The following is a 52552-nucleotide window of genomic DNA, read 5'->3' on the forward strand; positions in this document are numbered from 1 at the left end:
TATCTACACCTCCGGTTCGACCGGCCAGCCGAAGGGCGTCATGGTCGAACATGGGCATATCGTTAATCTGGTGCACTGGCACCAGGAAGCCTTCGCGCTGCGGGCGGAAGACATCTCGTCCTGCGTGGCGGGATTGGGATTCGACGCCGCGGCCTGGGAGATCTGGCCGCCGCTGTCGGTCGGGGCCCGGTTGGTGATGCCGACGCCGGAGATATCACGGGATCCGCAGCAGATGCTGGCATGGTGGGCGGCGCAGCCGCTGGACGTCAGCTTTCTGCCGACGCCCGTCGCTGAGCTGGCGTTTGCCCGGGACATGTCGCCGTCAACGCTGCGGGCGCTGCTGGTCGGCGGCGATAGGCTTAAACGCCGCCCGCCCGCCGGGGCGCGCTTTACCCTGTTCAACAACTACGGCCCGACGGAAAACACCGTCGTAGCGACCTCTGGCGTCATTAGCGCCGATGAGACGGCGCTCCACATCGGTCGTCCTATCGCCAATACCCGCGTTTATATTCTGGACGCTCAGGGTGAACCGGTGCCGCCGGGCGTGTGCGGCGAACTGTTCATCGGCGGCGTGCAGGTTGCTCGCGGGTACGTGAATCGTCCGGATTTGACCGCCGAACGCTTCCTGCCCGATCCATTTGTGCAGGATGCCGAAGCGCGGATGTATCAAACCGGCGATTTGGGGCGTTGGCGGAGCGACGGGACGATCGACTATCTCGGACGCAATGACTTCCAGCTGAAGATCCGCGGTTTTCGCATCGAACTGGGCGAGATCGAGTCCGCGTTGCTGGACTGCGAGGGGATCCGCGAGGCGGTGGTTGACGCCTTGAGTCTGACGGATCAGACGCAAGAAAAACGGCTGGTCGCCTACTACNCCAGCGACGATCCTCAAGGGATCAGCGCTGAAGGTCTGCGTGAACAACTGAGTTCTCGACTGCCCGCGTACATGCTGCCTGTCGCCTGGATGGCGCTGGCGGAGATGCCGCTCACCGCGAACGGCAAGGTCGATCGCAAAGCCTTGCCGCTCCCGGATCATACCGCTTTCTCGCATCAGCCCTATGCCGCGCCGCAGGGCGACATGGAAACGACGCTGGCAGCGATATGGCAGTCGCTTCTGGGCGTGGAAAACGTCAGCCGTTACGACGACTTCTTCGCGCTGGGCGGTCACTCGCTGCTGGCCGTACAGCTGATTTCTCGACTCCGCGAAGCGATGGGGCGGGAGCTCTCTCTGGCGGCGCTGTTTGCGCGTCCTGCGCTGCATGATGTCGCCGCTGTGCTTGGCGCGGCGGCGCAGAGCGATCTGGCGCCGATTCGTCCGCGTGGAAGCGAAAAACCGCGGCCGTTGTCTCTGGCTCAACGGCGCATCTGGTTCCTGACGCAGCGGGATGCCAACGCCAGCGCGGCCTACGTCATCGCCGGCGGGATCAAACTCGCGGGAGCGCTCGACGTGTCGGCGCTACAGCGTGCGCTCGATCGTATCGTTGCCCGCCATGCCGCGTTACGCACTCACATTGAGTGCCGGGACGGCGAACCGGTGCAGGTGGTGGAGCCGGAGGATCGGGGGTTCCCGCTGCAGGTAACGACAGCGAGCGAGCGGCATGACGAGCGCGCGTCTTTTACCCCTGAATTCGATCTGACGGCCGGTCCTTTGGCGCGGGGACAGCTGGTTCAGGTTTCGGCGCAGGAGCATTGGCTGCGTCTGGCGTTGCACCACATCATCGCCGACGGCTGGTCGCTGGGCGTGATGATGAATGAACTGCGCACGCTGTATTCGGCATTGATACAGGGCCAATCCGACCCGTTGCCGGAGATGACGATCCAGTTCGGCGACTACGCCGAGTGGCAACGGGAGCATACGCAGGGCGAAGTCCTGCAGGCTCAGCAAGCGTATTGGGTGGCGCAGTTGCAGGGGATCCCGGCGTGTCTGACGTTGCCGAGCGACCGCCCCCGACCTGCGGTGCAGGATTACCGCGGCGCGAGCCTGGCGGTGGAACTGGATCGCGAGTTGACGCAGTCGCTGAAAGCCTTGAGTCAGCGCTGCGGCGGTACGCTGTTTATGACGCTGTTGGCGGGCTGGTCGGCGCTGCTGAGCCGACTGTCGGGACAAGACGACGTGGTTATTGGCACCCCCGTCGCCGGTCGTCACCGGCGCGAGCTGGAACCGCTGATCGGCATGTTTGTGAATACTCAGGCGCTGCGCGTTGATATGTCCGCCGATCCCGACGCCGTTGCGCTGATCGCGCAGATTCGGGAAACCCAACTGGCGGCTCAGGCGCATGCGGATATTCCCTTCGAACAGGTCGTGGAAGCATTGGCTCCGGCCCGCAGTTTGTCGCATGGACCGGTCTTTCAGGCCATGTTGGCGTGGCAAAATCTCCCCGCGGAATCCGCCGAGTTGCCTGGACTGACGCTCTCGCCGCTGCACCACGAAACGCAGACCGCCCAGTGCGATCTCATTCTGGAGCTGCGCGAGGAGGACGATCGGTTGGTGGGGAATCTGAATTATGCGGTCTCTCTGTTCGACGATGCCACGGTACAGCGCTATTTGCGCTATTGGGTACGGCTGCTGCAAGGCATGGTGTCTGAGCCGAATCGACCGGTGCAGGCGGNGCCGCTGCTCTCTTCTTCCGAGCGGCAGCGTGTGCTGAGTGACTTCAACGAGACCCGGACGGAATACCCGACGCAGAAGAGTCTGCCAGCGCTGTTTGAAGAGAGGGCCCGGCGGCATCCCGATGCGCAGGCTCTGATGTGCGGTGAACAGCGGCTGAGCTATGGCGAGCTGGACGCGAGAGCCAATCAACTGGCCGGACGGCTGGTGGACATGGGCGTACGGCCCGGCAGCCGGGTGGCGATCGCGCTGGCGCGCAGCCGCGAGCTGATCGTGGCGATATTGGCGACGTTGAAGGCAGGCGGCGCCTATGTTCCGCTGGATGGCGGGTATCCGCAGGCGCATCTGCAGTTCATCTTGGCGGATAGTGCGTCCGAGGTGCTGATCACGGATTCAAGCACGGGCAAGACCTTTGACGGGGTGCCGCTTGAGTGTGCGATTCTGAATCTGGATTGTCCGTTATCGTACGAGACAGACAAGAATGAACACGGCCTCGCCGCGCCGGTGCGGTGCGACGCTTCCCAGCTCGCTTATATCATGTATACCTCCGGTTCGACCGGCAAGCCGAAAGGCGTGATGGTTGAACACGGCAATATTGTGAAGCTGGTCATCAACAACGGCTACGCGGAGTTTCGGCAGAGCGACCGCGTGGCTTGCCTTGCCAATCCGGCGTTCGATGCCAGTACGATGGAGATTTGGGGACCCTTGCTCAACGGCGGCTGTATCGTGCTGTTTAGTCAGGATACGGTGCTTGATCCTGTGCGCTTCGCGGACGAACTCCAGCGGCAGCGGGTCGATACCGTCTTTATGACCATCGCTCTGTTCAATCAATATGCCGACACGCTGCAACCGGTGCTTCCCAACCTGCGTTACCTGATGGTCGGCGGCGAATCGCTCGATCTGACGTTTGTGCGCCGGGTGCTGCGCGTCGGGCCGCCGCAGAACTTCCTGCATATGTATGGGCCGACGGAAACGACGACGTATGCCACCGCTTTCCGCATGAACGACGCGGACCCCGGAACGGGAAGTATGCCGATTGGCCGGCCGATCGCCAACACCACGCTCTACATCCTCGATCGCTATCGCCAACCCGTGCCTGTCGGCGTGAGCGGCGAGCTGTATATCGGCGGGGCCGGTGTCGCGCGCGGCTACCTGAATCTGGACGAGCAGACGACCGAGCGTTTCCTGCCCGATCCTTTCTCGAACGAACCGGGTGCGCGGATGTACAAGACCGGCGATCTGGGGCGCTGGCTGTCCGATGGCAATATCGAGTTCATGGGACGCAATGACTTTCAGGTGAAGATTCGCGGTTTTCGCATCGAACCTGAGGAGATTGCGGCAGCGTTGCAGACGCTGGACGAGGTGTCGCAGGCCGTGGTGATAGTCCGGACGACGGCCACTCAGGAAAAACAGCTGGTGGCCTATTTCACCGCATCCGAGCCGGATGTCGACATCGCATCGCTGCAGTCGGGGATCGGCGCGCGTCTGCCTGCCTACATGGTGCCCTCCGCTTATGTGCAATTGGAGAAGATGCCTCTGACGCCTAATGGCAAAGTGAACCGCGCGGCGCTGCCTGAGCCGGACGACAGCGCGCGAGTGCGATGCGATTATGAGGCGCCCCAAGGGCGCATCGAACGCACGCTGGCGGAGATCTGGCAGCGTTTGCTGGGCGTGGAGCAGGTCAGCCGTCATGACGACTTTTTTGCGTTGGGCGGCCATTCGCTGCTGGCTCTGCGGCTTGTGAATGAAGCGCGGCAGCAAGGCGTGCAACTGACGCTGTCTTCGCTGTTTTCTGCGCCGCAATTGCAGGCGCTGGCGGCGGAGATCCAGACCCAAAGCCCGCAGGTTGGACGTGGATCGGATCAGGCCATCGTATTTCGCGCTACGGGAGCACAGCGTCCGCTGTTTATCGTACCCGAAGCCAGCGGCGAACTGTTTTATGGGCCATTGCTGACCCGTTGCATCAACGACGACATTCCGGTCTACGGGCTGCCAGGACCGGATTGCCACCAGCCGCCTTTCGCGACGCTGGAGGCCGCCGCGGCGCGTTATGTCCGGATCATCCGCGCGGCACAGCCTGAAGGACCGTATCGGCTGATTGGTTGGTCGTTTGGCGGGACGATGGTTTATGAAATCGCAGCGCAGCTGCTGGGACAAGATCAACAGGTCGAATTCCTGGGCATGCTGGACACGCGGCTGCCGGACTCGCCGGAGGGATTCACTGTCCCGCTGGATGAGCTGTTGGCGATGACCGACGAGGAGGAGATGATGGCGTTTCTGGTCCGCGGCGATTTAGAAGCTATGGCCAACGGGGCGGTGGAGTTACAACCGGACGCGATTGCGCGGGCGCGGCGAGGACGGCTGGAAGATCACTATGACATCGGGCGCGAAACGGGCATTTTCCCGGAGGAGTGGTCGCCATCATATTACCGTGGCTGGCTGCGCCACCGGTTGGCCTTGCTGCGAGTGCAGTATCGGGTGCCGACGCTACCGCTGAAGCTGGATCTCTTTATCGCTCAGGATGAGCCGTCTGAGGGAGGGCGCTATCTCGGCTGGGAGCGCGTGCTACCGACGTCGTCCATTCGTCGTATTCCGGTGCCCGGCGACCATCGGCGCTTAGTCTCGGAGCCTTATGTGCAGGAGGTCGGTGAGGCGATTAGCGAGGCGTTGCGGACGGGGCGCTCAGAAAGGGAAAGCAGCGATGATCCTGTGGTGGCGCTGCAGGCTGGGAGCGGGGCAGGACCGACTCTGCTCTGCATTCCGGGCGCGGGCGATAACGTGTTCGCGTTCAAAGCGTTGGTGCAGAGCTTACCCGACGACTGGACAGTTCTGGGGCTGCAACCGCGTGGGTTATGGGGCAGTGAAGTGCCTCATACGAGCGTGGAGGCCGCCGCGGCGTGCTATCAGCAGGCGCTGAGCCGCTACTCTCTGACGGAAAACGTGCATCTGCTGGGGCACTCGTTTGGTGGTTGGGTCGCACTGGAGCTGGCGGCCAGGCTGGAAACGGCCGGGATCGTGCCGGCATCGCTGCTGCTGGTCGATTCCGATGCGCCCGAGCCCCAAACTCGGGAGTATACGGATATCCAGGCGTTGATGTCGTTGGCTGAGCTTTTCGAAATGAGAGGATGTTCTCTGGAACTCACGGAAGAGCGCCTTGCCAGTCTGTCTCTGACTCGTCGGTTGGAGGTCATGCTGGAGCGTCTGATCGCTCAGGGGGTATTGCCGAAACAGACCAAGGTGTCGGCGTTGGCGGGGATATATCGAGTTTTCTCAACTAATATCCGTACCGCTTACCGGCCGACGGCTTTGCCCTCGACGGCGCCGGTTCTGGTGATGGCGAAAGAAGCGTCACCTAAGCTGCTATCCGATTGGCAGGCGGTGGTGCCGACGTTGCGCGGTGTCTATGGCGAAGGGAACCATATCGAACTGCTGACGTCACCCTGCGTCCAGACTTTAAGCGAGTTATTACGCCGATAGTCCTTATACGGTGACCGGCCCGCCTGAAGGGAGTATCCCTTGGGCGGGCCTTTTCCTGTTCACGCCTTCCTCTGTTGTGCTTTTTTGGGGACGTCTGCCAGCCTTTTACCAGGCCCGAAATTCACCATTGTCAACCAGACGAACCCACGGTTTCCTCGCGTAATTGTCTTTTCAGCGCCCCTTTATCCCTATCCACTATGCTGTATTGTGTCCCATCCATGCCGGAAGCGTGCAAAGGGCGGAGACGCGTTAAGTTTCCTTTCGTGTGCAATTACAGAGAATGCTTATTTATTGCCTTTGCAATTCATTGTTAGAGTCGATTCTTGCCAACAGAAGAGTGAATGTGAAGGAGATAAAAATTTGACTGTTTTTGGCGGTCTTCCTGCAGGAGTCACTACACCTTGGGTATTAGGGCATGTAGAATGCGACCACTCTCTGACTCGCCTGACGGCGCGAAAAAGAGTCCCAGGAAGAAAACAGTCTAGCGGCAAGTGATGTCTTTTAGGAGAAAGCCTAAGGGCGGTAGCGTGCCTAAAATTCAGGGATCGTCGGCTTCATAGCCTTGCAATCGCTAAGGCTAGTCATTTCTTTTTGGGATTTCTTACTATGAAAATATTGGTTACAGGCGGTGCAGGCTTTATCGGTTCTGCCGTCGTTCGCCACATCATCAGCAACACCTCGGATGCCGTGGTTAATGTGGATAAGCTGACCTACGCTGGGAATCTGGAATCGTTAACAGACGTTGAAGACCACGAGCGTTATGCCTTTGTTCAAGCGGATATCTGCGATCGCGCCGCGCTGGACGATATTTTCCAGAGCCACCGCCCTGATGCGGTTATGCACCTGGCGGCGGAATCGCACGTTGACCGCTCCATCGACGGTCCGGCAGCGTTTATCGAGACGAATATTGTAGGGACGTACACGCTGCTTGAGGCTGCTCGCGCTTACTGGCTGTCGCTCAACGAGGCGGAAAAAACACGTTTCCGTTTCCACCATATCTCTACCGATGAGGTCTATGGCGATCTGGAAGGCGTGGATGATCTGTTTACCGAAACGACATCCTATGCGCCCAGCAGCCCCTATTCCGCCTCGAAAGCCTCCAGCGATCATCTGGTGCGTGCCTGGCAGCGGACCTACGGTCTACCCACGATCGTCACCAACTGTTCCAACAACTATGGCCCCTACCATTTCCCAGAGAAACTGATCCCTCTGATGATTCTTAACGCGTTGGAGGGTAAACCGCTTCCGGTCTATGGCAACGGCATGCAGATCCGCGACTGGCTGTTCGTCGAAGATCACGCCCGTGCGCTCTATACCGTGGTGACCACCGGCGAAGTGGGTGAGACTTACAACATCGGCGGCCATAACGAGAAAGCCAATATCGACGTCGTGAAGACCATCTGCGCCTTGTTGGAAGAGCGGGTGCCGAAAAAGCCCAATGGGGTCAACCAGTATCAGGACCTGATCACCTATGTGAAAGATCGTCCTGGTCATGACGTTCGCTACGCCATCGACGCCAGTAAAATCGCCCGCGAGCTGGGCTGGAAACCGCAGGAAACATTCGATTCCGGGATTCGTAAGACCGTGGAGTGGTATTTGACTCACCGGGAATGGTGGAGCCGCGTTCAGGATGGCTCCTATGCGCGTGAGCGCCTGGGTATGGGAGAGACATCATGAAAGGCATTATTCTGGCCGGCGGATCCGGCACGCGTCTGTACCCCCTGACGCGCGGCGTGTCAAAGCAACTGCTACCGGTTTATAACAAGCCGATGATTTATTACCCGCTTTCCACGCTAATGCTGGCTGGCATCCGGGACATCCTGATTATCACGACGCCGGAAGATAACGAGGCCTTCCGCCGTTTGTTGGGCGATGGCTCCAATTTCGGCATCAATATCGTCTATGCGGAACAGCCTAGTCCTGACGGCCTGGCGCAGGCGTTCATCATCGGTGAATCCTTTATCGGGAGTGATCGCTGCGCCTTGGTGCTGGGCGACAATATCTTCTATGGTCAGTCTTTCAGCCGCATGTTGGCGAATGCCGCCGCCAAAGAGCACGGTGCGACCGTGTTCGGCTATCAGGTGAAAGACCCCGAGCGCTTCGGCGTGGTGGAGTTTGACGAGAAGATGAAAGCCGTCTCCATCGAAGAAAAACCGACCAAGCCTAAATCCAACTATGCCATTACCGGGCTCTACTTCTACGACAACCGCGTGGTGGAGTTCGCCAAACAGGTTAAGCCGTCCCATCGCGGCGAGCTGGAAATTACCTCTATCAACCAGATGTATCTTGAGGATGATTCGCTGAATGTCGAGCTGTTCGGGCGCGGCTTCGCCTGGCTGGATACGGGGACGCATGAGAGTTTGCACGACGCTTCTTCTTTTGTGCAGACCATCGAAAATGTGCAGGGCCTGCAGGTCGCCTGTCTGGAAGAGATCGCCTGGCGTAACGGTTGGCTTTCCAATCAACAGCTGGCGACGTTGGCGGACCCGATGATGAAAAATCAGTATGGTCGCTACCTCATGAACCTACTTAACTGACCGGATATTCAGGAGCCAGAATGAAAATTTTGATTACCGGCAGTCGGGGACAGGTAGGCCATAGCCTGGTCGCTCAGCTGGAGGGGAAGGCTGAGCTGCTGGCCGTCGACCGCGATGAATTGGACATCACTGACCATTACGCCGTAATGCGCAAAGTGGAACAGTTTCAACCGGACTATATTATTAACGCCGCAGCACATACGGCGGTAGATAAGGCCGAAGATGAAATCGCGCCGTCCTACACCATCAACCGCGACGGTCCGGCTTACCTGGCCGAGGCTGCGAAACGGGTCGGCGCCGTCATGCTACATATCTCCACCGACTATGTTTTCGATGGTGAAAGCGACCAGATTTACAGCGAAGAGATGCCCGTGGGTCCGCAAGGGATCTATGGCAAAAGCAAGCTCGCCGGTGAGTATGCGGTTGCAGAATCGGCCGACCGCTATTTGATCCTGCGTACCGCTTGGGTGTTCGGCGAACATGGCAATAATTTCGTCAAGACGATGCTGCGTTTGGGCGAAACACGCGATGCGCTCAGCATCGTCGGCGATCAAGTGGGTGGTCCCACCTACGCTGGCGATATTGCCGCGGCGTTGATCCGCATGGTGGAATTTATCGAAGCCGGCAACACGCCTGAGTGGGGCGTATATCATTTCTCCGGCATGCCGTATGTCAGCTGGTTCGAGTTTGCGCAGGCTATTTTCGAGCAGGCGGGCAAGGCGGAATTACTGGCGTCTCTGCCGACATTAACCTCTATTTCGACCTCCGAATATCCTACCCGCGCCAAAAGACCGGCCAACTCTCGACTCAATTGTCAGAAGATCCAACGACAGTTTGGTATCGCTCCCAGCGACTGGCAATCCGCCCTCAACAACATTCAAGCGTATAAGTGATCTTATGAAAATAATCGATACGGCTATACCTGATGTGAAAATTATTGAGCCCGCGGTATTCGGTGACGAGCGCGGATTCTTCATGGAAACGTGGCAGCAGAAAAAATTCGAAGAGCTGGTCGCCAAGCGGCCTTGCTCATTTGTGCAGGACAACCATTCCAAATCGCGTCAGGGCATCCTGCGCGGATTGCATTACCAGACGGAAAACACTCAGGGTAAGCTGGTTCGCGTGGTATCAGGGGAAGTCTTTGACGTTGCGGTCGATATTCGTAAAGGTTCGCCCACGTTCGGCCAGTGGGTCGGCACTTTCCTTTCCGCCGAAAACAAACGCCAGCTCTGGGTTCCGGAAGGGTTCGCTCACGGGTTTTATGTGACCAGCGATGAAGCGGAATTCGTCTATAAATGCACCGATTACTACAATCCTGCCGCTGAACACTCCATTTTGTGGAACGACAGCGCTATCGGCATCGAATGGCCAATCCAGAATGGCAAAGTCGTGCTGTCGGCAAAAGATGAACAGGCTAAGACGCTCCAGGAAAACGTTCTGTTGTGATTTTTATATGAAGGTTGTTTCTATATTGCTGTTTTAATGTGAAATATTTGCCTAGATATAGCATCGACAAGCCTTAATCTCTCTTCAGATTGCGCTGTTCGCGCTCTGTATTGAGAGGTTAAGCTAAAAACGTGTATTTATTGATAAAACAGGGTTCAATAATGTCTTTCGACGTTGTCGGTCTTGGGTAGTAGTGACTATGCTTGTTGGTGCGATCTTTCTATCTTGAGCAGGAAGTTGACTCAATGCACAGAGCAAAGAGTTGGAATTTGCGCAGAGACAGGTTAGTCAGAATGGAAAGCTTGTTTAATTGTTTTCTGTATAAAATTATATAAATTATTCAAAGATATATAAAAGGTTACAACGCAAAATGCTACTTCCAGTGATTATGGCCGGTGGAACCGGAAGCCGTTTATGGCCACTTTCTCGTGAACTTTATCCCAAACAATTCATTTGCCTGCATGGTAAAAACTCCATGCTGCAGGAGACGGTAAATCGTCTCGATGGCATCCAGACACGCGACCCGATGGTTATCTGTAACGAAGAACACCGATTCTTGGTTGCCGAGCAGTTGCGACAAGTCAACAAGCTCTCTAGTAACATTATCCTTGAACCCGTGGGTCGTAATACGGCACCCGCGATCGCATTGGCTGCGCTGAATGCGGTGTCTGCGGGCGACAACCCCATCCTGCTTGTTCTCGCCGCTGACCACATCATGGAAAATGAAGCTGCCTTTCATAAAGCGGTTGAAAATGCGATTCCTCACGCCAAGGCAGGAAGTCTGGTCACCTTCGGCATCATTCCTACTGGTCCCGAAACGGGCTATGGCTATATCCACCGTGGCGAACAGCTTTCGGGCGCGGAAAACGCGCCTTACCGCGTGCAGCGTTTCGTGGAGAAACCCGATCTTGAAACTGCAGAAGCCTATTTGCGCTGCGGTGAATACTACTGGAATAGCGGTATGTTCATGTTTCATGCCAAGCGCTATTTACAGGAACTGGAGAAGTTCCGGCCCGACATTCTGGAAGCCTGCCAGTCAGCGATTTCGAGCGTAGATAAACAAAGCGACTTCATCAAAATCGACAAAGACTGCTTCATGAACTGTCCCGACGAGTCCGTGGACTATGCGGTTATGGAGAAGACGGATGATGCCGTGGTTATCCCGTTAGACGCGGGCTGGAGCGATGTTGGTTCCTGGTCCGCTCTGTGGGAAGTCAATGAAAAAGACGAGCAGGGCAATTCCCTTCAAGGGGATACCTTTCTGCATAACACCCAGGATTGCTACATCAATACCGACGACCAACTGGTGGCGGCTATCGGCGTGGACAACCTGGTCATTGTCAATACGAAAGATGCCGTATTGGTTGCCAACAAAAACGAAGTGCAGGACGTCAAACGCGTAGTTGAATTCCTGAAGGCGAACAGCCGCAGCGAATATCGCCGTCACCGCGAAACTTATTGGCCTTGGGGACGTTGCGATCTGGTTGTGCAAAGCGATCGGTTCAATGTTAACCGTATCACCGTGAAGCCCGGCGAATCCTTCCCGTTGCAAATGCACTATCACCGTACGGAACATTGGGTCATCCTTTCAGGGACAGCGAAGGTCACTATTCAGGATAAGACGCTGCTTTTAACGGAAAACCAGTCGACCTTTATTCCTATTGGTTCACGACATACGCTTGAAAACCCAGGTAAAATTCCGCTGGAACTCCTTGAGATCCAATCCGGTTCATACTTGGGCGACGACGACTTTATTGATGTAGCCAATAACCAGTAACTGAAACATTTAGAAGGGATTTATGTCAGCATTAACATGTTTCAAAGCCTACGATATTCGCGGTGAATTAGGCCCTGAGCTGAATGAAGATATCGCGTATCGTATCGGCAGAGCCTATGGCGAGTTTTTAAAACCGAAAACCATTGCCGTGGGCGGCGATGTCCGTCTAACCAGTGAAACGCTGAAGCAGGCGCTGGCGCGAGGCTTGCGGGATGCGGGTACGGACGTACTGGATATTGGTATGAGCGGTACTGAAGAGATCTACTTTGCTACTTTTCATTTAGGTATTGATGGCGGTATTGAAGTCACTGCTAGCCATAACCCGATGAACTATAACGGTATGAAGCTGGTGCGTGAAAACGCGAAGCCGATTAGCGGCGATACCGGCCTGCGTGATGTTCAACGATTGGCGGAAGAGAATAACTTTGGACCGGTCGATGAATCTAAACGCGGTAGCTACAAGCAGATCTCGATTTTGAAAGAGTATGTCGATCACCTGATGGGGTATGTGAACCTGTCCAACTTTAAGCGCCCGATGAAACTGGTGATCAACTCAGGCAATGGGGCTGCGGGCCATGTGATTGATGAGATTGAAAAGCGCTTCCAGCAGGCGGGCGCGCCGGTCGAATTCATCAAGGTTCATCATGAGGCCGACGGTTCATTCCCCAATGGCATCCCTAACCCGTTGCTGCCCGAGTGTCGTAAAGATACGGCTGATGCCGTGCGTGAATATGGCGCAGACATGGGTATCGCCTTTGACGGCGACTTCGATCGTTGCTTCCTGTTTGATGAGCATGCCGAGTTTATCGAAGGGTATTACATCGTTGGCCTTCTGGCTGAAGCTTTCTTGCAGAAGCAGCCGGGTGCTAAGATCATTCATGACCCGCGGTTAACCTGGAACACCATTGATGTGGTAAACAACGCCGGGGGCGTCCCTGTGATGTCTAAGACCGGGCATGCCTTCATTAAAGAACGTATGCGAAAAGAAGATGCTATTTACGGCGGAGAAATGAGTGCCCATCACTATTTCCGTGATTTCGCTTACTGCGATAGCGGCATGATCCCGTGGCTGCTGGTGGCTGAGCTGGTGGCGGTCAAAGGTAAAACGTTGAGTCAACAGGTTGGCGATCGCTTACTGGCATATCCGGCTTCGGGGGAAATCAATCGTAAATTAGAAAATGCTAAACAGAAGATTGAAAAAATCCGTGCCATTTATGAACCTGATGCTGAAAATATCGATCTCACCGACGGTATCAGTATCGAATACCCTGAATGGCGTTTTAACCTACGAACTTCAAATACAGAACCTGTCGTGCGTTTGAACGTTGAATCTAAGCAGGACTCTTCTGTGATGCACCGAAAGACACATGAAATTCTCGATATTTTGGGTGGTGAATAATTCATGTTACGCGGTCTTTTAAATGCCATATCTCGTTATCGTGGCTTTATTCTTGATAGTATCAAACGGGACTTTCAGTCCCGTTATCAAAGCAGTTTTCTTGGGGCGCTATGGCTAATTTTTCAGCCAATAGCGATGATTGCTGTTTATACCCTAATATTTTCTGAGCTGATGCGTGCGCGCATGTCTGATATGTCGGGACCCTATGCATATAGTATTTATCTCTGCTCAGGAGTATTGACATGGGGGCTGTTCTCAGAAACCTTAAATGGACTAGTCAACGTTTTTATTGCCAATGCAAATATACTGAAAAAGCTGAGTTTTCCTAGGATATGCCTGCCTATCATTGTTGCTAGTTCTGCTTTTATTAACTTCTTAATTATATTTTCATTGTTTTTAGTATTCTTGATTTTCTCGGGAAATTTCCCTGGATGGATATTTTTAAGTATTATCCCTCTGCTGGTTATACAAATGTTATTCTCCGTAGGTTTAGGTGTGCTGCTGGGAGTCATGAATGTATTTGTCCGCGATATTGGTCAGTTTGTCAGTATATTACTGCAATTCTGGTTTTGGTTTACACCAATAGTGTATGTCAGTTCAACCATTCCAGAATGGGCTCGTGATGCACTGAAATACAATCCGATGGCCAATTTGATCGAGGGCTACCAGAGTGTGATGCTTTACCACCGTGCGCCTGATTGGCACTCTCTATGGCCCGTAACCTTGATTGCTGTAGTCTTATTTGTACTTGGGTGGAAGATGTTTAAAAAACACTCAGCTGATATTGTGGATGAATTGTAATGGCATGTATTTCAGTTAACCAGCTTGGGAAGTGTTATAAATATTACTCCTCCAAGTGGCTTCGTTTACTTGAAAAGCTTCTTCCGGATTCCTCGATAAAACATACGAAAAAATGGGTATTAAAAGACATCAACTTCACTATCAATGAGGGTGAGTCAGTTGGTATTGTTGGCGTCAATGGTGCGGGGAAAAGTACTCTATTAAAGTTATTAACGGGTACAACCAAACCCACAGAAGGTGAAATAAAAGTTCAAGGACGTATCGCTGCGCTTCTTGAATTAGGAATGGGGTTTCATCCAGATTTTACTGGCCGCCAAAATGTTTATATGGCGGGTTTAATGATGGGGTCAAGCCGGGAAGAAATAACAAGATTAATGCCTGATATCGAAAAATTTGCTGATATCGGTGATTATATTGAACAGCCCGTGCGTATTTACTCCAGTGGTATGCAAATGCGGTTAGCATTCGCTGTTGCCACTGCATGGCGTCCTGACATATTAATCGTCGATGAAGCGCTTTCTGTAGGAGATACGCGTTTTCAGGCTAAATGTTATGCGAGAATCGCCGAGTTCAAAAAGCAAGGAACCACTTTATTACTGGTTTCTCATAGTGCGGGCGACATAGTAAAACATTGTGACAGAGCCATTTTTCTTAAAAATGGTTCTGTGGAGATGGACGGGACGGCTCGGGATGTGACGAATCGGTATCTCGATGAACTTTTCGGCAAATCTGACAAAGCATTTTCTGCGGAAGCACAAGATAAACAAACCTCAGCGGGTAGTGATTTACTATTAAGCAATAGTGAAGATGTGTTTTGTACCCACCCGGGATATCGTCCGGAAGAATATCGTTGGGGACAAGGTGGGGCAAAAATAATTGACTATGATATTTTGGTCGACGGAACACATTATCCTAGTAGTATTGAAAGTAATAAGCTTACTGATTTTTTCTTTAAGGTGAAATTTGAAAACGACTTCGAAAATGTCGTTCCTGGAATATTAATTAAAACGTTAGATGGCATATTTCTGTATGGGACAAACTCATTCTTGGCAACTGAAGGACGAAGTGATCTGACTGTTCACCGAGGAGATATGCACATTTTCAAATTTAGCTTCCCGCTCAATTTAAATCAGGGAGATTACTTGCTCTCTTTTGGTATTTCTTCAGGAAGCGCTCAATCAGAAATGATTCCTCTGGATCGCCGATATGACTCTATAATTCTTCATATACATAAAGGTATGGAGTTTTGGGGTATTGTCGATTTGAAATCTAAATTTGAAAGTTATAATTAAAGGTATTATGAGTATGACTTTGCAAGATCTTGTGTCGGCATTGCCAGAGGTTTATCAACCGATTTATGGTCATGCTGAATGGAACCAGGAAGCGTCGCGCGATTGCAATGAGCGTTTGATTATTATTAATAAGCAGTATGATGCTTTAGCGAAGACACTTGATCGCCCTTTGCGTGTATTAGATCTTGGCTGCGCTCAAGGCTTTTTTAGTCTTAATTTGGCAAGTCGTGGTGCTATTGTAACTGGCATTGACTTTTTACAGGAAAATATTGATGTATGCCAAGCATTAGCGCAAGAAAATTCAAATTTGAAGGTGAATTTTACTATTGGCAGAATTGAAGACACGATCCAGAAGCTAAATCCAGATGAGTACGATTTTGTTATTGGATTGAGTGTCTTCCACCATATCGTTTATCAACATGGTATTCCTCAAGTTAAAGAGTGGCTGTTTAAGCTGGCCGCTAGTGTTAAATTAATGGTTCTTGAGCTTGCAGTAAAGGAAGAGCCTTTATACTGGGGTGAAGCTCAACCGAATGATCCCAGGGAACTCATAGAACAGTGTCACTTCTATCATCAGGTCGCTAGTTTTCCTACTCATCTATCCGATATATCTCGGCCAATGTATTTTGTTAGCAATAGTTATGTTGCATTGGACGATTTCTGCCAACCTTTTTTACAATGGTACGACAACCCCTATTCAGCTGACCGCAATATACATAAAGGTAGCCGTCGTTATTATTTTTCAGATGAGTATGTATGTAAAATATTTCAACATAATTCTGTAAATGGCCAACTAACACCGGTTGAAGGTAAGCGTAATGCTTCCGAGTTAAAATCTGAAGCTGAATTCTTAAGTCGTTCTTCATTGCCTAATATGACCACGCCAAAATTATTTCTCAGTGATGAAAATGAAGCGGAAAGTTGGTTGGTCATGGAGAGACTCCCTGGCAATTTATTAATGGAGCGTTTAAAAGAGAAAGAAGCTATCGATTATGAGTCTCTTTTTAGCCAAATATTAAAGCAGTTGGTTGAATTAGAGAATATAGGTTTGTATCATGATGATGTGAGAAGTTGGAATATCATGCTTTCAGATGACCAACAGGTCCATTTGATTGATTATGGCTCCATATCAAGTGAAAAAAAAGATTGTGCATGGCCAGGTAATATATTTCAGTCGTTTTTTATCTTAGTGAATGAAATATTTTTGCCTGAACAAGCTCACACTGTGTTTATCCGTCCTGTAATGATTAGCCCGTTTAAGCTTCCAAGATTGTATGCTAATTGGCTTTATGCATTTTGGACGATGCCCCAGTCTGAGTGGAGTTTTGGCCTGCTCAATGATCTGTTTCATGATAAAAAAAACCTATCAGACTTTGATGAATTGGCTTCTGGCTCTGATAGCTGGATTACTGCTCAAGAACAAATGATGGTATTTGAGCAAGAAAAACTGAAGGAGGTTGAGTCTAAACTTAATAACCTAATCAATGCAGTAACGCACCTGGATCATAGGTTCAGTACTGCACTTGAACACAGTAATCAGCAGTTGGACGTTTATCGTGATGAGTTAAAGAATAAACTTGTTCTATTAAAGCAAAGTGTGCCAGAACAAATTACGAGTTTAAACGAGCAATTAATATCCTCGTTGGAGCAGGCAAAAGAAGAGTTAGAGCAACGATTACATCTGACTGAGAAAACGGTTGATAACCTCACCTCGGAAAATGCCGAATTACAGCAAATAGAGATCCGTATTAATAATTTAACCTCAAAAAATTTAGAGTTACAGCAGTGTGAGTTACGTCGAATTGAGGAAGAGGTCCAAAGGTTGACATCAGAAAATATTGAGCTTCAGCGGTGCGAATTGCAAAGAATTGAGCAGCAATTAGAAAAGATGGCAGCTGAAAATGCTTTACTGCGAGAAGCAGAGATAAAAATAAATAAGTTGACAGAAGAGAATACTGTCTTGCAACAGCAAACTCAGGCTATACTTTCTAGCCGATCTTGGCGCATGACAGCAGGTTATCGTTATATTGGATTACAGATCCATCTGCTAAGAAAATTTGGCGCGATTCAACGCAGCAAGCATTTGGTTAAAAGAGTGTTAAATAAAGCATTTTCATTTCTTCGATCGCATCCCAGAATGAAAATATTTGTTATTAATCTTATGCATAAGACTGGTCAGTACCCCAATGCGTTGAAAGTTTACCAACGACTAAACCCAGCACATAGAGCATGCCAACAAGATATTATACAGCAGCATTCACATTTGGAACGTCAACTGGAAGTTCGAGACGATCTCCCTCCTGAAGTGAATGAGATCTACCAAAAAATAAAAAAATAAATTTTGATGGAGAAAAAAAACGTGCATATTCTTATTGACCTACAAAGTTGCCAGACAGAGAGTAGGTTACGAGGGATTGGTCGCTATTCCTTGATGTTAGCTAAATCAATTATAAATAATGCCTCTGGACATAAAATTAGCCTGTTATTAAGTGGTCTTTATTCTAATGACCTCACTAATACAGTGAAAAAGGAGTTTTCAGGTTTAGTATCCGATAAAGATATTTATACTTTTTCAGCTTATGGGCCAACGGCTCAAATTAATCATGGCAATAAGGGTAGGGTTAAAGCGGCAGAGATATGCCGAGAGTTAGCTATTGCTAATATTAATCCAGATGTTGTATGTAATATGGGGTTTACTGAGGGGTATCATGGTGATTATATAGTATCATATCCTGATAGCCCAAGTTCAGTCCGTCATTTTACTGTTATTTACGACCTCATCCCATTTTTGTACCCGGAGAGATATTTAACCTCACCCGATTATAAAGATTTTTATATGGGGTTGTTGGCAGAATTGCCAAAAGCAGATGGTTTGTTAGCTATTTCTGAGTCAGCCGCAAGTGAGGTTAAAGCCCATACTCAGGTTGAACATGGAAAAGTAACGAATATTTCGTCCGCTTCAAGCTCGAATTTTAAAGTTATAGATATTTCTGAAGAGAATAAAAAGGGGCTTTGGAAAAAATACCATATTCCTTCAGAATATATCATGACAATTGGCATAGTCGAATCTCGTAAAAATATTGAGGCTCTGATCCAAGCTTATGCGGCTTTACCCGCTGAGCTAAAAGAAAAGTATGTTCTTTTACTGGCGTGTCAGATCAAACCTCATGACAGACTACATTTGCTTGAAATAGCTTCGAAATACGACCTTCCCGAACATCATATTGTCTTTACTGGTTTTATTCCTGATGACGATCTCGTTGGGCTTTATAATTCATGTAAATTATTCATTTTCCCTTCTATTCATGAAGGATTCGGCCTGCCGCCACTTGAAGCCATGAGCTGTGGTGCTGCGACTATTGCATCGAACACGAGCAGTCTCCCTGAAGTGATGGGATGGCCGGAATCTATGTTCGATCCTCGAGATGTTGGCGATATGACTCGGCTAATGACGCGTGCATTGACGGATAGTGAGTTCTATCAGGCACTTCGTGAAAATGCATTGAGTCAGGCGAAGGAATTCTCATGGGATAAAACTGCGCAAATAGCGTTAAAGGCTTTCGAACAAAGTCTCACTCGGCCTGAAGCTATAGAGCGGCAGCAAATTACTCCCGAAGGAGCTTACCAGCAGGCATTGGCCCGTATTCATGATCTCACAGATGAAGAATTGAACGAGGTTGATCGATTGGGTGTTTCCTGGGCTATTGCTAGAAACTGTTATCAACACCATCAAAAAGAGCTTTTGGTCGATATATCTGTTTTGGTTGAGGTCGATGCAGCTACGGGCATTCAACGAGTGGTACGTAGTGTATTGTCGAACCTACTGCAGCTCGATATCCCAGGGTATCGTATTAGGCCGGTTTATTGCGCTTACGGTGGTGTTTTCCGCTATGCGAATACCTTTGTTGCAGAGAAATTTAGCATTAACCACGAGGAAGGGGACGTCCCTGTTTTATTCGCCAAGGATGATATTCTCTTAGGCTTGGATCTCACGGCTCATTTGTTTCCATTTCTCGCCAGGCAGTTGGAGGATGCGCGTAAAGCAGGGGCTCGAGTCTATTATGTCGTCTACGATATTATCCCGTTGTTGAATCCTCAATGGTGTTCGGAAGGAATCCAAGCCGCTTTTCCCGTGTGGCTAGAATCGTTAGCTGGTCATACAGATGGGTTAGTCTGCATTTCAAAAAGCGTGGCTCATGAGGTCAAACAATGGCTATCTGAGCATGCTAATGAATACACCATCAATCCTTATCTAGAAATCAAACATTTCCATTTAGGCGCGGATCTTTCCGCCAGCCTTCCTTCGATGGGCCGGCCAGACGATTCTGACGAAGTTTTGTCAAAAATTAGGAAGAGAACAACCTTTCTGATGGTGAGTACTATCGAACCCCGAAAAGGTCATGCCCAGGTCATTGCCGCTTTTGACAAGCTTTGGGAACTTGGCGTTGACTGTAATCTTGTCATTGTTGGTAAAAAAGGGTGGGACATTGACGCTCTAATTAATAAAATAACGAGCCATCAGCAACTCAACGAGAAACTTTTCTGGTTGAATGGGATTAGCGATGAATTCTTGAGCGAAATTTATGCTAATGCGCAGGCACTGATTGTGGCGTCACTGGCTGAGGGCTTCGGATTACCTGTTATCGAAGCCGCTCAGAACGGTTTGCCGATCATTTCTCGAGACATTCCGGTGTTAAGAGAAGTCGCTGCCGAGAACGCCCTTTATTTTCGAGGTGAAGAACCTGAAGATATCGTTGTGGCGATACAAGAATGGATGAAGATGGATGAGAACGGCACGACGATTCAGTCGAAGGCTATTCCTTGGCTTACGTGGAAAGAAAGTACTCTACAATTGCTGGAACAACTTCCCATTGCTAAATTAAAATAATTTTTAATATATAGGATTGAGTATGAAAACTGCAGTAATTACCGGTATCACTGGCCAAGACGGCGCTTATCTTGCTGAGCTATTGTTGGATAAAGGTTATGTAGTATACGGAACTTACCGTCGCACCAGTTCAGTCAACTTCTGGCGTATTGAAGAGCTGGGAATTGATAAAAATCCTAACTTGCATCTGGTCGAATATGACCTGACCGACCTTTCTGCCAGCATTCGTCTACTGCAGCAAACCCAGGCGACAGAGGTTTATAACTTGGCAGCCCAAAGTTTTGTCGGTGTTTCGTTCGAACAGCCACTGACAACAGCCGAAATCACAGGGATTGGCCCGGTTAACCTGCTTGAAGCAATCCGTATTGTTAATCCGAAGATTCGATTCTATCAGGCCTCAACTTCCGAAATGTTTGGCAAGGTTCAGGCTATTCCTCAAAAAGAGGACACGCCTTTCTACCCTCGTAGTCCTTATGGTGTTGCCAAATTGTATGCACACTGGATGACGATTAACTACCGAGAAAGTTACGATATTTTTGCGTCTAGCGGGATTTTGTTCAATCACGAATCCCCGTTGAGAGGACGTGAGTTCGTGACGCGTAAAATCACTGACTCTGTGGCCAAAATCAAACTGGGCAAACTGGATGTCTTAGAACTTGGCAACATGGACGCTAAACGCGATTGGGGCTTTGCCAAAGAATATGTCGAAGGTATGTGGCGTATGCTGCAAGCCGACAAACCTGACACATTTGTTCTTGCAACTAATCGTACCGAAACAGTGCGTGATTTCGTTGAAATGGCGTTCAAGGCGGCGGGTTACACCTTGCGCTTTGAAGGTAAGGACGAAAACGAGATTGGAGTGGATGTTGCCACCGGCAAAACACTGGTTCGCGTTAATCCTAAATATTTCCGTCCTGCAGAAGTTGAGCTATTGATTGGTAACCCAGAGCGCGCAAAAGAAATATTAGGCTGGGAGCCAAAAACGTCTCTGGAAGAGTTATGCCAGATGATGGTTGAGGAAGATTTGCGCCGTAATCAGCAAGGGTTTTCTTTCTGATGTTGGCTACTGGCAAACGTGCCCTGATTACCGGGATCAATGGGTTCACTGGCCAGTATATGGCAGCGGAGTTATCCGCTGCCGGATTCCGGGTATTCGGGATTGGTTCCATGCCATCGGAAGAAGCCGATTACCATCAGGTAGATTTGCTTGATCTTGATGCTTTAACCAAAGCCGTCGACGATATCGCGCCTGATGTGGTAGTGCATCTTGCTGCTATTGCATTTGTGGGTCATGGAGACGTTAATGCATTTTATAACGTTAACCTGCTGGGGACGCGAAATCTGCTTCAGGCTTTGCATGCATCGGGTTGTCAATTAGATGCAGTATTGCTCGCCAGTAGTGCTAACGTCTACGGCAATAGCACTGAAGGGACGCTTAGTGAGATTACGCAGGTTAATCCAGCCAATGACTACGCTGTCAGTAAATTAGCCATGGAATATATGGCAAGTTTATGGGTGGATAAATTACCTATTATTATCGCTCGTCCATTTAACTATACTGGAGTTGGTCAGGCGGATAATTTTCTCTTGCCGAAAATCGTTAAGCATTTTAAACAGCAAGCTTCCACTCTAGAGCTAGGCAATATTGACGTTTGGCGCGATTTTACAGATGTACGGGCGCTGTGCCGCGCGTATTTAGGGTTATTAGAGACCAAGCCCGTAGGAGAAACGGTTAACGTTTGCTCAGGAAAGGTGTACTCAATCCGTGATGTTATACATCTGTGCGAAAAAATAACTGGCCACACTTTAACGATTTCAGTCAACCCTGCCTTTGTTAGGGCAAATGAAGTTAAGACACTTTGTGGGGATGCAACAAAGTTACGTTCGATCATTGGTACATGGGATACCCCTAACCTTGAAGACACACTTCGTTGGATGCTGGAAAACGAATAAATGAAAGTCATATTTGGTACAGATTCTATTAGGTACCCCTTAACCGGCATTGGTCGTTATGCTTACGAGTTAGCGACTTGTTTAGAAAAAAGCTCAGAGATCTCTGAGCTTTTCTTTCTTCGAGGAAGGACATTATCTAACAACATTCCTGTTGCTAAGGAAACAATATCATCAGGGTTCAGCCTACGTAGAATATTGCTTAAAAGTAGACTGGTTTCAGAAGTTTACCGCCATACTGTACCCTCTCTGAAGTCGCAAACATTAAAAAAGCATCGTGATGCTATTTACCATAGCCCAAATTTTTACTTGCCTCCCAAAGTAGGTCCAAGTGTGGCGACATTTCACGATCTTTCCATATTTACTTGGCCTCAATGCCATCCGAAAGCTCGTATTCGATTTATGCAAAAAGAATTACTGTTAACGATCAAACGAGCAGATATTCTGATCACTGATTCGGATTTTACGCGTAGAGAGCTCGCAGATTATTTCAACTTCCCTTTAGATAAAGTTTACTCGGCTCATTTAGCAAGCAGTGGAGATTTTTACCCACGAGAGAGTCAGGCTATCACGACAGTGATTGCAAAGTATGGACTCAGTGCAGGCAATTATTGCTTGTTTACTGGCTCTATCGAGCCCCGTAAGAATATTGAAACACTTCTAAATGCTTATGAGCGACTGCCACCGGCGCTGCGACAACGCTATCCACTAGTGATCTGTGGCTTTAAGGGTTGGAGCAGTGATGCCTTGCATCACCGTTTTGAGCAAGGACAACGTGCGGGATGGTTGCACTATTTAGGCTATATGAAGTCTGCTGATCTTCCCTGCTTATTTGCAGGTGCTCATAGTTTTATCTTTCCTTCTCTCTATGAGGGATTTGGTTTGCCTGTGCTTGAGGCCATGGCGTCTGGCGTGCCTGTCGTCTGCTCAAATAGTTCGTCTCTCCCTGAAGTGGTTGGCGACTGTGCATTGATGTGTGAGCCTATGGATGTGGAATCACTGACTAAGTTAATTCAAAAAAGTATCGAAGATGATATGTGGCGTAATCAGGCTAAAACAGAAGGTTTGATACGCGCTGCGCAGTTTTCATGGCAACGTTGCGCCCAAGAGACGATTCACGCTTACCAAAAAATTTGAGATTTTTTATGTTGAAAGTTTTGCACTTCTATAAAACCTATTATCCGGATACATTCGGTGGCGTGGAACAGGTTATATTTCAATTGAGTGAAACCGTCAGTGGTCGTGATATTTCTGTCACAACACTAACATTAACTCCTCGGGGTAATATTGATGCAGGAGTGGTTGGCTCTCATTCATCCTACTATTCAAAAACAAGTTTTGAGGTGGCATCTACGCCATTTTCTTTCAACGCTATAAAAAAATTTAGAAAATTAGCAGAGCAAGCTGATATTATTCATTATCATTTCCCTTATCCATTTATGGATATTTTGCATTTTATTTCAGGTGTCAGAAAACCCAGTATCGTGAGTTATCATTCTGATATTGTGAAACAAAAGTTTGCCTTAAAAATTTACTCACCGTTAATGAATAAGTTTTTAAGTTCTGTCGATTATATCGTGGCATCCTCTCCGAACTATTTGGCATCTAGTTCTACCTTGCAAAAGTTTTCATCTAAGGTGAAAGTCATACCTTATGGACTGGATAGAAACCTTTATCAATCCGTCGGTGCTGAAAGATTAGATTATTGGCGTAAACGACTCGGTGAACGTTTCTTCCTTTTTGTTGGCGCGTTCCGATATTACAAAGGACTGGATGTCCTTTTAAATGCAATGGAAGGCGTAGACTATCCATTAGCCATCGTCGGAATTGGCTCATTGGAATCGGAACTTAGAAAGCAAGCCGAAGATTTAGGATTGAAAAATACACATTTTCTCGGGTTACTTTCGGAAGAAGATAAAATTGCACTTCTACAACTTTGTTGTGGCGTTGTATTCCCTTCACACCTTCGTTCTGAAGCATTCGGTATCACGTTGCTTGAAGGCGCTATGTATGCCAAGCCTCTTATTTCTTGCGAGATTGGTACAGGCACAACATACATTAATATCGATGGAGAAACAGGTATCGTCGTTCCTCCAGAAGATCCTGGCGCGCTTAGATTGGCAATGACTACTCTTTGGGAAAATCCTTTATTAGCAAAAGATTATGGCGAAAAAGCGCTTGCACGCTTCAATCGTTTGTTCACTTCCGAGAAAATGGCGCAAAGTTACATAGAGCTTTACCAAGAGGCCATGGAGAATAGAACGGTTTCTGACCACGATCCCATAGATGAGTAGCAATGATCTTATGTTCCCTGTGATTAGCCCAAAACGCTGTGGGGTAAAATGTTACTATCCAAATATTTTATAGTGCAGTCACCACATATCTTGTCGGCGCTTCCAGCAAAATTTTCTTGATGCCTTCAACATTGAAATGGTGACAGGCTTCATCTAATTCTTTTAGCAAGTCCTCCATCTCCTTCCAGCTTAACTTTTCCTCTAGCGCCGTCATGATTTTAGGATGCGAAGTACCTTCCACATTTTCGCTAATCAGCAGCTCCTCAAAGAGCTTCTCTCCAGGGCGGAGACCAGTAAACTTGATAGCGATATCGCCTTCCTCACCAGAGCCTTCGACATATTCTTTCATCCCCATCAAATGAATCATCCGACGGGCAAGATCGAGGATCTTTACGGGTTCGCCCATATCCAGAACAAAGACCTGGCCGTTGTTGCCCATGGCGCCGGCCTGAATCACCAGTTGGGCGGCTTCGGGGATCAGCATGAAGTAGCGAATGATATCCGGGTGGGTAACGGTGACCGGTCCGCCCTGGCGAATTTGCTTTTTAAATAATGGGACAACGGAACCGGAAGATCCTAATACGTTGCCAAAACGAACCATGGTGAATACGGTTTGCCCCTGCCTGTCGGCCTGCGCTTGCAAGACCAACTCTGCCAGCCGTTTACTGGCCCCCATGATATTGGTGGGGCGCACGGCTTTATCAGTAGAGATAAGCGTGAAGCTGTTTACGTTCGCCTTAATGGCGGCTTCAGCACAGGCGAGTGTTCCGAAAACGTTATTGCGGATGCCTTCGATGACATTGTCTTCAACCAACGGTACGTGTTTGTATGCCGCCGCGTGGTATACCGTGTCGACGTGGTTATCGCGCATCACTTTGAGCAAACGGTTCTGTTTTTGAACGGAACCAAGCGTGGTGACAACCCGAGTTTCGAGTCCCAGCCGCTGTTTGATGCTTTGTAACTCCTGATCGATCGTATACAGGTTGTATTCGTTCAGTTCAAACAGCACCAGCGTGCTGGGTTTCAGGGCAATAATTTGGCGGCAAAGTTCAGAGCCGATGGAGCCGCCAGCACCAGTGACCATCACAGATTTCTGAAAGATGTTTTTCGTCAGCAGTGTTTGGTCGGGGTCGACTGGCGCACGTCCCAAGAGGTCTGCCACCTCCAGATCTCTGACTTCTGTCGCGTGAGCGCGTCCCGCGACGATATCTTCCATGGAGGGCACTGACTGGACTTCAATAGGCCAGTGGGACAATTTTTCCAACAGCCTGAGTCGAAGGCCTTTCTTGATGTTGTTGATGGCCAAGAGCAATTTGACGGGTTGATACAGCTTTTGCAGCGTATCGAATTCGCCGCTGTGGTGGACGCGAATACCGCAGATAATCTGGCCTGCTTTACGTACATCATCATCCAGGATCACGACGGGATGGAACTCATCACCTTGCGTTAAGGCATAGGCAAGATCGCGACCAGTAGCCCCGGCCCCGTAGATAAAGACATTAGGCTTTTGGCGTTTGTAGTAGTGATAGTAGAAGCTGCGAATAAAAACACGTGGACTACCCAGGCTCAGGATCGCCAATCCCGCATAGATAAAGGGGACGCTGCGCGGCACGAAAGACTGAAAGAAAAAGCTGCTCAGGGCAAGCGTCAAAGTCGACAAGATGACTGCGAAGAACACGTTGCCCAAGGCTGGCAGCATCATGTAGCGCAGTACGGCGCGGTACATCCCGCATCGAATAAACACAGCGATGGTGATCACCAGCGTCACCAACAGGCTGGCTATTTCCGAAAGGCCAACATGGAAGGTGTAAGTGCCCAGACGAAAGGCGACCGCCAGATAGAGTGAGAAGATAATCGCGGCAACATCATACAGAACGGTAACGATACGTTTGTTTTTTCTTGGCGCGTTAAGCAATGCATGAATGGGGTTAAACATCTAAAGCCTGGATGTCAGATGATGAAATTGGGTTTTGTTGTTACTATTCACAACCATTGTAGACACCCCTTTTTTTATTAGCTAGCGGGAAGTATAGCCCCTCATAGTGTGAGGTTAATATGTATACGATGGCGTCCGCTATCTTACGAGTGTCGGCCTTGGAAAGGTAATACATTTTGAAACTATTAGTGACGGGTAGTAGTGGGTTTATTGGACGCCGCGTTGTTGAATTGGCCAAAGCTCAGGGAATATCGTGCCTCACCCATCGCAGCGAGAAGCAGGGCGCTGCGTATCAGGAGGGCGTCGTCTACAAAAACTTGTCGGCCAGCGCAAACTGGCGTGAGACGCTTGATGGCGTCGATACCGTCATCCACTGCGCGGCTCGCGTGCACCAGATGCAAGACGCGCAGCGCGATTCACTGTCGCTGTACCGCGAGACCAACGTGGCCGGGACGTTAACGCTGGCCCGCCAGGCAGCGGAGGCCGGGGTGAAGCGTTTCGTGTTTCTCAGCTCCATCAAGGTCAACGGGGAAATAAGCCCACCCGATCATCCTTTCACGCCCCAAGTCATGCGGCCTCCACAAGATCCCTATGGCCTGAGTAAATATGAAGCCGAGCTGGGCCTGTGGCAGATCGCCCAAGAGACTGGGCTAGAAGTGACGGTGATTCGGCCGCCGCTGGTTTACGGCCCTGGCGTTAAAGCCAACTTCCGTACGATGATGAATTGGATCCGCAAAGGTTTACCCTTGCCGCTCGCCGCTGTGAAGAACAAACGCAGCTTGGTTTTTGTCGATAATCTGGCGGACCTTATCTTGCTTTGCGCCCATCATCCGCAAGCCCCGGGCGAAACGTTTTTGGTATCGGACGGTCATGATGTGTCTACCGCAGAGCTGCTTACTGATATGGCGACGGCGTTGGGCGTCGCCAGCAGAATTTGGCCGATGCCGCCGCGCTGTCTGTTATGGGCGGCGAAGGCGCTGGGCAAAGCGCCCGTCGCGGAGCGATTATTGGGATCCCTGCAGGTCGATATTTCTCACACATGCGATCGTCTGGCGTGGCGGCCCGTTGTGGCTTATCCTCAGGCGCTTTCGCTGACTGCCAGCGCCTATCAGGCTGAGCGCGACCTGACGGACAACGCCTGATTTAACCGATAAAAATCAAGGTTTAATACACATGATGTATCGTTTTTTAGATATCACGCTCGCGTTGATTGGGCTTTTTTGTTTATGGCCCGTGATGGGGGTTATTTATCTCATTGGGCTGTTCGATACCGGCTCGCCGGTGTTCATTCAGCAGCGGGTAGGGCGTCACCAACGGCCTTTCAAACTCATTAAATTCCGCACGATGGCGGTTGCGACCGAGTCGGTGGCGACTCATTTGGCCAATCGCCATGCGGTGACCCCGCTGGGCGCTTTTTTGCGTAAAACCAAGCTGGACGAGCTGCCGCAGTTGATCAATGTGGCTCGGGGCGATATGAGTCTGGTGGGGCCGCGCCCCTGTCTGTTTAACCAGCTGGAACTGATTGAGGAACGTCAGGCTCGTGGCGTATTCGAGGTTCTGCCCGGCATTACGGGATTGGCGCAGATCAATGCCATCGACATGTCTACGCCGCAGAGGTTGGCGGAATGGGATCAGCGAATGATTCAGACTCTGACGGTGAAACGCTATTTTAGCTATCTGCTGCTTACGGTGGTGGGTAAAGGCGCGGGCGACCGCGTGCGCTGATATTGCCCTCCCGCGACCTGTCGACGGTCACGGGGGATTTTCCCCGGGCAGCCACTCCCTGGCCGCCAAAGGCTTACTTCACGTCTTCTAATGCCGTTTGGTCCACATAGGGCTTCATCAAGTTGTCCGCTTCGCGCTGGGCGGCATTGGCGGCCTCCTGCGGCGTCNCCTTCTCACTGTTCACCACGGCCGCCAGCTGGTTTTCCATGGCTTTTCGTACCGCCACCGTTTCGTAAGTGGCATACCACGGGTGGGCATAGGTCAACTGCTGCAACGCCGTTTCGGCACGGGGGTCTGCTGCCAGATAGGCCTTCATCTCCGGTGTCTCATACGCGGCTTTACGCGGAGAGAAGTAGCCCGTAAAGCGGCTCCAACTGCCGTTGACCTGCGGACTGACCAAATAGGTCAGGAACTGGTAGGCGGCCTTTTTCTGCGCTTCCGAGATGCCTTTGAAACTGACCAGGCTACCTCCGCCGATTGGCACCGCGCGCTGCAGGTGTGCCGGCAACATCGCCACGCCCAGTTCGAAATTCTGACTATTTTCCCGCATGAAACCGAGCGCGCCGGTGCTCAGCATCGCCATGCCCAGTTTGCCGGAGAAAAACGCCGCGCTGATCTGTTTGGAATTGAGTACGCCGGACGGCATCACCTTGTCGCGATAAATCAGGTTCTGCCAGAAGCGCAGCGCGCCGACCGTGGAGGGGGCGTTGTAATAGACCTCGCCCGGATAGTCCGGATTAAAGTACTGACCCCCGTTGGCGCGTGTCAGCGCCGAGAGTAGCCAGGCGCCGTAATCGTCGTTGGTGGAGGGCAGCATGATCCCCCACTGCCCTTTACTCGGGTCTGTCAGTTTCTGAGCGATCTCCCGCATCTCCTGCCAGGTCTGCGGCGGTTGTTTGATGCCGGCCTGGTCGAACAGGGTTTTGTTGTAATAGAGGATCGGCGTCGAGTTATGGAATGGAATGGCATAGGTGACGCCCATCACCTGAGCGTTCTGATGCATGGCGGGCCAGAACTCGCTGTGCAGGAATGCCGAGGCTTTTTGATCGCCGAATTTGAACAGCTCGTCCATTGGCAAAATTTCCTGTTTCAGCGCCAGATCGGTTGTGAAATTAGCCGACATGATGACCAGCGCGGGCGGCTGTCCGGCCTTGGCCGCCGCCTCCGCTTTGATTTTGGTGGTGTCGTAGTTGCCGGTGAAAATGCCGCGCACCTCAACTTCCTGTTGTGACTGGTTAAAGTCTCGGATGACGCGAGTCATCTCCATCGTCAGTTTGCCATCGACCGGCGCCGGAAACATGAAGTCGATATTTTGTTTGGCTAGCGCGCCGCCGGCGAATGACATCGCCAGTCCGAATGCCAGCAGTTTGAAACTACGCATGGGGGATCTCCTGGAATAGGTTATGACCGGTAGCCGCATTAAACAGATGAATATCCGTGGACTCGATGCCAAGACGCACAGGATCGCCGCGTTCGGGAACGTCGCCCCGATTTTTGCGGCAGTAGCGGAGCATTCCGATGGCGGTCTCAACGTGCAGCAGGTACTCGCCGCCCAGCAGCTCTCGCTGCGTGACGCGTCCAGCCAACTGAAACGTATGTATGCCCGGCTCGGGTTGATCGGTGAGGTGTTCTGGACGCACGCCGAAAACGATCTCGGGAATGTGAGCGGCGTGCGTGGGGAGCGTCAGCGTGTCTTCATCGAGCATGACGCTGCCGTTGCGACAGGAAATCCGGACCAGATTCATGGCGGGAGAGCCGATAAATCCGGCGACAAACACGTTAGCCGGATAAGCGTAGAGCTGCTCCGGAGTGCCGATCTGTTGCAACTCGCCGCAATCCATCACCGCAATACGATCGGCCATCGTCATCGCTTCGATCTGATCATGGGTGACATAGACCGTGGTGGTCTTTAACTGGCGGTGCAGCGCCATGATGCCGTCGCGAACATCGGTGCGCAGGCGAGCATCCAGATTCGACAGCGGCTCATCCATCAGAAACAGACGCGGGTGGCGCACGATAGCGCGCGCCATGGCGACCCGCTGACGTTGCCCGCCCGACAGTCTGCCCGGCTTCCGGTCCAGCACGGCTTCGAGCTGCAGCAGACGGACCGCTTCTTCCAGTCGCGCCTGACGTGTCGCCTTGGGTTCCCGCCGTATCCGCATGCCGAAGGTGATGTTGTCTTTGACCGTCAAATGCGGAAACAGCGCATAGTTCTGGAAAATCATGGCGAAATTACGCTCGCGCGGCGACGTGGCCGTGACATCTTCTCCTTCAAGCCAGATGTGGCCCTCGCTGGCGCTTTCCAGACCGGCCAGTAGCCGGAGCAGCGTGCTCTTCCCGCAGCCGGAGGGGCCGACCAACACCAGAAACTCGCCGGAAGCGATCTCTAAAGAGATCGACTTCAGCGCCGGTTTGCCCTCGAAACGTTTGCCGAGGTTCTGTAGTCGTATCAGGCTCATCACGCGTCGTCCACCGGGCAGCTAATGGCCGCGTTATACAGCCACGGTCCGGCGTAGTGCGACAGCGGATGCAGGTAGCTCACCAGCTGATTATCCACCAGGCGGTGCATCAGACAGGCTGCGGGGGACATATCATAATAAGGGAGCGCGTCTTCATGATGATAAGGCACCTGATGCACGGTCCCGGGAATGGTCGCGATAATCGCCTGACGATATTGGGTGAAGATCATGCAGTGGTTATGGCCGCAGAACACCCGTACGAGGGCAGGGAAACGCTCGATGAGCGCCAACAGGCGGTGCCCGTTTTCGCAGGCAATCTGATCCATTTGGGCAGAGCCCAGCGCCAGCGGCGGGTGATGCATGAAAATAGCCACGGGCTTGTCGTCGAGGCCGAGCTGCTGTTCCAGCCAGGTTAACGCCTCCTCCGTCAGCCATCCCTTAGACGAGCCAGCCTGGCTCGAGTCGATAAACAGCAGGCGCAGTGGGTAGTCGTCGATGGCGTAGCGGATATTCTGCGGATCGAAGCCGATCTGCGGACAGATGGCGTGCAGATACTCCTGAAAATAGGTTTTGTCATCGTGATTGCCGGGGATGAGATAGAGCGGGTAGTCCAGCGCCCCCAACGTCTGGCGCGCCATGCGATATTCCGCCGCCTGGCCGCAGTTGACGATGTCGCCGCTGACGATCACCGCATCGGGGCGTTCCTTCAGCGCATTGAGCTGGGAAACCACGTCCGCGTTGGCCGCGTTGACATCAATGAATCCATACAGTTTTTGTCCCTGATTACGAAAATGCGTATCTGAAATATGCGCTAACAGCATGAGTCACTCCGTTATTTTATTCCTGAGAAGCCGAAGCTTTTGAGGAACTGTTTTTGAAACAGGATAAAAGCCAGCATCAGCGGTAGGCAGACCATCAGCGTACCGGCGCCGACGGTGCCCCACTGACCGCCGGACTCCGCGCCCATCGCAAAGGACACCAGCCCGACCGTAAGGACCTGTTTGTCCGGATCGTTAAGCATCATCAGCGGCCACAGATACTCGTTCCAGTGGTAGGTCAGGCTGACGGTGGCAAAGGCCATCATGGAGGGCCAGGACATCGGCAGCAGGACGCGATAGACGACCTGCCACCAGCGGCAACCTTCCATCAGGGCGGCTTCTTCGATCTCTTTGGGAATATTCATAAACGCCTGGCGCATCAGGAAGACGCCGAAGGCTGAAGTGAAGTAGGGCATCATGACGCCGGTGATCGTGTTAAGCAGACCAAACTGCTGCAGCGTCATCATGTTCGGCACCATCATCATCACCGGCATGATCATTAACTGGACCAAAAACAGGATGAACAGCGTCTGTTTGCCGCGGAACTCGTGGCAGGCAAATACATAGCCCGCCGTGGTGATGGTCAGCAGTTGTACGAACAGTGTGCCGAAGGCGAAGAAGGCGGTATTGGCGTACAGGCGGATCCAGTCGGCGCTGTACCAGGCGTCGCGAAAGTTATCCAGCGTCAGCGGCCAACTGGGCAGCAGGGAAGCCATACCGGGGCCGAACGCGCTGGGGCTGAATGCCGCCGACAGCATCCAGATGAACGGCGCAATCCACAGCAGGGCGGCGCAGATGAGCAGCGCGCTCAGGGTGACGCGCCCGCTCTGGCGCCAGCGGAGCCAGGTTGAACGGGCGGCGGCTTCCGTCTGGTAGACGGGCGTTAACTCAACGCTCATAGTGCGCTCCTTTTTCCAAAACTTTCAGATTGATGAGCGAGAAGAGGAACAGGGCAAGCAGGGTGATAAATGTGGCGGCGGAGGCTTTGCCGAAATCATGGGTGTCCCACGCCAGATTCTGGATGTAATAGAGCAGTACGGTGGTGGCGTTATCCGGTCCCCCGTGCGTCATGACGGCGACGTGGTCTATCTGAGTGATGGCGTAAATGAGCGCGGTAGTGAGCACAAAGCTCAGCGTTGGGCGCAGCAGCGGCAGCGTGACGTTGAAGAACACCTGTACCGGCGATGCGCCTTCCATGACGGCGGCTTCACGCACGGATGCTGGAATGCCTTGCAGACCGGCCAAGAAGAACAGCATGTAGTAGCCCGCGAATTTCCAAATGCCGATCAGGCTCAGGGCCAGCAGCGCGCTATTGCTGCGTCCGAGATAGTTGTTGTTCATGGGACCGAAGATCTTGGCCAGATGATAGTCCAGCAGCCCCATTCCCGGCATGAAAATAAACAGCCACAGCGCGGCGGCGCTCACCATCGGAATAATCATCGGAAAGAAAAAGGCGGTGCGTAACCAGCGGTTCACCGCCGTGTTTTGCCACAACGCCAGCGCGAGCATCAACGCCAATATCACGCCAGGGATGACGGTTAGCAGGATGTACAACAGGTTGTTCCAGAGCGCGCGCCAGAACACGGGATCGTCCAGCAGTCGCGCAAAATTGCCTAGACCGACGAACGGCGCGTTATCGCCGGTCATACGGGTATCGAACAGGCTGTCGTATACCGAACGTAGCAAGGGAAAGTAGGTGAACAGAGCGAGAAACAGCAGTGAAGGCAACAGAATGAGCCAGGGCAACCAGTGACTGCGCATGTGAGGTTTTCCGTCGTCAGCGATGAAAATTGAGCGGTTATCCTGAGGGGGAAATGCTGCATCCGCATGGCGGAAAGATGACGGTTTGGTGACGAGGTCGTGACGTGACCGCCCGTATCGGCAGGCACAACGCCGGGTGAGTTCCCTTGGCGTATCTTACTCGGCGACTGCATCCTGCGAGACTGCCCCTGACGCCGCGCCGCAATATGAAAATAAAGAAAGTAGAACCCCGGGCGGTCTAGGTTGTCGAACCGGACAACAGCGCATGACGTTGGAAAGCAGCGGCTCATGTTGTCTAGACTCAACGTGTGATCTGAGTGGAAGTGAAAGGGAGATAACGCGATTTTGGCCTCAGGTGTTACGTAGGTTGCGGATTATTCTGATAGGAATGGGCGGCGCCATGTCAGTTCAGCATGTTACACTGCCCGCGGCAGTCGCAGGGCGTGTGCCATCTACGCGCGCATTCTCTTTCTAACAGTCGATATCCCTATCGTTTCAGGCTTTGTTATCGCGTTAAGTTGTGCGCCAGCGCGGACTATTTTCAGGTAATATAGTTTTACCATTAATTGTTGGCCTGCCTGGGGTCGATTGTTTCCTCTGCCATTACCATTCCGCTTTAGTCGGTTTTCCCGGCCTGCGTGGTAAGGAATTAACGGTTTTTTGTCATTTCTGGCATGGTTCGGCTGATAGCTGCTGTCATTCCAGCATGGCGTTACGAGATGATAGCAATGAGCACCACCAAAAAATTCACCAAAGATTTACTCCATCCCCGTTATTGGCTCGTCTGGTCTGGTCTGGCCCTCTTATATCTTCTGGTGCAGTTGCCGTATCCGCTGCTGATGTATACCGGACGCGGGCTGGGTAACGCGGCCCGTTTTTTCCTGAAACGCCGAGTCAGCATCGCCCGCCGCAACCTTGAACTGTGCTTTCCCACTATGTCGCCGCAAAAGCGTGAGGCGATCGTCAAAGAAAACTTCGCTTCACTGGGCATGGCGCTCATGGAAACCGGCATGGCCTGGTTTTGGTCCGATCGCCGCGTACGCGCCTGGTGCGAAGTCGTCGGGCTGGAGAATTTGCAGCAGGCAGGCAGCGAACAGCGGGGCGTTATGGTGATCGGCGTACATTTCATGTCGTTGGAGCTGGGCGGCAGGGCAATGGGATTATGCCGACCGATGATGGCGATGTACCGGCCTCACAACAATAAAGTGATGGAACTGGTGCAGACTTGGGGACGTTCCCGCTCCAATAAAGCCATGATCGATCGCAAAGATCTACGCGGCATGGTGCAGGCGCTGAAACGCGGCGAGGCGGTCTGGTTCGCGCCGGATCAAGACTACGGCCCGCGCGGCAGCGTATTCGCGCCGTTCTTCGCCGTCCCTCGGGCGGCGACCACCAGTGGAACGTTCACGATCAGCAAGCTGGCCAATCAGCCAGCGATGGTGACCACCATCTTGATCCGCAAACCGAAGTGCAAGGGCTATCAGCTGGTGATTCAACCCGAGTTAAAGGACTATCCACAAAACGACGAAACGCAGGCGGCGAGCTATATGAACCGCGTGATCGAGCAGGAGATCATGCGCGCGCCGGAACAGTATCTCTGGTTGCACCGGCGGTTCAAAACTCGACCGGTGGGAGAAGCGTCGCTTTACCTCTAAAGGCTTCCTCAATTTAAAGACGGGCAACCGCTCATGGCGGATTGCCCGTCTTTGATCATGAAGGAATGTCGGTGCAATAAATAAATAGTTTTTGAAATTGCCGCCCTAAAAACGGGATAATCGCAGGCTTACTTTACGGCAGCAAACGTTGTCCCGACGTTGTCGGGGCTTTAGGGGGCGTTTCTGTCGCGGGTGATGGCCCATGTTGTTTGTCTTAGGCAAGGGATAAACGGCGTGGCGTTAGCTGAATTTTGGCTCCGTTTCTGCTTCACCCCATCTCTGGCCGGTCACCTTGAGCGTGTCGTCCGGATTAGATGAACAGAGACTTAATAATAATGACTTAGCAAGGGATACCACCATGTCCAATTCTACTCGTCAGGCTGATGAGGCTGCCCGTCCTCGCGGCGCACTCGACGCTTTCTTCAAAATCGCTCAGCGAGGCAGCAGCGTACGTCAGGAAATACTGGCGGGTCTCACCACGTTTCTGGCGATGGTTTACTCGGTTATCGTTGTTCCCAGCATGTTGGGAAAAGCCGGCTTTCCGCCTGCGGCTGTATTTGTTTCGACCTGTCTGGTGGCGGGCTTCGGCTCTCTGCTGATGGGGCTGTGGGCCAATCTGCCGATGGCTATCGGCTGCGCAATCTCTCTGACCGCGTTCACGGCGTTCAGTCTGGTGCTGGGGCAGAACATCAGCGTGCCGGTTGCGCTGGGCGCCATTTTCATGATGGGCGTGCTGTTTACCATTATCTCCGCCACAGGGATCCGTTCCTGGATCCTGCGTAACCTGCCGCAAGGGGTAGCGCATGGCGCGGGTATCGGTATTGGTCTGTTCCTGTTGATCATCGCCGCTAACGGTATCGGTCTGGTGGTGAAAAACCCGGGCGCGGGCCTGCCGGTCGCAATGGGCGAGTTTACGGCATTTCCGGTCATGATGTCGCTGCTGGGGCTGGCGGCGACAATCGGTCTGGAAAAACGTCGTGTTCCCGGCGGCATTCTGATTGTGATTATCGCCATTTCCGCACTCGGCCTGATTTTTGATCCGAACGTGACCTACCACGGTTTGTTCGCATTGCCGAGCCTGAGCGATGCCTCCGGTCAGTCGTTGTTCTTCAATCTGGATATCAAAGGCGCGCTGCAGCCTATCGTCCTGCCGAGCGTGTTGGCGCTGGTCATGACGGCGGTATTCGATGCGACCGGGACAATCCGCGCGGTAGCGGGGCAGGCGAACCTGCTGGATAAAGACGGTCAGATTATCAGCGGCGGTCGTGCGCTGACGGCCGACTCTGTGAGCAGCATTTTCTCCAGCCTGATGGGGACCTCCCCTGCGGCGGTTTACATTGAATCCGCGGCCGGTACGGCGGCCGGAGGCCGCACGGGGCTGACGGCGACGGTGGTCGGCGTACTGTTCCTGTTGATGCTGTTCCTGTCTCCACTCTCTTATCTGGTGCCGAACTACGCCACCGCGCCTGCGCTGATGTATGTTGGCCTGCTGATGCTGAGCAACGTATCCAAGCTGGACTTCGACGATTTCGTCGACGCGATGGCCGGTCTGGTCTGCGCCGTCTTTATCGTGCTGACGTGCAACATCGTGACCGGCATCATGCTCGGTTTTGGTTCGCTGGTACTGGGTCGGGTTTTCTCCGGCGAATGGCGCAAGCTGAATGTGGGCACGGTCATCATCGCGGTTGCGCTGGTGGTGTTCTACGCCGGCGGCTGGGCACTGTGATAGCGTCGCACAGACTGTCGTAGCCAGAGGGGAACGTTATCGTTCCCCTTTTTTGTAAACTCATTTCCGTTTTTTCTTTTTCGTTGCCTTTTCATCGCATTCCTTCTGTTATTATTTTCATAGGTCGATGACGACATTGCTCGAACGACGCTTAAGGTTAATTCCCTACGCGGCCCCGCCAGAAACATGTCACGTCAATTCACCGGTGTTAGCGCGTTGATCGGTTACAGCAAGAACTAAGGAAAGCATGGAAATATTTTTCACCATCTTGATTATGACGCTGGTGGTTTCTTTGTCCGGCGTTATCACACGTATTCTGCCCTTCCAGATACCGTTGCCATTGATGCAGATTGGCCTGGGGGCGGTAATGGCCTGGCCTAAGTTCGGTTTACACGTCGACTTCAATCCTGAACTGTTCATGGTGTTGTTCATCCCGCCGCTGTTGTTCGCCGACGGCTGGAAGACGCCGACGAGAGAGTTCCTTCGCCATATGCGAGAGATCCTCGGGTTGGCTTTGCTGCTCGTGATTATCACCGTTGTCGGAATGGGATATCTCATTCATTGGATGGTGCCGGATATGCCGCTGGTGGCTGCATTCGCGCTGGCCGCGGTGTTGTCGCCGACGGATGCGGTGGCGTTGTCGGGCATCGTCGGCGAAGATCGCATTCCGAAAAAACTGATGGGGATCCTGCAGGGCGAAGCGTTGATGAACGATGCGTCCGGTCTGGTATCGCTGAAATTCGCCATCGCTATCGCCATGGGTACGATGGTCTTTACCGTGCATGGCGCCACGCTGGAATTTCTGCAGGTGGCTCTTGGCGGCCTGCTGGCGGGGATCGCCATTACCTGGGTCTACAGTAAATCGCTCGGGTTGATCAGCCGTTGGAGCGATGACGACGCCGCAACGCAAATCGTCCTGCTGCTCCTGCTGCCGTTCGCCGCTTATCTGATTGCGGAACACTTGGGCGTGTCGGGAATTTTGGCGGCAGTCGCGTCGGGGATGACGATCAGCCGCTCGGGCATGATGCGCAGCGCGCCGTTAAACATGCGCCTGCGGGCCAACAGCGTCTGGTCCATGTTGGAGTTTGTGTTTAACGGCATGGTGTTTCTGATGCTGGGTCTACAGTTGCCGAGCGTGCTGGAAGAGTCGATCGTTCAGGCGCAGAGAGACCCGACGATTGAGACCTGGATGCTGTTTACCGATATCGCCATCATCTACTGCGCGCTGCTGCTTCTGCGTTTCTGCTGGGTATGGCTGATGAAACATTACAGTATCCACATTCAGAACAAGCGCCCGATGGTGTTCGCGGAGTACTCCTCGCGCGAGCTGTGGATCGTCTCTTTTGCCGGGGTGCGTGGCGCCATCACGCTGGCGGGCGTGTTGTCCATCCCGCTGTTGCTGAGCGACGGCAGTGATTTCCCCTCCCGTTATCAATTGGTCTTTATCGCGACCGGCGTCATCCTGTTTTCATTGATGTGCGGGGTGATTGCGTTGCCGCTGTTGCTTAAAGGCATTGTAATGACGGACAAAAGCTCGCATAAAAAAGAGGAACGACTGGCCCGCACCGCCATGGCCAAAGTCGCCATCGATAGCCTGCTGAAAATGCAGGAGCGTTTGGCGGCCGATCGTGAGGATAATATCGATGAACAGGTGCTGAATGAGGTCTGCGCGCAGGTCATCGGGATGCTGCGTCGACGTGTGACCGGCAATGATGAGCTGGAAGCGAGTATTGCGATTGAGAACCTGGAACGCCGTTTCCGACTGGCCGCCGTCAACGCGGAACGCGCCGAACTTTATCACCTGCGTGCGACGCAACAGATCAGTAATGAAACGCTGCAAAAGATGCTGCGCGAGCTGGATCTGCTGGAAGCGGTGCTGATCGAAAAGGTCTAGATCAGGCTATGCCCCGTGGCTCCATACTGGTGCTGCGGGGCATTCTCATCAGAGCGGCGCATCTGGGGCCGGTTTTTCCTCTAGCAGCTGAGCGATGACGCCAGGATTGGCCAGCGTCGAGGTGTCTCCCAGATTATCACCCTCCCCAGCGGCAATTTTTCGCAGGATCCGACGCATGATCTTGCCGGAACGCGTCTTAGGCAGGGCCTCCGCCCAGTGTAAAATGTCGGGAGTGGCAATCGCGCCGATCTCTTTACGCACCCACGCACGCACCTCCTCATGCAGTTCCTCCGTCGGTTTTTCTCCGTGGTTCAGCATGATGTAGGCATAGATGGCCTGTCCTTTCACGCTGTGTCCCACCCCTACGACGGCGGCTTCGGCAATTTTGGGATGAGAAACCAACGCGGATTCGATCTCCGCCGTCCCCAGCCGATGACCGGACACATTCAACACATCATCCACGCGGCCGGTGATCCAGTAATAACCGTCTTCATCGCGACGTGCGCCGTCGCCGCTGAAGTAGCGTCCTTTGAAGGTTGAAAAGTAGGTGTCCTCAAAACGAGAGTGATCGCCGAAAAGGGTGCGAGCCTGCCCCGGCCAGGCGTCGGTGATGACCAGATTGCCTTCGCATTCTCCCTCCAACAGCTGGCCTTCGCCATCGACCAATGCGGGTTTGACGCCGAAGAAAGGCAGCGTGGCCGCGCCGGGTTTGAGATCGATGGCACCCGGCAACGGGGTGATCATGATGCCGCCAGTCTCCGTCTGCCACCAGGTATCAACGACCGGACAGCTGCCGTTGCCGATCTTATGGTAATACCATTCCCAGGCTTCAGGATTGATGGGTTCGCCCACGGATCCGATGAGCTTTAACGATCGACGCGTTGATCCCTGAATCGCCTTATCGCCATCCGCCATGAGCGCGCGAATGGCCGTGGGGGCGGTATACAGAATATTGACCTGGTGCCTGTCTATGATTTGTCCCAAACGGCTGGCGTCCGGCCAGTTGGGAATACCTTCGAACATCAGCGAGGTTGCGCCACAGGCCAGCGGTCCATACACCAGATAACTGTGACCGGTGATCCATCCGACGTCGGCGGTACACCAGTAAATATCGCCGGGATGGTAGTCAAACACGTATTGGAAGGTGAGGGCCGCGTAAACCAGATAGCCGCCGCTGGTGTGCAGCACGCCTTTGGGCGTGCCGGTTGAACCGGAAGTGTAAAGAATAAACAGTGGATCTTCGGCTTGCTGTTCTACCGGCGGACAACGATCGTCCGCCTGTTCCATCAATGAGTGCCACCAGCAATCGCGATCCGCTTCCCATACCACGTCATTGCCGGTGTGCCGAAACACGATCACGCGTTCTACCTGACTGAGTCGCGGGTTCTTCAACGCGTCGGTCACGTTTTGTTTGAGGGGGATCGTTTTACCGGCTCGCTGGCCTTCATCCGCCGTGATCACCATTCGGCTACCGGAGTCGAGCAGTCGGCCAGCGATGGACTCCGGTGAGAAGCCGCCGAAAATGACGGAGTGAATCGCCCCGATGCGGGCGCACGCCAGCATGGCGATTGCCGCTTCCGGCACCATCGGCATATAAAGAGTGATGACATCGCCTTTACCCATCCCTTGAGCTTTCAACACGTTGGCAAATCGGCAGACCGCCAGATGGAGTTCACGATAGGTCAGAGACCGGGTGCGTTGCCCATCATCACTCTCCCAGAGAATAGCGTTTTGGTCGGCGGCATGTGGCAGATGGCGATCCAGACAGTTGGCCGACACGTTTAGCGTGCCGTCTTCAAACCAGCGAATATCGATATTACCCGGAGAAAATGAGGTTTTTTTAACCGACTGGTAGGGTTTGATCCAATCGACTATCCTTCCTTGCTGACGCCAAAAAGTATCCGGATCGTCAATGGACTCCTGATAAAGCAGCCGGTAGCGCTCGGCGGTGATCAGCGCCTTATCCGCGATGGCGGCGGAGACCGGATAGGGTTTGTGCTGGCTCATCGTGCATCTCCTTTTCATGTGTGTTAACAATATGTCAACAAAAGGTTAAATGCATTTTGAGGAGCAAGTTTGTTTGGTTTTTGCGCGGACGATCACGGATTACTCAAGTAGGGGTAATGTTTCCAGATGGAAAAATAGATCGCTGACAATGGAAAATACGAAGTCTAAAAGGCGTTAAAAATAGTGACCAATATCACACTTAATTGAATACACAGATGATTTTTTACCTCCTGTAATTAAAAAGCTACATTGCCTAACAATCATTGATTTAAACTATTCTTAACAAGAATTTGATCGGTGTATGCGATCAAATGGCGTAAAGATCGCGCTTATTTGGCCGATTACATCTCAACGAATTGAGGTATAGTGCCGCAGTCTTGATTTATGAATGATTCGAGTTAACGTTATGTGACGCATATTTTATGCGTTGGATAGGGGCCTATAGATTAGGTTACGTCGATGATCACGACAGCTATATTCAATTCGCTTTAGTAAGAAACCTATGAGTATTCTTTTGAGGAATAGCTCACAAACTATTTGTTAATTCATTATAAATAAGCAAAAAGAATCAATGCGTGAATTGTAGCGGCAATTCTACATAATTCAGAGAGTTGATGCTATTTATGGCACGGTTTGTTTTTCCATCTGTCGGAAAGTTTTCCGACGGATTGAGGATTGCCATCATCGGGGGGGACCCTCTTTGTCTGGTCGAACTGATGCCTGGCTTTACCATTTTCTATACAGCTTGATATAGAGCAGAGGAAACAATGAGTCTGATATTTGGGCGAAATGACATCATCGGCATATTGAGTACACCGATTCATAATGACCGCCGGGCGGTTGCCATCATTGACGAAAAATGCAAGGTTCTCTGCGCCAATTCTGCATTTAACGCCCATTTTGGGCTGCGCCCGAACGCCAGAAAACCGGCATCTATTGATGAGATACTGCCTATCAATGTGAGGTTTGCTTTCCAGGACTTCATCGCCGACAAGCATATGCTGAGCACTCATGTCAGCTGCGACCTGCTTGCGGACGGTTTTATGAAAAAACCGATAAGCACACTGACTTTTTCCAAGTTAAATGTCGAAAGCCGAGTGTTGTCGCTGATCATCCTTAATCACGGCGGTGTGTTCCTGAAGCCGGGTCTGGCTTCCTGAATCTCTTGGTCTTTCTCGTGGGAACGACAGATATACGTCTTGTATCGCTGTCGTCCGCCCTTTGAGAATTTTATACCTAAGTTTTATGAATCTATTATTCATAATTAGAGAACTTAATAAGTCAGCGATGGGAATTGACGGCCCGGTTTCTACACTCGCTCATGCCGTATTTCATAAATAATATTGAATTATTACTTATGTCCTCATTTTTTGCTCGTTTACGTAGTGAATAATATTCGCTGAGCTCATCTCATCACGGTTTCTCTTTTATTCATTATGTTAGCGGCGTCATGCCCGGCCCTCTGAGTCAAACCAAATATCACGCCGAAATTCCTTCCCGTTATTAAAACTATTCGTTATTAGAACTATTACAACGATGGCACGCCTAACCGTCATTTGATATTTCAATGAACCGGGCGCTTTTGAATAACCAATAACCCTAATATTGCCATTGGTATTAATTATCATAATGGCTTAATTAGACACGTTATCCGTTCAGGGAATAAGACCATCACATCGATTCGGCTCAGGCGTCTGTCGCGTGGGTGATGTTGACCGTCTCAAGCGAAGGCGGATGCATGATCCGCGGTAAATTGCTGCTGGCGTTTCCGAGGTAAAACGCTAAGAATAATTGCAGAAAAAGCATTTCATTGTCAGAACATCACGCTTTCTGCGGGGTTCGCCATGTCAGGGAACAGGGGAAGGCGATGCTTTGACGCAGCATTACGGACACAGGATGCCATTATGCAGTTGTTGAATTTGAAACAGGCCCGATTGTTAAGTTTTGTCTTTGTCATGGGAGGATTGCTGCTGTTGATTCAGCTGCGTTTACTGGCTTGTTTTATCGCCGGTTTTCTGGTGTACGAAATCATCAATCTGCTGACGCCCCATTTTCAGAAGGTCATTAGCGGCAAACGTGCTCGCCTGGCCGTCGTCGCCGTGATTAGCGCTCTGGTCGTCAGTCTGCTGAGCGTCATGTTCGCCGCGTTGGCGGGGTTATTGATGCAGGAGATGAGGGACACCCGCATTTTCAATGCGCGTATCGCCTTCATACTGGGTGACGTGCAGTCCCAAATCATGACCTTTTTGCCGGGCTACCTGCCGGTGAGCGTCGAAGAGTTGCAGCAGGAGATCATCCAGTGGCTACAGCAGCATGTGGCGATTTTGCAGAACCTAGGCAAAAGCTTCCTGCACGGTTTCGTTACGATGCTCATCGGCATGATCTTAGGGGCGATCATTTCGCTATATAACGTCGATCATCGCGTGGACAAGCCGTTGCTCAAAATGGAGCTGCTGAATCGTATCGCTTTGCTGTCGGCCTCATTCCGCAACATTGTCTTCGCGCAGGTGAAAATCTCGCTGGTGAACACGATCCTGTCCGCCATTTTTATACTGGGCATTATGCCGGCTTTCGGGATCCGCCTGCCGTTTTCAAAAACGCTGGTCGTGCTGACGTTCGTTTTTGGCCTGCTGCCGGTGGTCGGGAATTTGATCTCCAACGCGATGGTTTTCATCTCGGCACTGTCCATCTCGCTGCCGACGGCGCTGATCGCACTCCTCTATCTGATGTTGATCCACAAGCTGGAATATTTCCTTAATGCGCAGATCGTCGGGACAAGAATCAAAGCCCACGCCTGGGAGATTTTGTTGGCGATGCTGGTGTTTGAGGCTGCTTTTGGTTTATCCGGCGTGATCGCCGCGCCCATTTATTACGCCTATCTGAAAAGCGAGCTGAAGCAGGCTGCGCTGATCTAACTGTCGTCAGCGTTTGCCGTTCTTTGTCAGGGCCGATCTTTATGCTCGTCCCATCACAGACTGTTGTCTATCGCGCAAGTCGGGTCAGATTGGCGTACACGGAAAGCGTGAGAGGGGCGGGATGGAAATCGAAACAAGGGCGGCGAGCGCCGCCCTGTCGAAGAGCTTAAGACTGGCTTGGTGTCTCTGATGGTGCTGTCGCGGTGTCGGTTTCTTCCGGCGCTGCTGTGGCATCGGGCGTCGTCGTTTCCGGCTGTGCGGTATCAGACTGCGGCTGAGTTTCCGGTTGAGTGGTCTCCGGCGCAGCAGGCGTGTTCGCTTCCGGTGCGGGCTGCTGTACGGTCTGCGGCTCGACCGGCGCGGTATTCTGCGGCGCAGGGTCATTGGCCGGACCGTTAACCTTAAGCGGAATGCCGAGACGATCGTGAATCACCTGATTAACCGTACTTTCATTTACGCTGGCATCGGTCAGAATCTTGGTCACGGCAGGCGTCAGCGTCAGCGGCACCGGCGTGTCGGCGTTAAATTCTTCCACGGTGCGCGACAGCGGGTGGTGCACCTCGAGATAGCGGGATCCGTCAGGCTCCGTCGTGGCTTTTACCGGTTCATTGATGAACTGCACGCGCGTGCCGACCGGCACATGATCGAACAGGTATTTGATGTCGTCGGCGCGCAGACGCACGCAGCCGTGGCTGACACGCAGGCCTATGCCGAAGTTGGCATTGGTGCCGTGAATGGCATACAGGCGTCCGACATACAGCGCATACAGGCCCATTGGGTTGTCCGGACCGGCCGGGTAGACCGCAGGCAGCGTCTCGCCGCGTGCGGCGTATTCGGCATGCATCGCGGCGGTCGGCGTCCATGTTGGGCCATCTTTCTTCCGCTGTACCGAGGTGACCCAGTTAATCGGGGTATCTTTGCCTAATTCGCCGATGCCGATCGGCAGCACCACGACGGTATTTGTGCCTTTCGGGTAGTAATACAGACGCATTTCAGCGCTGTTGATCACAATGCCCTGACGCGGCGTATCCGGAAGGATCAGCTGCTGCGGGATGACGATATCGCTGCCGGGTTTAGGCAGGTAAACATCAATCCCCGGATTTGCTTCCATCATATTGCTCAGCCCCATCTGGAACTGGGCGGCAAAATGCTCTAGAGGCTGGGTGCTGTCGCTGGGGATAGTAAAGTGAATGTTTTCACCCACCAACCGACTTTTACCGGCAGGCAGAGGATAGACTACGGCCAGGGCTGCCTGGCTAAAGCTGGCAGCAGCCAAAACGAACGTCAGAATCGCACGAATACTCATGTTGGTATCTTAATTGAGTGTGAAGCCATACCGGCGGAAAATGGTTATTGGGGTCATTATTGACCTGTGCGCATTATATGGGCAGATCGACTTAATTGGGAAACAACATGTGTAACTAATCACACTTTTTGAAGCCCATCCGCGCGGTTTCTCATTTTTGGCATGGAAAAGTGCCGGAGACGTCTTCCTGACGGGGATACCGCTACGTTGGCCGCTGCTCATATCAGTCTGCGTCACCATAAAAAACGCCCTGCGCCGGAGTGACGGCGCAGGGCGTGGGCGTTGCCGCGGCGGCTATGACTCCTGAGTGTTCTTCTCGGCCTTGCCGGCCATCAGATTCAGGAAGTCATAGCGACGGCGCAGATCCAGCTCGGCTTCTTCATACAGCACGGCCGTTTCCTCCGGCATCTGCGTATTCAGGCGTCGGAACCGTTGCTCTTTAAGCAGCGTTTCGCTCAGGCTGGCGGACGGCGGACGAGAGTCCGTCATCAGCGCCGGTTTGCCTTCCGCGCTGCGGCGTGGGTCGAAGCGGTACAGCGGCCAGAAGCCGGTCGCCGTCAACTGACGCATCTGATCGTGACTGAACGCCAGGTCGTAGCCGTGCTCTTCACATGGGCTGTAGGCGATAATCAGTGATGGACCCGGCCAGGCTTCCGCTTCCTGAATCGCTTTCATCGTCTGGTTGAGCTGAGCGCCCAGCGAGATCTGCGCGACGTAAACGTGACCGTACATCATGACGTTGATGCCGAGATCTTTCCGCGCCTTGCGTTTGCCGTTCTCGCCAAACTTGGTCACTGCGCCCAGCGGCGTCGCTTTGGACTGCTGACCGCCGGTGTTGGAGTAGCACTGCGTATCCAGCACCAGAACGTTAACGTTTTCCGACAAGCTCATCACGTGGTCCAGACCGCCGTAGCCGATATCATAAGCCCAGCCATCGCCCCCAATCAGCCAGATAGATTTATCGACCAGATGATCGGCTTCTTCCGACAACTGACGCGCTTCATGGCTCGTCAGTGAAGCCAGCTGTTCGCGCAGTTGCTCGATCTGCTGACGACGATCGTCGGTTTTGATATTTTCTTCCAGCAGAGAGGCCACCAGTTCCGTCGGCAACTGAGGCGCTAGCTGGTTCAGCAGGCGCTGGGCGCGCTGACGATGATGATCCACGCTCAGGCGGAAGCCCAGACCAAACTCGGCGTTATCTTCGAACAACGAGTTGGCCCATGCCGGGCCGCGGCCGTTGGCATCGGTAGTCCACGGCGTCGTCGGCAGGTTGCCGCCGTAAATCGACGAACACCCGGTGGCGTTGGCGATCAGCAAACGGTCGCCGTACAGCTGGGTCAGTATCTTGATATAGGGCGTTTCGCCGCAGCCGGAGCAGGCGCCGGAGTATTCAAACAGCGGGGTAATCAGCTGAGACGTACGAATATCGATACGTTCCAGCTTGTTGCGGTCGATTTCCGGCAGATTCAGGAAGAAGTCGTAATGTGTCTTCTCTTCCTCGACGTGCTCCAGACGCGGCTTCATGTTGATTGCCTTGATCTCTGGATTCTGACGATCTTTCGCCGGGCACACTTCCACACACAGGTTACAGCCGGTGCAGTCCTCAGGCGCGACCTGCAATACGTATTTCTGGCCGCGCATGTCGCGGGCCTTCACGTCCAGCGACTGCAGCGACGCTGGCGCGGCATCCATTTCTTCCGCCGGTACGACTTTGGCACGGATGGCGGCGTGCGGGCAGGCGGCGACGCAATGGTTGCACTGGGTGCACAGGTCGGGTTTCCACAGCGGGATTTCTTCCGCGATGTTGCGCTTTTCCCAACGAGTGGTGCCCGTCGGCCAGGTGCCGTCCGGCGGCAGCGCGGAGACGGGCAGGGTATCGCCCAATCCGGCCAGCATGGCGGCGGTCACGGTCTTGACGAAGTCGGGCGCGGCGTCGGAGACGACCGGCGGGCGCTGCGGGCTGCCTGGGTTGACCGGTTCCAGTGGAACGGCGGCCAGCGCTTCCAGCGTGGCGTCCAGCGCGCGCCAGTTACGTTCCACCAGCTCCACACCCTTGCTGCCGTAGCTACTGTTGATGGCGGCGCGCAGTTTCTCCCGCGCATCTTCACCCGGCAAAATTTGCGACAGGTGGAAGAAGGCCATCTGCATGACGGTATTAATACGCGCACCCAGCTGGCAGTCACGCGCGATCTTGGCGGCGTTGATGCAGTAGACCCGCGCCTGACGTTGGTTTAACCCCGCCTGAACCTCCTGCGGCAGTCGATGCCACAGGTCTTCGCTGCTGTACGGCGTGTTAATCAGGAAGACCCCGCCCGGTTTCAGGCGTTCGACCATGCTGTATTTATCAATGAACTGCCACTGGTGACAGGCCACGAAGTCGGCCTGCTCGATCAGATACGCCGAGTTGATGGGCGTCGGGCCGACGCGCATGTGCGATACGGTCAGGCTGCCGGCTTTCTTCGAGTCATACACGAAGTAGCCTTGCACGAACATCGGCGTGGAATTACCGACGATTTTGATGGAGTTTTTGGTGGCGGAGACGGTGCCGTCGCTGCCCAAACCGTAGAACAGCGCTTCGTGCGACGCCTGCGTCGGCATCGGCAGGTCGGACAGCGGCAGAGACAAATGGGTTACATCGTCATAGATACCTACCGTGAAGCGTGGTCGCGGGTTGGCGAGCGCTAACTCTTTAAATACGGCCTCGACGCACTGCGGCGTAAATTCTTTGGATGACAGGCCGTAACGGCCGCCGATCACGCGGGGCATGAGTGGGCGCTCACCTCGTGAGAAAGCCTCGGCCACGGCGGTCATGACATCCAGATACAGCGGCTCCGCCAACGCGCCCGGCTCTTTGGTGCGGTCCAGTACAGCAATGTTCTGCGCGGTCTGCGGGATGACATCCAGCAGATGCTGGGCGGAGAACGGGCGGTACAAACGCACTTTCACCACACCGACTTTTTCGCCACGGGTCAGCAGCGTATCAATGACTTCTTCGCTGGTGCCGACGCCGGACCCCATCAGGATAATGATGCGGGTCGCTTCCGGATGTCCATAGTACTCAAAAGGGTGGTACTGACGACCGGTCGCGGCGGCGAAGTCGTTCATGGCCTGTTCAACATGCTGATAGGCATCGTTGTACCAGGTATTGGTGGCTTCGCGCGCCTGGAAGAAGGTATCCGGGTTGGACGCGGTCCCGCGAATGACGGGACGTTCTGGTGTGAGCGCTCGCTCACGATGCTCATCAATCGACTTCTGCGGCAGCAACTGCAGAATGTGTTCATCGCTGAGCGGCTCGATCTTATTGATTTCGTGCGAAGTGCGGAAACCATCAAAGAAATGAATAAAAGGCAAGCGGCTGTTCAGACTGGCCATCTGAGAGATCAGCGCGAAGTCCTGCGCTTCTTGAACGTTGCTGGCGCACAGCATGGCGCAGCCGGTTTGACGTACGGCCATCACATCCGAATGGTCGCAGAAAATGGACAACGCGTGAGTGGCTACGGTACGGGCGGCCACGTGCAGGACGAAGGGCGTCAGTTGCCCAGCCAGTTTGTACAGCGTCGGGATCATCAACAACAGTCCCTGCGACGATGTAAACGAGGTCGCCAGGGCCCCGGTTTGCAGCGCGCCGTGCACGGTCGCGATGGCGCCGGCTTCCGACTGCATTTCCATCACGCGCGGCGTGTCTCCCCACAGGTTGCGGCGGCCTTCGCTGGACCAGGCTGCGGCCTGCTCCGCCATGGTCGAACTGGGCGTAATGGGGTAAATGGCGATAACTTCATTAGCTCGCCAGGCCACGGATGCGACTGCGTTATTACCGTCGGTGGTGATCATGACTTAACCTTCAATTGCTGAGCGAATTACCTTATGGGGCGGGTTTTATCACCGCTGGGACTGATCGTTATACAGCCGTTTGTGCGCGGAGTTGTCTTAAATATCTGTTCACTTCAAGCTGCAGCCAATATGTGGCAATTTTGTTACAGCAAGACGAATCGTTTTTCGATCATAACAGGTCCGGCAAAAACGTTCATCCTTGCGACGAATATGGGAACTGTTTTTTCCTGCGCCGCCACTGAATCCTCATCACCCCGTTCATTTCTGCGGGGACCGCGCGTAAGGTGGGCGTTATGACGAAAGAAAAGCGGCAACAGCCGATCATTGACACACCGCGTCTGGCGCTGCGACCGCTGCGGGATTCCGACGCTGAAGCGTTGTTCGCACTGCTGGAAAGCGACCCGCGCATTGCCGCTATGGCCGTGCATATTCCTTATCCCTGTCCGCAGTCCCGGATCTCATCGTGGATTGCTTCTCTACAGGATAACTGGCTAAGCGGAAAAAGCGTGACGTTCGCCCTGTGTCTGCGACAGGGAGGCGGGATCGTGGGCGCGATTTCGCTGTCGGCGCTGGATAGCCATTACCCGGAGGTTGGATACTGGTTGGGGACGGAGCATTGGGGGCGCGGCTATGGCACGGAAGCCTGTCTGGCGATATGTCAGTTCGCGTTTCAGCAACTCGGTTTGGACCGGCTGTATGGTTGCCACAAAGACGGCAATATCGCGTCAGGCAAAGTGCTGCTGAAAAGCGGATTTCAGCTACTGGGCAGTCAGAATCTGTATATCGCTGAGCTGCAGCGACATGAATGGGTCGCTTTTTATCTGAGAGTCGCCGCTAGGGAGACTGTGCTGGCGCAAGATGATGCGCTGGCGGGATAACTGACGCTTGATGCGTCGTGAATATCGAGGACAGGCGAAAGAAGGCGCGTTCGAGATAAATCTGGATATAGAAAGGAAGGCGAACCGGGCAAGACGTTCAGTCGCCTTGCCCGATGACAATGAGCGTCAGTCGCGTACTGAGCTTTGCAGAGCGTTGTCCTGCTTGTAGCGCTCCAGCGCCAGCTCAATCAACTGAGTAATCAATGCGGTATAGCCAATACCGCTCGCCTGCCAAAGCTTCGGATACATACTGATATTGGTGAAACCGGGCAGCGTGTTGACTTCGTTGATGACGATCTCGTCGTCCTTAGTCAGGAAGACATCGACCCGCGCCATCCCCTGACACTCCAGCGTCTGGAAAGCGCGCAACGCAACAGCGCGAATACGCTCATCGGTCACTTCCGGTAAGGGAGCCGGGATTGCGACGCCTGCGCCGTCTTCATCAATGTATTTGGTATCGTAAGAGTAGAACTCGTCGTGCAGTACGATTTCGCCGCATACGCTGGCCTGTGGAAAATCGTTGCCCAGTACGGCGCATTCGATTTCACGGCCGACAATCGCGGACTCTACCAGCACCTTGTGGTCATAGCTGAATGCCAGTTCGACCGCGCGTCGGAATGACGCTTCGTCTTTAACTTTGCTGACGCCGACGGAAGATCCCTGATTGGCCGGTTTGATAAACAAGGGCAGGCCGAGTTTGGCGGTGATCGTTGTGAAATCGAACCGACGACGGTTGGCGCGGGTGAGCGTCACAAACGGTGCGACCAGCAGCCCGGCGTCTCGTAACAGTCGCTTGGTGACATCTTTATCCATGCTGACCGCTGAGCCCAGTACGCTGCTGCCGACGAACGGTATATTAGCCATCCGCAGCAGTCCCTGCAGAGAACCATCTTCGCCCAACGTGCCGTGAACGATCGGGAAGATCACGTCGATCTGGGACAGGGCGTCTGCACTTTTCGTATCGATTAACTGGCGGTCGGCCCGGCCGGGGATCAGCGCAACATGCTGGCTTGAACGGTTAAGGGCTATCTTCGCCGGGTTTTCTGCATTCAGCAGATAATTGGAGGCATCATTAATGTGCCATTCGCCCTGCTTGTCGATACCCAGCAGAACGACGTCGAATCTATCCTTATCAATGGCTTCCACGATGTTTTTGGCGGACTGCAGCGAAACTTCGTGTTCTGCCGATTTACCACCGAACACGACGCCAACTCGAATCTTAGTCATATCACTCTTTCCGTTATGCGAGGTCTTTGCCCCAGCCTTAATCGATAGTTCTCACTAAAACAGCCAACGACACCGGGCGCAAGGGAATCATTCCGGGAAATTCGTTTTTACGTTGCAAGCGAAGAAACTATCGCCTAAGCGCCTAACTCCCCGCCAGTCCATCCCCCTCTCACGCGGGTAAACATGCCGTCACTGCTGACTTCTCCGGGCGATTTTCACCTCTTCGCCCAACTGCCAGACCACCATGGCGTAATGCGTGCTGTGGTTATAGCGGGTGATGGTGTAGAAGTTGGGTTGGCCGTACCAATACTGATAGCGATTCCCCATATCCAGACGCAATAGGCTGACGTCCTGGTTACCGATCAGCGGTTCGAGCGGCGACAAGCCGGCGGCCGACAGGGTTCTCATCGAGTAGCGGGTATTGAAGCCGGTGTCCAGACTCAACGCCTGACCATTAGCGGCGACGGCCACCTGCCCGTTGCGTACCCAGCCGTGAGCTTTAAAGTAGTTGGCGACGCTGCCGATGGCGTCGATGGGGTCCCAAAGATTGGGGATGCCATCGCCATTAAAATCTACCGCATAGCGCTTAAAGGCGGAGGGCATGAATTGCCCATATCCCATAGCGCCGGCGTAAGAACCCCGCAGCGTCAGCGGATCAAAACCATCTTCTCGCGCCATTAATAGAAATTGCTCCAGCTCGCCTTTGAAATAGGCGGCGCGGCGCGGATAGGCGAACGAGAGTGTCGCCAGCGCATCCAAAATACGGGTTTTACCCATGATGCGGCCCCAACGGGTTTCGACGCCGATAATCCCCACGATGATTTCCGGCGGCACGCCATAGGTCTGCCATGCTCGATTCAGGGCATCTTCGTATTGGTTCCAGAACATCACGCCATTTTGCACGTTGTCCGGCGTAATGAATTTCTTGCGATAATGCAGCCAGGCGCCGTTGGGGATATTGGAAGGCAGCGCGGTTGACGGGGNGGGCGCCTGTCGATCCATCAGCCGGATCACACCGTCCAGCCGTTGCGCCTGTCCAAGCACGCGGTGCAGGTTTTCGCGCTCGAATCCGTACTCTTTAACCATATGATCCACGAAGCGATCGACGTCTGGATTATTTGCGAAGTCTCCGCTCAGAAAGCCCGCTGACGAAGAGCGAAAAAAACCGCCAGACGGCTTCAGCGTAGTGTCTGAAGGGAGGGAAGAGGCTGGCTTGCTGCTACACGCTTGCAGCAGCACGATAAGGGGCAATAAAGCAACCAGACGACGCATCGGAAATCCATAAAATTTGGGTAAATTGGATGTTGGAATGTTAGCTCATCACGTTGAAAAACGGTTAGTGAAATGCGAATAGTTCGATTAATTATTCACTCGGTGGTTCGCTTCATTATTGCCACAGTCCAAACTTGACGAGCGCTGTGCTTGTCGGCTTTGAAAAGAGGAATGGGATAATGGTGGATGACCTGCAGATTGGTTGGATGTTGATGCGGTAATCTTGAGAAATGACCTTGGCCCAAAATCAATGCAGGCATAAACTAGAGATCTTTGTCTTTCTGAAGACTTCGAATGAATTCAGCCGGAGTCATGTCATTTAATGACGAATGCGTTCTCTCATGATTATATTCCCTGCGCCAGTTGTCGAGTTTGTCCTGTGCATCGTCCAGTGACAGAAACCAGTGAATGTTCAGGCATTCGTCCCGCAGACTACCGTTAAATGATTCGATAAACGGGTTATCTGTCGGTTTTCCGGGGCGGGAGAAGTCTAGGGTAACACCCTGATCGTACGCCCATTTATCCAGGTTTTTCGAAATAAACTCGCTGCCGTTATCCGTCTGAATACGTACCGGTAGGCGCTTATCCAGCACCCGCAGCGCCTCCATTACGCCGACCACATCTTCACCTTTCAGTGATTTCCCAGCATAGATCGCCAGGCACTCCCGACTAA

At 52.6% G+C, this 52552-nt stretch carries 35 protein-coding genes (1 of these 35 running past the window's edge); 23 read left to right on the top strand and 12 right to left on the bottom strand.

From position 1 onward, the window contains the following. From SB13_RS07130 to SB13_RS07200, 15 genes are all read left to right on the top strand, one after another. Positions 1-6085, top strand: the 3' portion of a protein-coding gene (locus SB13_RS07130) for a non-ribosomal peptide synthetase (protein ID WP_463605548.1). Its footprint begins 4958 nt before the window's first position; only the last 6085 of its 11043 coding nucleotides appear in the window; the start codon falls outside the window, past its left edge; it ends in the stop codon at positions 6083-6085. Between the two features lie 606 nt (positions 6086-6691). Next, complete coding sequence (gene rfbB, locus SB13_RS07135; RefSeq protein WP_026739690.1) at positions 6692-7762, top strand: dTDP-glucose 4,6-dehydratase; 1071 nt, start codon at positions 6692-6694, stop codon at positions 7760-7762. Continuing rightward, entirely contained in the window at positions 7759-8622 is an 864-nt protein-coding gene (gene rfbA, locus SB13_RS07140; protein WP_026739691.1) for a glucose-1-phosphate thymidylyltransferase RfbA, read from the top strand. Before rfbB ends, rfbA begins: the two co-directional genes overlap by 4 nt. A gap of 20 nt (positions 8623-8642) precedes the next feature. After that, complete coding sequence (gene rfbD, locus SB13_RS07145) at positions 8643-9515, top strand: dTDP-4-dehydrorhamnose reductase (protein WP_026739692.1); 873 nt, start codon at positions 8643-8645, stop codon at positions 9513-9515. Between the two features lie 4 nt (positions 9516-9519). Beyond that, positions 9520-10068, top strand: coding sequence for a dTDP-4-dehydrorhamnose 3,5-epimerase (gene rfbC, locus SB13_RS07150; protein ID WP_026739693.1), 549 nt, complete (start codon positions 9520-9522; stop codon positions 10066-10068). A gap of 370 nt (positions 10069-10438) precedes the next feature. After that, positions 10439-11845, top strand: coding sequence for a mannose-1-phosphate guanylyltransferase/mannose-6-phosphate isomerase (locus tag SB13_RS07155; protein ID WP_026739694.1), 1407 nt, complete (start codon positions 10439-10441; stop codon positions 11843-11845). A gap of 22 nt (positions 11846-11867) precedes the next feature. After that, complete coding sequence (cpsG, locus tag SB13_RS07160) at positions 11868-13244, top strand: phosphomannomutase CpsG (protein ID WP_026739695.1); 1377 nt, start codon at positions 11868-11870, stop codon at positions 13242-13244. Positions 13245-13247: 3 nt separating this feature from the next. Continuing rightward, complete coding sequence (locus tag SB13_RS07165; RefSeq protein ID WP_026739696.1) at positions 13248-14045, top strand: ABC transporter permease; 798 nt, start codon at positions 13248-13250, stop codon at positions 14043-14045. Further along, positions 14045-15337, top strand: a complete 1293-nt coding sequence (locus SB13_RS07170) for an ABC transporter ATP-binding protein (protein WP_026739697.1) — start codon at positions 14045-14047, stop codon at positions 15335-15337. Before SB13_RS07165 ends, SB13_RS07170 begins: the two co-directional genes overlap by 1 nt. 13 nt (positions 15338-15350) lie before the next feature. Then, complete coding sequence (locus SB13_RS07175) at positions 15351-17675, top strand: methyltransferase domain-containing protein (protein ID WP_051616263.1); 2325 nt, start codon at positions 15351-15353, stop codon at positions 17673-17675. Positions 17676-17696: 21 nt separating this feature from the next. Continuing rightward, positions 17697-20225, top strand: a complete 2529-nt coding sequence (locus tag SB13_RS07180) for a glycosyltransferase family 4 protein (RefSeq protein ID WP_026739699.1) — start codon at positions 17697-17699, stop codon at positions 20223-20225. 22 nt (positions 20226-20247) lie between these two features. Further along, on the top strand, positions 20248-21282 hold the full coding sequence (gmd, locus tag SB13_RS07185) for a GDP-mannose 4,6-dehydratase (RefSeq protein ID WP_026739700.1): 1035 nt from the start codon (positions 20248-20250) through the stop codon (positions 21280-21282). Then, entirely contained in the window at positions 21282-22178 is an 897-nt protein-coding gene (locus tag SB13_RS07190; protein WP_026739701.1) for a GDP-mannose 4,6-dehydratase, read from the top strand. The genes gmd and SB13_RS07190 overlap by 1 nt, the downstream gene beginning before the upstream one ends. Beyond that, complete coding sequence (locus SB13_RS07195; protein WP_036149991.1) at positions 22179-23312, top strand: glycosyltransferase family 4 protein; 1134 nt, start codon at positions 22179-22181, stop codon at positions 23310-23312. Between the two features lie 8 nt (positions 23313-23320). Beyond that, complete coding sequence (locus SB13_RS07200) at positions 23321-24469, top strand: glycosyltransferase family 4 protein (RefSeq protein WP_200872282.1); 1149 nt, start codon at positions 23321-23323, stop codon at positions 24467-24469. Positions 24470-24536: 67 nt separating this feature from the next. Here the strand turns inward: SB13_RS07200 and SB13_RS07205 are convergent, their stop codons facing one another. Continuing rightward, the gene (locus SB13_RS07205; RefSeq protein WP_026739703.1) at positions 24537-26405 is read right to left on the bottom strand and encodes a polysaccharide biosynthesis protein; all 1869 of its coding nucleotides are present in this window, start codon (positions 26403-26405) and stop codon (positions 24537-24539) included. Between the two features lie 176 nt (positions 26406-26581). Here SB13_RS07205 and SB13_RS07210 point away from each other — a divergent pair, with 176 nt between their 5' ends. Both SB13_RS07210 and SB13_RS07215 read left to right on the top strand, forming a co-directional pair. Next, positions 26582-27547, top strand: coding sequence for a UDP-glucose 4-epimerase family protein (locus SB13_RS07210; RefSeq protein ID WP_026739704.1), 966 nt, complete (start codon positions 26582-26584; stop codon positions 27545-27547). 31 nt (positions 27548-27578) lie between these two features. Next, positions 27579-28130 carry a sugar transferase gene (locus SB13_RS07215; RefSeq protein WP_026739705.1) on the top strand — a complete coding sequence of 184 codons (552 nt, stop codon included), beginning with the start codon at positions 27579-27581 and terminating at the stop codon, positions 28128-28130. Positions 28131-28203: 73 nt separating this feature from the next. Here SB13_RS07215 and SB13_RS07220 read toward each other — a convergent pair whose 3' ends face one another. Genes SB13_RS07220 through SB13_RS07240 form a run of 5 tightly spaced genes read right to left on the bottom strand, consistent with a single transcriptional unit; the run spans position 28204 to position 33168 of the window. Continuing rightward, complete coding sequence (locus SB13_RS07220; RefSeq protein ID WP_026739706.1) at positions 28204-29511, bottom strand: ABC transporter substrate-binding protein; 1308 nt, start codon at positions 29509-29511, stop codon at positions 28204-28206. Beyond that, on the bottom strand, positions 29504-30583 hold the full coding sequence (locus SB13_RS07225; protein WP_026739707.1) for an ABC transporter ATP-binding protein: 1080 nt from the start codon (positions 30581-30583) through the stop codon (positions 29504-29506). The genes SB13_RS07220 and SB13_RS07225 overlap by 8 nt, the downstream gene beginning before the upstream one ends. A gap of 5 nt (positions 30584-30588) precedes the next feature. Then, complete coding sequence (locus tag SB13_RS07230) at positions 30589-31410, bottom strand: phosphodiesterase (protein WP_026739708.1); 822 nt, start codon at positions 31408-31410, stop codon at positions 30589-30591. A gap of 11 nt (positions 31411-31421) precedes the next feature. Beyond that, a complete protein-coding gene (locus SB13_RS07235; protein WP_026739709.1) occupies positions 31422-32306 on the bottom strand; it encodes a carbohydrate ABC transporter permease in 885 nt (294 codons plus the stop codon). After that, positions 32296-33168, bottom strand: coding sequence for a carbohydrate ABC transporter permease (locus SB13_RS07240; RefSeq protein WP_026739710.1), 873 nt, complete (start codon positions 33166-33168; stop codon positions 32296-32298). The genes SB13_RS07235 and SB13_RS07240 overlap by 11 nt, the downstream gene beginning before the upstream one ends. Positions 33169-33896: 728 nt before the next feature. Here SB13_RS07240 and lpxP point away from each other — a divergent pair. From lpxP to SB13_RS07255, 3 genes are all read left to right on the top strand, one after another. After that, positions 33897-34823 carry a kdo(2)-lipid IV(A) palmitoleoyltransferase gene (gene lpxP, locus SB13_RS07245; RefSeq protein ID WP_026739711.1) on the top strand — a complete coding sequence of 309 codons (927 nt, stop codon included), beginning with the start codon at positions 33897-33899 and terminating at the stop codon, positions 34821-34823. A gap of 358 nt (positions 34824-35181) precedes the next feature. After that, positions 35182-36549, top strand: coding sequence for an NCS2 family permease (locus tag SB13_RS07250; protein ID WP_026739712.1), 1368 nt, complete (start codon positions 35182-35184; stop codon positions 36547-36549). Positions 36550-36796: 247 nt separating this feature from the next. Beyond that, the gene (locus SB13_RS07255; RefSeq protein WP_026739713.1) at positions 36797-38443 is read left to right on the top strand and encodes a Na+/H+ antiporter; all 1647 of its coding nucleotides are present in this window, start codon (positions 36797-36799) and stop codon (positions 38441-38443) included. Positions 38444-38491: 48 nt separating this feature from the next. Here SB13_RS07255 and acs read toward each other — a convergent pair whose 3' ends face one another. Next, positions 38492-40450 (bottom strand): acetate--CoA ligase, encoded by a 1959-nt coding sequence (gene acs / locus SB13_RS07260; protein ID WP_026739714.1) that lies wholly within the window; start codon positions 40448-40450, stop codon positions 38492-38494. A gap of 767 nt (positions 40451-41217) precedes the next feature. Between acs and SB13_RS07265 the strand changes: the two genes are divergently transcribed. Further along, the gene (locus SB13_RS07265) at positions 41218-41610 is read left to right on the top strand and encodes a hypothetical protein (RefSeq protein WP_026739715.1); all 393 of its coding nucleotides are present in this window, start codon (positions 41218-41220) and stop codon (positions 41608-41610) included. 744 nt (positions 41611-42354) lie between these two features. After that, positions 42355-43365, top strand: a complete 1011-nt coding sequence (locus tag SB13_RS07270; protein ID WP_026739716.1) for an AI-2E family transporter — start codon at positions 42355-42357, stop codon at positions 43363-43365. Positions 43366-43531: 166 nt separating this feature from the next. On the opposite strand, the gene SB13_RS07275 is transcribed toward SB13_RS07270, so the two are convergent. Continuing rightward, on the bottom strand, positions 43532-44671 hold the full coding sequence (locus SB13_RS07275; protein ID WP_026739717.1) for a L,D-transpeptidase family protein: 1140 nt from the start codon (positions 44669-44671) through the stop codon (positions 43532-43534). Positions 44672-44965: 294 nt separating this feature from the next. Beyond that, positions 44966-48502 carry a pyruvate:ferredoxin (flavodoxin) oxidoreductase gene (gene nifJ, locus SB13_RS07280; protein ID WP_026739718.1) on the bottom strand — a complete coding sequence of 1179 codons (3537 nt, stop codon included), beginning with the start codon at positions 48500-48502 and terminating at the stop codon, positions 44966-44968. 293 nt (positions 48503-48795) lie between these two features. On the opposite strand from nifJ, the gene SB13_RS07285 reads away from it, so the two are divergent. After that, on the top strand, positions 48796-49380 hold the full coding sequence (locus SB13_RS07285; protein WP_026739719.1) for a GNAT family N-acetyltransferase: 585 nt from the start codon (positions 48796-48798) through the stop codon (positions 49378-49380). Positions 49381-49506: 126 nt separating this feature from the next. On the opposite strand, the gene ddlA is transcribed toward SB13_RS07285, so the two are convergent. The 3 genes from ddlA to SB13_RS07300 all read right to left on the bottom strand — a co-directional run. Then, the gene (ddlA, locus tag SB13_RS07290; RefSeq protein ID WP_026739720.1) at positions 49507-50607 is read right to left on the bottom strand and encodes a D-alanine--D-alanine ligase; all 1101 of its coding nucleotides are present in this window, start codon (positions 50605-50607) and stop codon (positions 49507-49509) included. A gap of 189 nt (positions 50608-50796) precedes the next feature. Continuing rightward, on the bottom strand, positions 50797-51879 hold the full coding sequence (mltB, locus tag SB13_RS07295; protein ID WP_026739721.1) for a lytic murein transglycosylase B: 1083 nt from the start codon (positions 51877-51879) through the stop codon (positions 50797-50799). A gap of 263 nt (positions 51880-52142) precedes the next feature. Continuing rightward, positions 52143-52552: integrase core domain-containing protein (locus tag SB13_RS07300; RefSeq protein WP_026739722.1), on the bottom strand; the 410-nt coding region annotated here is incomplete at its 5' end.

Origin of the sequence: Lonsdalea quercina subsp. quercina (genome assembly GCF_000688695.1) — a bacterium.
Taxonomy (GTDB): Bacteria; Pseudomonadota; Gammaproteobacteria; order Enterobacterales; family Enterobacteriaceae; genus Lonsdalea; species Lonsdalea quercina_D.

Excerpts from the sequence above, each read along its gene's own strand:
- rfbB (WP_026739690.1), top strand. The coding sequence starts at position 6,692 with ATGAAAATATTGGTTACAGGCGGTGCAGGCTTTATCGGTTCTGCCGTC.
- rfbA (WP_026739691.1), top strand. The coding sequence starts at position 7,759 with ATGAAAGGCATTATTCTGGCCGGCGGATCCGGCACGCGTCTGTACCCC.
- rfbD (WP_026739692.1), top strand. The coding sequence starts at position 8,643 with ATGAAAATTTTGATTACCGGCAGTCGGGGACAGGTAGGCCATAGCCTG.
- rfbC (WP_026739693.1), top strand. The coding sequence starts at position 9,520 with ATGAAAATAATCGATACGGCTATACCTGATGTGAAAATTATTGAGCCC.
- SB13_RS07155 (WP_026739694.1), top strand. The coding sequence starts at position 10,439 with ATGCTACTTCCAGTGATTATGGCCGGTGGAACCGGAAGCCGTTTATGG.
- cpsG (WP_026739695.1), top strand. The coding sequence starts at position 11,868 with ATGTCAGCATTAACATGTTTCAAAGCCTACGATATTCGCGGTGAATTA.
- SB13_RS07165 (WP_026739696.1), top strand. The coding sequence starts at position 13,248 with ATGTTACGCGGTCTTTTAAATGCCATATCTCGTTATCGTGGCTTTATT.
- SB13_RS07170 (WP_026739697.1), top strand. The coding sequence starts at position 14,045 with ATGGCATGTATTTCAGTTAACCAGCTTGGGAAGTGTTATAAATATTAC.
- SB13_RS07175 (WP_051616263.1), top strand. The coding sequence starts at position 15,351 with ATGACTTTGCAAGATCTTGTGTCGGCATTGCCAGAGGTTTATCAACCG.
- gmd (WP_026739700.1), top strand. The coding sequence starts at position 20,248 with ATGAAAACTGCAGTAATTACCGGTATCACTGGCCAAGACGGCGCTTAT.
- SB13_RS07190 (WP_026739701.1), top strand. The coding sequence starts at position 21,282 with ATGTTGGCTACTGGCAAACGTGCCCTGATTACCGGGATCAATGGGTTC.
- SB13_RS07195 (WP_036149991.1), top strand. The coding sequence starts at position 22,179 with ATGAAAGTCATATTTGGTACAGATTCTATTAGGTACCCCTTAACCGGC.
- SB13_RS07200 (WP_200872282.1), top strand. The coding sequence starts at position 23,321 with ATGTTGAAAGTTTTGCACTTCTATAAAACCTATTATCCGGATACATTC.
- SB13_RS07205 (WP_026739703.1), bottom strand. The coding sequence starts at position 26,405 with ATGTTTAACCCCATTCATGCATTGCTTAACGCGCCAAGAAAAAACAAA.
- SB13_RS07215 (WP_026739705.1), top strand. The coding sequence starts at position 27,579 with ATGATGTATCGTTTTTTAGATATCACGCTCGCGTTGATTGGGCTTTTT.
- SB13_RS07230 (WP_026739708.1), bottom strand. The coding sequence starts at position 31,410 with ATGCTGTTAGCGCATATTTCAGATACGCATTTTCGTAATCAGGGACAA.
- SB13_RS07235 (WP_026739709.1), bottom strand. The coding sequence starts at position 32,306 with ATGAGCGTTGAGTTAACGCCCGTCTACCAGACGGAAGCCGCCGCCCGT.
- SB13_RS07240 (WP_026739710.1), bottom strand. The coding sequence starts at position 33,168 with ATGCGCAGTCACTGGTTGCCCTGGCTCATTCTGTTGCCTTCACTGCTG.
- lpxP (WP_026739711.1), top strand. The coding sequence starts at position 33,897 with ATGAGCACCACCAAAAAATTCACCAAAGATTTACTCCATCCCCGTTAT.
- SB13_RS07250 (WP_026739712.1), top strand. The coding sequence starts at position 35,182 with ATGTCCAATTCTACTCGTCAGGCTGATGAGGCTGCCCGTCCTCGCGGC.
- SB13_RS07255 (WP_026739713.1), top strand. The coding sequence starts at position 36,797 with ATGGAAATATTTTTCACCATCTTGATTATGACGCTGGTGGTTTCTTTG.
- acs (WP_026739714.1), bottom strand. The coding sequence starts at position 40,450 with ATGAGCCAGCACAAACCCTATCCGGTCTCCGCCGCCATCGCGGATAAG.
- SB13_RS07265 (WP_026739715.1), top strand. The coding sequence starts at position 41,218 with ATGAGTCTGATATTTGGGCGAAATGACATCATCGGCATATTGAGTACA.
- SB13_RS07270 (WP_026739716.1), top strand. The coding sequence starts at position 42,355 with ATGCAGTTGTTGAATTTGAAACAGGCCCGATTGTTAAGTTTTGTCTTT.
- SB13_RS07275 (WP_026739717.1), bottom strand. The coding sequence starts at position 44,671 with ATGAGTATTCGTGCGATTCTGACGTTCGTTTTGGCTGCTGCCAGCTTT.
- nifJ (WP_026739718.1), bottom strand. The coding sequence starts at position 48,502 with ATGATCACCACCGACGGTAATAACGCAGTCGCATCCGTGGCCTGGCGA.
- SB13_RS07285 (WP_026739719.1), top strand. The coding sequence starts at position 48,796 with ATGACGAAAGAAAAGCGGCAACAGCCGATCATTGACACACCGCGTCTG.
- ddlA (WP_026739720.1), bottom strand. The coding sequence starts at position 50,607 with ATGACTAAGATTCGAGTTGGCGTCGTGTTCGGTGGTAAATCGGCAGAA.